General features: G+C 59.0%; 54 protein-coding genes and 2 tRNA genes (1 of these 56 running past the window's edge). 30 read left to right on the forward strand and 26 right to left on the reverse strand.

The features are described from left to right. Positions 1-116 precede the first annotated feature (116 nt). The 7 genes from B149_RS0105325 to B149_RS0105355 all read right to left on the reverse strand — a co-directional run bounded on the left by B149_RS0105325 (position 117) and on the right by B149_RS0105355 (position 7,262). Positions 117-1,007 (reverse strand): M48 family metalloprotease, encoded by an 891-nt coding sequence (locus B149_RS0105325; protein ID WP_018124139.1) that lies wholly within the window; start codon positions 1,005-1,007, stop codon positions 117-119. A gap of 10 nt (positions 1,008-1,017) precedes the next feature. Then, positions 1,018-1,518, reverse strand: a complete 501-nt coding sequence (locus B149_RS0105330) for an SH3 domain-containing protein (protein ID WP_018124140.1) — start codon at positions 1,516-1,518, stop codon at positions 1,018-1,020. Between the two features lie 152 nt (positions 1,519-1,670). Next, positions 1,671-2,891, reverse strand: a complete 1,221-nt coding sequence (locus B149_RS0105335; protein ID WP_018124141.1) for an ABC transporter permease — start codon at positions 2,889-2,891, stop codon at positions 1,671-1,673. Continuing rightward, a complete protein-coding gene (locus tag B149_RS0105340) occupies positions 2,891-3,556 on the reverse strand; it encodes a DUF3431 domain-containing protein (RefSeq protein WP_018124142.1) in 666 nt (221 codons plus the stop codon). The genes B149_RS0105335 and B149_RS0105340 overlap by 1 nt, the downstream gene beginning before the upstream one ends. A 380-nt stretch (positions 3,557-3,936) precedes the next feature. Further along, positions 3,937-5,328 (reverse strand): MATE family efflux transporter, encoded by a 1,392-nt coding sequence (locus tag B149_RS0105345; RefSeq protein ID WP_018124143.1) that lies wholly within the window; start codon positions 5,326-5,328, stop codon positions 3,937-3,939. Positions 5,329-5,403: 75 nt separating this feature from the next. Next, on the reverse strand, positions 5,404-6,408 hold the full coding sequence (locus tag B149_RS0105350) for a glycosyltransferase family 2 protein (RefSeq protein WP_245533195.1): 1,005 nt from the start codon (positions 6,406-6,408) through the stop codon (positions 5,404-5,406). A gap of 11 nt (positions 6,409-6,419) precedes the next feature. After that, a complete protein-coding gene (locus B149_RS0105355; RefSeq protein ID WP_018124145.1) occupies positions 6,420-7,262 on the reverse strand; it encodes a ChbG/HpnK family deacetylase in 843 nt (280 codons plus the stop codon). Between the two features lie 83 nt (positions 7,263-7,345). Here B149_RS0105355 and B149_RS16515 point away from each other — a divergent pair, with 83 nt between their 5' ends. The 4 genes from B149_RS16515 (at position 7,346) to B149_RS0105375 (ending at position 10,393) form a co-directional block, all read left to right on the forward strand. Next, positions 7,346-7,837, forward strand: coding sequence for a MarR family winged helix-turn-helix transcriptional regulator (locus tag B149_RS16515; protein ID WP_018124146.1), 492 nt, complete (start codon positions 7,346-7,348; stop codon positions 7,835-7,837). Between the two features lie 121 nt (positions 7,838-7,958). Then, positions 7,959-9,563 carry an ArnT family glycosyltransferase gene (locus tag B149_RS0105365; protein WP_018124147.1) on the forward strand — a complete coding sequence of 535 codons (1,605 nt, stop codon included), beginning with the start codon at positions 7,959-7,961 and terminating at the stop codon, positions 9,561-9,563. Positions 9,564-9,750: 187 nt separating this feature from the next. Then, the gene (locus B149_RS0105370; RefSeq protein ID WP_245533196.1) at positions 9,751-9,984 is read left to right on the forward strand and encodes a helix-turn-helix domain-containing protein; all 234 of its coding nucleotides are present in this window, start codon (positions 9,751-9,753) and stop codon (positions 9,982-9,984) included. A gap of 4 nt (positions 9,985-9,988) precedes the next feature. Continuing rightward, positions 9,989-10,393: a hypothetical protein gene (locus B149_RS0105375; RefSeq protein WP_018124149.1), complete on the forward strand. Its 405-nt coding sequence runs from the start codon at positions 9,989-9,991 to the stop codon at positions 10,391-10,393. A 76-nt stretch (positions 10,394-10,469) separates the two neighbouring features. Here the strand turns inward: B149_RS0105375 and rfaE1 are convergent, their stop codons facing one another. Together rfaE1 and B149_RS0105385 are read right to left on the reverse strand one after the other, a co-directional pair. Continuing rightward, entirely contained in the window at positions 10,470-11,474 is a 1,005-nt protein-coding gene (rfaE1, locus tag B149_RS0105380) for a D-glycero-beta-D-manno-heptose-7-phosphate kinase (RefSeq protein ID WP_026167465.1), read from the reverse strand. Positions 11,475-11,519: 45 nt separating this feature from the next. After that, complete coding sequence (locus B149_RS0105385; RefSeq protein ID WP_018124152.1) at positions 11,520-12,437, reverse strand: ParB/RepB/Spo0J family partition protein; 918 nt, start codon at positions 12,435-12,437, stop codon at positions 11,520-11,522. A gap of 106 nt (positions 12,438-12,543) precedes the next feature. Here B149_RS0105385 and B149_RS0105390 point away from each other — a divergent pair, with 106 nt between their 5' ends. Continuing rightward, positions 12,544-12,960 carry a hypothetical protein gene (locus B149_RS0105390; protein WP_018124153.1) on the forward strand — a complete coding sequence of 139 codons (417 nt, stop codon included), beginning with the start codon at positions 12,544-12,546 and terminating at the stop codon, positions 12,958-12,960. A gap of 32 nt (positions 12,961-12,992) precedes the next feature. Here B149_RS0105390 and B149_RS0105395 read toward each other — a convergent pair whose 3' ends face one another. The 4 genes from B149_RS0105395 to B149_RS0105410 form a co-directional block, all read right to left on the reverse strand. Then, positions 12,993-13,760, reverse strand: coding sequence for a ParA family protein (locus B149_RS0105395; protein WP_018124154.1), 768 nt, complete (start codon positions 13,758-13,760; stop codon positions 12,993-12,995). Between the two features lie 187 nt (positions 13,761-13,947). Further along, positions 13,948-14,961, reverse strand: coding sequence for an NAD-dependent epimerase (locus B149_RS0105400; RefSeq protein ID WP_018124155.1), 1,014 nt, complete (start codon positions 14,959-14,961; stop codon positions 13,948-13,950). Continuing rightward, a complete protein-coding gene (locus B149_RS0105405; protein ID WP_018124156.1) occupies positions 14,962-15,756 on the reverse strand; it encodes a slipin family protein in 795 nt (264 codons plus the stop codon). 14 nt (positions 15,757-15,770) lie between these two features. After that, on the reverse strand, positions 15,771-17,084 hold the full coding sequence (locus B149_RS0105410) for an NfeD family protein (protein ID WP_018124157.1): 1,314 nt from the start codon (positions 17,082-17,084) through the stop codon (positions 15,771-15,773). 441 nt (positions 17,085-17,525) lie between these two features. Between B149_RS0105410 and B149_RS0105415 the strand changes: the two genes are divergently transcribed. Then, positions 17,526-19,778: a vitamin B12-dependent ribonucleotide reductase gene (locus tag B149_RS0105415; RefSeq protein ID WP_026167466.1), complete on the forward strand. Its 2,253-nt coding sequence runs from the start codon at positions 17,526-17,528 to the stop codon at positions 19,776-19,778. 75 nt (positions 19,779-19,853) lie between these two features. Here B149_RS0105415 and B149_RS0105420 read toward each other — a convergent pair whose 3' ends face one another. Then, positions 19,854-21,119: a phenylacetate--CoA ligase family protein gene (locus B149_RS0105420; protein WP_018124160.1), complete on the reverse strand. Its 1,266-nt coding sequence runs from the start codon at positions 21,117-21,119 to the stop codon at positions 19,854-19,856. Between the two features lie 202 nt (positions 21,120-21,321). On the opposite strand from B149_RS0105420, the gene B149_RS0105425 reads away from it, so the two are divergent. The 3 genes from B149_RS0105425 to B149_RS0105435 all read left to right on the forward strand — a co-directional run bounded on the left by B149_RS0105425 (position 21,322) and on the right by B149_RS0105435 (position 22,752). Next, positions 21,322-21,397, forward strand: a tRNA-Lys gene (locus tag B149_RS0105425). 50 nt (positions 21,398-21,447) lie between these two features. After that, positions 21,448-21,525 (forward strand) — tRNA-Glu (locus B149_RS0105430). Between the two features lie 267 nt (positions 21,526-21,792). Further along, positions 21,793-22,752, forward strand: a complete 960-nt coding sequence (locus B149_RS0105435; RefSeq protein WP_018124161.1) for a DMT family transporter — start codon at positions 21,793-21,795, stop codon at positions 22,750-22,752. Between the two features lie 782 nt (positions 22,753-23,534). Here B149_RS0105435 and B149_RS0105440 read toward each other — a convergent pair. Continuing rightward, positions 23,535-24,704, reverse strand: a complete 1,170-nt coding sequence (locus tag B149_RS0105440) for a homocysteine biosynthesis protein (RefSeq protein WP_018124162.1) — start codon at positions 24,702-24,704, stop codon at positions 23,535-23,537. A 240-nt stretch (positions 24,705-24,944) separates the two neighbouring features. Between B149_RS0105440 and B149_RS0105445 the strand changes: the two genes are divergently transcribed. From B149_RS0105445 to B149_RS0105470, 6 genes are all read left to right on the forward strand, one after another. Then, entirely contained in the window at positions 24,945-26,255 is a 1,311-nt protein-coding gene (locus B149_RS0105445; protein ID WP_018124163.1) for a DnaA ATPase domain-containing protein, read from the forward strand. A 142-nt stretch (positions 26,256-26,397) separates the two neighbouring features. Continuing rightward, a complete protein-coding gene (gene dnaN, locus B149_RS0105450) occupies positions 26,398-27,567 on the forward strand; it encodes a DNA polymerase III subunit beta (RefSeq protein WP_018124164.1) in 1,170 nt (389 codons plus the stop codon). Next, complete coding sequence (gyrB, locus tag B149_RS0105455; RefSeq protein ID WP_018124165.1) at positions 27,568-29,958, forward strand: DNA topoisomerase (ATP-hydrolyzing) subunit B; 2,391 nt, start codon at positions 27,568-27,570, stop codon at positions 29,956-29,958. 24 nt (positions 29,959-29,982) lie between these two features. Beyond that, entirely contained in the window at positions 29,983-32,418 is a 2,436-nt protein-coding gene (gyrA, locus tag B149_RS0105460; protein WP_018124166.1) for a DNA gyrase subunit A, read from the forward strand. Between the two features lie 33 nt (positions 32,419-32,451). Continuing rightward, a complete protein-coding gene (locus B149_RS0105465) occupies positions 32,452-33,219 on the forward strand; it encodes a tetratricopeptide repeat protein (protein WP_169332907.1) in 768 nt (255 codons plus the stop codon). A 6-nt stretch (positions 33,220-33,225) separates the two neighbouring features. Further along, complete coding sequence (locus tag B149_RS0105470) at positions 33,226-34,392, forward strand: geranylgeranyl reductase family protein (protein ID WP_018124168.1); 1,167 nt, start codon at positions 33,226-33,228, stop codon at positions 34,390-34,392. A 10-nt stretch (positions 34,393-34,402) separates the two neighbouring features. Here B149_RS0105470 and B149_RS17815 read toward each other — a convergent pair whose 3' ends face one another. Next, the gene (locus tag B149_RS17815) at positions 34,403-35,164 is read right to left on the reverse strand and encodes a YbaY family lipoprotein (RefSeq protein WP_018124169.1); all 762 of its coding nucleotides are present in this window, start codon (positions 35,162-35,164) and stop codon (positions 34,403-34,405) included. A gap of 71 nt (positions 35,165-35,235) precedes the next feature. Next, positions 35,236-36,432, reverse strand: a complete 1,197-nt coding sequence (locus B149_RS0105480) for an HD domain-containing phosphohydrolase (RefSeq protein ID WP_018124170.1) — start codon at positions 36,430-36,432, stop codon at positions 35,236-35,238. Positions 36,433-36,598: 166 nt separating this feature from the next. Between B149_RS0105480 and B149_RS0105485 the strand changes: the two genes are divergently transcribed. Both B149_RS0105485 and B149_RS0105490 read left to right on the forward strand, forming a co-directional pair. Continuing rightward, positions 36,599-37,006: a hypothetical protein gene (locus tag B149_RS0105485; protein WP_018124171.1), complete on the forward strand. Its 408-nt coding sequence runs from the start codon at positions 36,599-36,601 to the stop codon at positions 37,004-37,006. Next, positions 37,003-37,218 (forward strand): hypothetical protein, encoded by a 216-nt coding sequence (locus B149_RS0105490; protein WP_018124172.1) that lies wholly within the window; start codon positions 37,003-37,005, stop codon positions 37,216-37,218. The genes B149_RS0105485 and B149_RS0105490 overlap by 4 nt, the downstream gene beginning before the upstream one ends. Here B149_RS0105490 and B149_RS17820 read toward each other — a convergent pair. After that, positions 37,200-38,126, reverse strand: coding sequence for a tetratricopeptide repeat protein (locus B149_RS17820; protein WP_018124173.1), 927 nt, complete (start codon positions 38,124-38,126; stop codon positions 37,200-37,202). The two genes, B149_RS0105490 and B149_RS17820, sit on opposite strands and share 19 nt — an antisense overlap. 56 nt (positions 38,127-38,182) lie before the next feature. Between B149_RS17820 and B149_RS16530 the strand changes: the two genes are divergently transcribed. Then, positions 38,183-39,457 (forward strand): terminase large subunit domain-containing protein, encoded by a 1,275-nt coding sequence (locus B149_RS16530; protein ID WP_018124174.1) that lies wholly within the window; start codon positions 38,183-38,185, stop codon positions 39,455-39,457. Positions 39,458-39,508: 51 nt separating this feature from the next. After that, complete coding sequence (locus B149_RS16535) at positions 39,509-39,865, forward strand: hypothetical protein (RefSeq protein ID WP_018124175.1); 357 nt, start codon at positions 39,509-39,511, stop codon at positions 39,863-39,865. A gap of 55 nt (positions 39,866-39,920) precedes the next feature. Here the strand turns inward: B149_RS16535 and proX are convergent, their stop codons facing one another. Genes proX through proV form a run of 3 tightly spaced genes read right to left on the reverse strand, consistent with a single transcriptional unit; the run spans position 39,921 to position 43,030 of the window. After that, positions 39,921-40,949, reverse strand: coding sequence for a glycine betaine/L-proline ABC transporter substrate-binding protein ProX (gene proX, locus B149_RS0105515; RefSeq protein ID WP_018124176.1), 1,029 nt, complete (start codon positions 40,947-40,949; stop codon positions 39,921-39,923). An 18-nt stretch (positions 40,950-40,967) separates the two neighbouring features. Further along, positions 40,968-41,801 carry an ABC transporter permease gene (locus B149_RS0105520; protein WP_018124177.1) on the reverse strand — a complete coding sequence of 278 codons (834 nt, stop codon included), beginning with the start codon at positions 41,799-41,801 and terminating at the stop codon, positions 40,968-40,970. Positions 41,802-41,827: 26 nt separating this feature from the next. After that, positions 41,828-43,030 (reverse strand): glycine betaine/L-proline ABC transporter ATP-binding protein ProV, encoded by a 1,203-nt coding sequence (gene proV, locus B149_RS0105525; protein ID WP_018124178.1) that lies wholly within the window; start codon positions 43,028-43,030, stop codon positions 41,828-41,830. A gap of 853 nt (positions 43,031-43,883) precedes the next feature. On the opposite strand from proV, the gene B149_RS0105530 reads away from it, so the two are divergent. Both B149_RS0105530 and ychF read left to right on the forward strand, forming a co-directional pair. Beyond that, the gene (locus B149_RS0105530) at positions 43,884-44,954 is read left to right on the forward strand and encodes a methyltransferase domain-containing protein (protein ID WP_051069508.1); all 1,071 of its coding nucleotides are present in this window, start codon (positions 43,884-43,886) and stop codon (positions 44,952-44,954) included. A 159-nt stretch (positions 44,955-45,113) separates the two neighbouring features. Beyond that, the gene (ychF, locus tag B149_RS0105535; RefSeq protein ID WP_018124180.1) at positions 45,114-46,214 is read left to right on the forward strand and encodes a redox-regulated ATPase YchF; all 1,101 of its coding nucleotides are present in this window, start codon (positions 45,114-45,116) and stop codon (positions 46,212-46,214) included. A 94-nt stretch (positions 46,215-46,308) separates the two neighbouring features. On the opposite strand, the gene B149_RS0105540 is transcribed toward ychF, so the two are convergent. From B149_RS0105540 to queA, 5 genes are read right to left on the reverse strand one after another with little or no spacing between them, the layout of a single operon-like run. Next, complete coding sequence (locus tag B149_RS0105540) at positions 46,309-46,854, reverse strand: 2-oxoacid:ferredoxin oxidoreductase subunit gamma family protein (protein WP_018124181.1); 546 nt, start codon at positions 46,852-46,854, stop codon at positions 46,309-46,311. Then, positions 46,854-47,621: a thiamine pyrophosphate-dependent enzyme gene (locus tag B149_RS0105545; RefSeq protein ID WP_018124182.1), complete on the reverse strand. Its 768-nt coding sequence runs from the start codon at positions 47,619-47,621 to the stop codon at positions 46,854-46,856. The genes B149_RS0105540 and B149_RS0105545 overlap by 1 nt, the downstream gene beginning before the upstream one ends. Positions 47,622-47,623: 2 nt before the next feature. Beyond that, complete coding sequence (locus tag B149_RS0105550; RefSeq protein WP_018124183.1) at positions 47,624-48,688, reverse strand: 3-methyl-2-oxobutanoate dehydrogenase subunit VorB; 1,065 nt, start codon at positions 48,686-48,688, stop codon at positions 47,624-47,626. Beyond that, positions 48,689-48,925 (reverse strand): 4Fe-4S binding protein, encoded by a 237-nt coding sequence (locus tag B149_RS0105555; protein ID WP_018124184.1) that lies wholly within the window; start codon positions 48,923-48,925, stop codon positions 48,689-48,691. A gap of 35 nt (positions 48,926-48,960) precedes the next feature. Continuing rightward, positions 48,961-50,049, reverse strand: coding sequence for a tRNA preQ1(34) S-adenosylmethionine ribosyltransferase-isomerase QueA (gene queA, locus B149_RS0105560; protein WP_018124185.1), 1,089 nt, complete (start codon positions 50,047-50,049; stop codon positions 48,961-48,963). Positions 50,050-50,233: 184 nt separating this feature from the next. Between queA and B149_RS0105565 the strand changes: the two genes are divergently transcribed. The 9 genes from B149_RS0105565 to mutM form a co-directional block, all read left to right on the forward strand. Continuing rightward, positions 50,234-50,884 (forward strand): hypothetical protein, encoded by a 651-nt coding sequence (locus tag B149_RS0105565; protein WP_018124186.1) that lies wholly within the window; start codon positions 50,234-50,236, stop codon positions 50,882-50,884. Positions 50,885-50,898: 14 nt separating this feature from the next. After that, a complete protein-coding gene (locus tag B149_RS0105570) occupies positions 50,899-51,378 on the forward strand; it encodes a hypothetical protein (RefSeq protein ID WP_018124187.1) in 480 nt (159 codons plus the stop codon). Next, on the forward strand, positions 51,378-52,589 hold the full coding sequence (gene coaBC, locus B149_RS0105575) for a bifunctional phosphopantothenoylcysteine decarboxylase/phosphopantothenate--cysteine ligase CoaBC (RefSeq protein ID WP_018124188.1): 1,212 nt from the start codon (positions 51,378-51,380) through the stop codon (positions 52,587-52,589). Before B149_RS0105570 ends, coaBC begins: the two co-directional genes overlap by 1 nt. Next, on the forward strand, positions 52,565-53,161 hold the full coding sequence (locus B149_RS0105580; protein ID WP_018124189.1) for a hypothetical protein: 597 nt from the start codon (positions 52,565-52,567) through the stop codon (positions 53,159-53,161). The genes coaBC and B149_RS0105580 overlap by 25 nt, the downstream gene beginning before the upstream one ends. A gap of 174 nt (positions 53,162-53,335) precedes the next feature. After that, a complete protein-coding gene (locus B149_RS0105585; protein ID WP_018124190.1) occupies positions 53,336-54,163 on the forward strand; it encodes a nitroreductase family protein in 828 nt (275 codons plus the stop codon). 124 nt (positions 54,164-54,287) lie between these two features. Continuing rightward, positions 54,288-55,034: a DUF429 domain-containing protein gene (locus tag B149_RS16540; protein WP_018124191.1), complete on the forward strand. Its 747-nt coding sequence runs from the start codon at positions 54,288-54,290 to the stop codon at positions 55,032-55,034. Between the two features lie 17 nt (positions 55,035-55,051). Beyond that, on the forward strand, positions 55,052-56,233 hold the full coding sequence (locus B149_RS0105595) for a ChaN family lipoprotein (RefSeq protein ID WP_018124192.1): 1,182 nt from the start codon (positions 55,052-55,054) through the stop codon (positions 56,231-56,233). Further along, positions 56,230-56,691, forward strand: a complete 462-nt coding sequence (locus tag B149_RS0105600) for a hypothetical protein (RefSeq protein ID WP_018124193.1) — start codon at positions 56,230-56,232, stop codon at positions 56,689-56,691. The genes B149_RS0105595 and B149_RS0105600 overlap by 4 nt, the downstream gene beginning before the upstream one ends. A gap of 49 nt (positions 56,692-56,740) precedes the next feature. Further along, positions 56,741-56,774: the 5' portion of a bifunctional DNA-formamidopyrimidine glycosylase/DNA-(apurinic or apyrimidinic site) lyase gene (gene mutM / locus B149_RS0105605; RefSeq protein ID WP_018124194.1), read on the forward strand. It continues 806 nt past the right edge of the window; only the first 34 of its 840 coding nucleotides appear in the window; it begins with the start codon at positions 56,741-56,743; its stop codon lies beyond the right edge, outside the window.

Genomic DNA, 56,774 nt, shown 5'->3' on the forward strand with positions numbered 1-56,774 from the left:
GGCCGCATGGACCCAGCAGCTGCAACCCTGCTGACAACCCAGGGATTCCAAAGGGGGCCCGCCCCTTTGGTCCCCCTGAAAGGGTCCGCCGGAAGGGCCCGCCGGAGGCATTCTTTCTATTTAATTCGTTTCTGATACCAGCCGAGTCTGCCGGTGGAGGTTCGCAGTTCCTTCCAGTCGGGGTATTTTTCCAGTTCGATCTGGAGTTTAGCCAGTCTTTGCTTGAGTGGCGGGTGAGTTCCATACCATGAGCCTTTGACGGTGGCTCCGGACTGGTGTTTTTGGAGAATTTCGAGCACTTCGTACATGGCTTTTGGGCTGTATCCGGTGCGGTAGGCGGTCTGCATGGAGAGTCGGTCGGCTTCGAATTCCATTTGGTGACTGAGGCCGGTATCGAAGAGGGTTTCTTTCATGCCTGAGACGGCTTTCTTAAACTTTTTGCCTTCTTCGTTGTCCATGTTGGCGGTGGTGATCTGGGTGACGCCTTGGAGCAGTTGCGCCTGCTGGATGGTTTCCACGGCGTGTTTGGCGGCGACGTGGCCAACTTCGTGCGAGAGGATGGCGGCGAGTTGCGCTTCTGTCTTGAGGGCTTTGACGAGCGCTGAGGAGAGGAAGACTATGCCGCCTGGGCAGCTGAAGGCGTTCATGAGGGGGCTTTGCACCACGACGAAGTGGTAAGGGATATCCGGTCTGGTGGAGTTGGCGGCGACGGCTTTGCCCATGAGGTTGACGAAGCGTTGCACGTGTTCGTCATCGACCGGCATTCCGTAGCGTTGGAAGCCTTCAAGGGCGAGGCTTTCGCCGAGGGCGAGTTCGGATTCGTAGTCGAGCCCTTGTGCGCCGCGCAGGATCGTGCCGATGCCTTCAAGGGTTTTTCGTTCCTTGGAGCCTTCCTTGGTCAGACCTTTGCTGAGGGCGTCGAAGAGGTTGCCTTGGGCAAAGGCGGGGGCAGCCGTGAGTCCGGCCATGGTTCCGGCGAGAAGGGTTATGGCTTTTCTTCTGTTCATATTCTCGCTCCTACTGGGCATATTCGCCAATTTTTCCGTGCTGGAGGAACTCGCGGACATCGTCGCGGGTGATCTTTCGTTCCATGACGGAATCGAGGGCTTTCTGATAGGATTCGGGGGTGCCGGTGCTCTTTGCGTAGGCTTCTGCTTCTGGTGACAGGCCCCGGATGGCGCGGTCGGTGCTGGCTCGTCCTGATTCTATATCCGAGTCGAGGCTGCCGAAGAGACCGGGGGCACCCTGTGAGGCGTCGCGTTCTGGCTTGGTGGAGCTGATCTTGCCGCGATAGACCCAACCGCTGCGGCCGGAGTCATTCTTTACCTTGTACCAACGGCCGGACTTGTCCTGTACGGAAAGGCGCTCGTCGAGTTTCAGCTTGCCCACAATTTGCGAACCGCCCTTCGGGGAGCTGCGAAGCTCCGTTCCTTCCGAGGCGACCCAGACATAGCGCGCGGCAAGGGCGGTACCCGCGATAAGGACCACAAACATCAATACGGCGGCAATTCGTTTCATGACTCTTTCGTCTCCTTGCTGAGAGCGTCCAGTATAGCTTACCCCGAACGGAATGCAATACCCTCGGCCATCTCTTCTCACACATTACATGGCATGACATGCAATTTACATGGCTGGACATACAAGTTGTATTAAGTCTTTATTGTGGGTGGTTACTTGAGGACGTCCAGAATCTGGATTCTGGCGGCCTGCCATGCGGGATAGGCCCCGGCGGCGATGCCGAGCAGGAAACTTGAGACGAGTGTGCCGCCGACCACGAAGGGGTCTGCGATGAAGGGGAAATCACCGAAGCGGGCGACGAGGGCGGCCGCTCCCACGGAGACCAGCACTCCTGCGCTGCCGCCGACACCGGACATGACGGCTGCTTCAAAGAGAAACTGCCGGACGATATCGCCCTGTTTTCCCCCCACGGCCCTGCGGATGCCGATCTCCACGCGTCTGGAGCGGACCACGAGCACCATTATGGAAAGAATGCCAAGGCCGCCCACGGCAAAGGAGACGCCGGAGGCGATACCGCCGAGGGTCTGCATCAGGTCCAGCGCCTGCTGCTGCAGCTGGATGGTGTCGCGTGCCGTGAGGGTGTCGAAGTCGTCCTCTTCGCCGGGACCGATGCGGTGGCGCTTGCGCAGGATGGATTCCACTGCGCCATCCACCACCTGACGGTCTGCCGAGTCGGCCAGCGTTATGAACGCTCCGTCCACCCAGTCCTGATTGCTGGCGCGGCGCATATAGGTGGTCAGGGGCATGAGCAGAATCTCGTCCTGATCATCGCCGGAAATATCACGCCCCTTGGCTTCCATGATGCCGATGACCCGGAACCCCGCGCGGAAGATGAAGACCATCTTCCCCATGGCCGCCTCAGGGGTTCCGAAGAGCCGTTTGGCGATCTTGCGGCCGAGCACCACCACCTTGTCGGCGTCCTGCACCTCCTCGGCGGTAAAAAACCGCCCGATGTCCGGCCCGAAGCTGCGTATCTGCGAGAAGTTTTCCCACGCGGCGGTGACCCGTGCGGTGGTGGCTTCCCCGCCGCCGCGTACCGGCATGGCGTTGACGATGAACGGGGTCGCGTCCATCAGTGACGGCACGCCCGCCATGAGCGCGCGCACGTCGGAGACCGTGAAGTTGCGGTGATAGGTGCTGATGCGCGCCCCGCCGCTTCTGCGAAAACGAACCTTGCCCGCCACTACGGCGTAGAGGTTCGGACCGAGCTTTTCGGTTTCTATCTCGGCCTGACGTACCATCATCTGGGATATATTTTGCACCCCGGTGAAGGCCAGCGCACCGAGGAAGACGCCGAGCATGGCCAGCACCGCCCGCAGTTTGTGGGCAGCGAGCGAGGACAGGGCGATGCGCAGGTTCAGGGGCAGCCGCATCAGTCCTCCTGCGGGTACCGGGCCCGGTTCCAGGCGGTGTTGCCGTTGAAGATTAGATGCCAGAGCCGTTCAAAGGCATGACCGGTGTTGGACCGGTCCTGCGGGTCCGCCTCCACGAGGGAGAGCGCGTACTCGTAAAAGGCTTTGGGACGGGTACGAATACGCTCCGCGCTCACGGCGAAATTGCCGGTAACCCCCCGGGCCACGAACCGCTCCGGGACCGGCCCCTCAAAGAGTCTGGCGAAGGTCTCCGCCACCGGTATGTCGTGTCCCCATCCGGGCCAGCGGCCCTCGTTTTCCGGTTTGCGCAGATCATGCGGCCTGCCCAGCCCGTCGCACTCAAGCTTGAACCATGCGAATCCACCAAAAGGCCTTCCCTTGGCTGCATACGTCTCAATCATCGAAACCAGACCCGCCGCCGTTCCCCCCTGATGCGAGAGGTGGTCGAACGGATCGCCCTGCAGAAAGACCGTCAGGCCGTCCAGTGTTTCGTAATGCCGGACGATGTGCGTCAAATAGGTATGGGCCTCGCGCCCGATGTTCGGCAGCGGGACCGCACCGGGCAGCCCCTCCCCGCTCTTGTCGTAAATAATTGCCGGGTACCCGGCCCGGGCGACCCAACTCACGTCTTCGCGGTAGCGTGCTATGACCAGATTGACGTTCATCCCGGAAGCTCCGTGAGGGTGCTGTGAGCATCAAGAATGAATCCAACCGTCCGCAAGGGGGCGAACTGGTGGCACGCAGAAAGATGGCCCGCCGTCGGAAAACAGGGCCGAACATATTGCCGTGTCCGTACTTCCTTCTCCTGAATGACAGGTTTTTCCAAGCGCGGAATCATCCATGAGCGGGGCGTGATCATCAAGCGACTCCAAATCATCTGCGATTATGTTTGTCCCGAGGGGATGTTTCGGGACCGGTTCCATGAAAGCAGCACCGTACCCCACGGCGGCGGGAACGGCAACAACCGCAGCCGGGAACGGCCTCCCCTTTCGGATTTCTTGCGAAAGCGATCATGTCTCAGCACGATTCTGCCCGCTGTCATCGATCAGGAATCGTCATCCACAATGCGGATGTCCCGCCAGCTGCCAAAACGGTAGCGGGCAGTGTAGACCACGGTCAGGACCACAACGTACAGCAACAGGCAGGCCCACGCCGTCTGCACGCCGAAACCAAAGCCCTTCACCAGCACCGTCAGCGGCAGGATCATGCCGAAAATGGAGGCGGTTCCCATCACCTTCATAATGAACCGGGTGTCACCGGCCCCCTTGAGCAGGCCGACAATGGTCATGACCACGGCATCCAGCACGGTGTAGGCCGCAACCCAGCGCATGAGCACCACGCCGCTCTCCCGCACCGAGGCCCACTCCTGCGCGCTCAGGTCGCCGCTTCGGAACATGTCCACGAAGAATCCGGGAAAGACAACGAACAGCAGTCCCATGAAACTCATGTACGCCAGCGTCAGATGCAGCACGGAATGCATGCCGTAGGCAGCCTTTTCCGGCTTGCCGGCCCCCATGGCCTGACCGGTCATGACACTTGCGGCGATGGACATGCCGATGGCCGGCAGGAAAGCCAGCGTATCGATGCCGATGGCAATGTTCGAAGCCGCCAGCTCAGCCTTGTCGAACCAGCCCACCACGATCCCGAAATAGGATACGGCCAGCATGTCCAGAAAAAATTGCGCGCCGCCCGGCAGACCGTATTTCATGAATCGACGGAACAACCGTGGCTTGAACCGCCACTGCGAGAATATCTGAAACCGCTCCTCGTACCGGGAGCGGAACACCAGCAGTGCCATGGCCGCGAAGTTGACGAAGTAAGCCGCCACCGTGGCCAGCGCCGCCCCTCGGATGCCAAGCTCCGGGAACCCGAAGTAGCCGTTGATGAGCGCATAGTTCAGCGGGATGTTCACAGCTGCCGAGAGCATGTTGACCACCATCACCGGCCGGGTGATGCCCCTGCCCGAGAAGAAACACGACAGCGCGATGGAGGCGAACCCGAAAATACTGCCGTGAGCGACCGTCTCGAAATAGGCCGTCTCCAGCGCGCGCACGGTGGGTGCGTGACCCGCAAGCGCAAAGATGTGATCGCAGAAGACCCCGATGAGACTCATGACGAGCGAAGCCGGAATGACAAAATACATCCCCTGCCACACTGCTGCCCCCACCCGCTCGCTTCGCTCCGCGCCAACGTACTGCGCCACGAAGACGCTCACGTATTCCAGCGTGCCGAGAAAAAACGAGTAGAACAGAAAATACATGATGCTGGCCGGAAACGACGCGGCCAGCGTATCCACGGAGTACCGCCCGAGGAAGATGCGGTCCGTGAAGATCATGAGCGTTGTCGAGGCCATGCTGATGACCAGCGGCAGGCCGATGCGCAGGGCTTCCGCGTATCCGTAAGGTTGGCTCCAGCGTTTGATTGAGGGCAGTATCATGGGATCACCAAAGTCTATGTATCCGGTTTTCAAAAATAAAAAAGGCGGGGTCCGCAGTCCCCGCCTGAAATCGTCCTACCTGTCCGATCCCCGCGATAGGGGTGGTTCGCGGTCTCCCTCTTCGGAAGAATTTTCGCCGTTGAGAATCTCGCGGATCTTGTATGGGCGGGTCCGCATGACTGTGTCCATGGTGTCCCCGATGGCTTCGAGGATGAACCCGGTGGACATGAACCCGAGCGAAGCAAGATAGAACAGGATGGCCCCGAAGAACGGCGGCCGCGTTCCCATGTCCACGCCCATGAAAATCTTCTCTATCAGTACCCAGGCCATGATCAGCGAAGCGAACACGAAAAACGCCAGCGCGATGCGGCCGAACAGGTAGACCGGCCGCTGCTTGAAGGCGTTCTGGAACCAGATGGTCACGATGTCGAACAGCACGTCCACGATCCGTGACAGACCGTAATGGCTCTTGCCGGCGAAGCGCGGCGGACAGGTGGTGGGAATTTCCGTGACCGCGCCGCCGATGCGGTAGATGAGCGCCGGGATAAACCGGTGATGTCCTTCGCGAAGGTGCAGACCACGGGCCATGTCACCGTTGACGCAGGAGAAGCCGCCCATGTCGTAGATTTCGCAGCCGCTGGCCTTGCGGATCATCCAGTTGGCGATGCGGCTGGGCAAGAGCCTCAGCCAGCGCGATTCCGAACGGTTGACCCGCTGTCCGGACACCACGTCCCATCCCTCCTGGATTTTCTCCACCAACAGGTGGATCTCTTCGGGCAGGTTCTGCAGGTCGCCGTCCATGATGACCACCCAGCGGCCGCGGCTGTTCTGCAACCCGGCATAGAGCGCAGTGCACTGGCCCCGGTTGCGGGAAAGGCTGATGCCCTTCACCTTGGGGTCTTTCTCGCAGATCTGGCGCAGAAGGCGCTCGGTGTCGTCGGTGGAACCGTCGTTGACCAATACTATTTCATAGCTGTACCCGGCCTTGCGCATGGCGGCGTCGGTACGGCGGTAGAATTCCTCGATGCACAGCTCTTCGTTGTGCATGGGTGTTACTATGCTGACTTCTATCTCGTTCACGTGTCGCTCCGTTAAAGATCGCCGAACCGCACCACGGTGGCGCCGAGTTGGGCAAAGACGTCCTTCCATTCGTGCGAGGACAGGGATTCATACTCCGCTTTCCACTGCGAGTCCACGCGCATCCGGCCGTAATCGGCATCAAGCTCCCCATCTTCCGGACGGGCATTGCCGGGATGGCAGCATATCTCCACCACCGTGTCCGGCGTGTTCAGGCCGTGGCCGCGTACGTGGGCCGCAAAGCGCTGCGGGGTCAGCCGGTTGCCCTGATCGGAAATGCCCCACAGGGAGTCCGGCGTGATGATGTCTTCCGGCTGCTTCTGAAAAAATGAACAGACATTGAGAAAGCGCACACGGGCCATGCCCCGGTCAAGACGCATGAGCTTGCCGCACTCCAGCGGCTTTCGCATGTGCCGTATGCCGAAACGGCGCGCCACCCTTCCGGCCACGTCCATGAGCGTGGGCCATGCGTGCACGTGCTTTTCGCTGTCTATGTGATCGGGCTTCATGCCAAGGTCCAGCAGGCGCTGCACCTGCAGGCACCATTCCTTGTACACCTGTTCGGGATCTACCCGCCCGGTGACGTAGCGCATGAAGAGCCGAGGGTAGTCGGCCAGAAACATGCCGTCTTCGTCCACGAGGGTGTTCAGCTCGTCAGGGTCGCCCAGCGGTCTGCCGCGAAGAATGTTCAGGTGAACACCCAGCCCGAGACCCTGCATGGACGCGGCTTCACGCACGTGCTTGCCATTGGCCACGACGCTGGCCGAGCTGACGGTCCCCGCTTTTGCAAGTTCCGCCGCAGCCCTGTTCACCGCCGGATGCAGCCCGGCATCATCCACATTCACCACGATACGCATGACGGATATCTATATTCTCGGCCCTTTTCCGTAAAGGCCCAATTGCATTGCCCGCACGCGCCACGGCTGATATGAAGCGATTCATGGCCGACCATATTTTCAAATCCAATGCGTCTGACCCCCTTTTGCTTGACGCTCTCGACCTTCTCAACCGTTCGTACCGCGACGCCCTGCATTCCCGGCTGTCACCCTATGGCTGCAATCCCGGTTACATCCGTGTGCTCAAGGCTCTCGACCCTGAAACCGGCATGTCGCAGAAAGCGCTTTTGGCCCGTCTGGACATGGACCAGTCCACCCTTTCTCGCACCCTTTCCCGTATGGAACGAGATGAACTTGTCCGCGCCGAGCGTTCGGAACAGGATCGCCGCACCACCGTCATCCACTTGAGCGACAAGGGCCGCAGGATGATCAACGTTGCCGAGAATGCCCTGAACGACCTTGACGCGGTGGCTAGGACCGGTCTTTCCGTGAACGATGTTCGGTATTTTCGCCGCGTGCTGGAGCGCATCCGTAACTCTCTGGATGCAGACGAACAGTCGCAGGTGCTGGTGCTCGCGGACGTACTCGACGAGTGACCCGGTTGCCAACTTGAGCCATGAGGGGTATCCATGCCCCACTTCGTCCCGCAAAACATGGACGCAGACGGTAAACGCAACATTCAACAACAAACATCAAGCACATCAGCGGAGCGTCTTCGTGAGCATCATTCAGTCATTTCGGACTCGCCCCGGCCTGTGGGCCTTTCTGATCATTGCCGCGACCTTTGCCGTGCGCTTTTTCTTTGTGGCCAGCGGCCAGCTCAATCTGGTTCAGGACGAGGCGCATTACTGGGACTGGACCCGCAATCTCCAGCTCACCTACTATTCGAAGGGTCCGCTCATCGCATGGATCATCGCCACCTGGACCAGCGTGTTCGGCGACACCGAGCTGGGGGTTCGCTTTGGCTCCATTCTCGGCCTGGCCATGACGCAGGCCGTCATGTACTTCGGCCTCGCCAAGCTCTGGAAACGTCCGGGCATGGGGCTGCTCACTGTCTTCGTGCTCACCACCATGCCTCTGTTCATGGCGCTCGGCATTCTCATGACCACGGACAACTCCTTCGTGTTCTTCTGGGCCGCGTCCATGTTCAGCCTGTATGCTGCGTCCAATCCCGAGGGCAACCTGCCGGCCGTGCACACACGGGTGAACAACCTTCCCTTTGTGGTCATGGCCGTGTGCTTCGGGTTCGGCATCCTCGCCAAATATACCATGCTCGGCTTTCTCGGCCTGAGCGTTGTCTACGGCGTGCTCCTTCAGTGGCGGCGTATGCTTCCGCAGGGTTTCTGGCCTCGCCTGATCATCACGCTTATCGCCGGCGTGATCATCGGTTTCCTGCCGACGCTCATCTGGAACATGCAAAACGATTTTGTCGGCTACAAACACGTCATCTATCTCATCGGCCTCAAGGGCAAGCAGGCCTCACAGCTCATTCGCTTCGACCATTTCCCTGAATACATCGGCTCCCAATTCGGCCTCGCCACCCCCTGGTGGATGATCTTTGCGCTCATCGGCGGCGGCGCAGCGGTTTTCCGCTACTTCGACACCCGCCCTTCTCTCGTGGAGACCGAAGCTCCCAGACTTAACGCCCGACAGGCCACGCTGCTGGCGGTCTTCTTCTGGCCCATGTGGATATTCTTCCTGCTCTGGAGCTTTCATGCGCAGGTGCATCCCAACTGGACCACCGTGAGTTATGTATCCGGCTCCATCCTTGCCGCATACGCGTTCGCCGGATTTGTGCGTCGCCGCAAGGGCACGGGAATGCGCAACCTCGTCATGGGCCTCTCGGTGCTCTTTTTCCTGATCGTGAACCTATCCCCGCACCTTCCCATCCCACCTGAAATCAACATCACCAACCGCCTCAAGGGGTGGAACGAACTCGGGCAGACCATCGACGACCTGCGGGAGCTGCGCTTCGCAGATTCCGACAAGGTATTCATTTTTTCCGACGTATACGACATGACCGGCGCCACGGCCTTCTACACGCCCGGCCAGCCGCGCACCTACTGCGCATGGGTCGATGACCGTCGTATGAATCAGTACGATCTTTGGGAAGGTCCTTCCGACAAGGTCGGCTGGGACGCCATCTTCGTTCGCAAGCGCGAACAGGGCGGCGCCCCCAAAAAAGTTCGGAAAATGTTCGATGAAGTCTCCGAACCCATCGTGATTACGACCACTTTCAACGGTCAGCCCGCCCGGACCTTCACCCTGAACATATGCAAAGGGTTCAACGGATACTGGCCATCCAATAAAGGCAGATACTAACAACTTCGGAATGATACGCTCAAAACCCCCGTCGGATGCCATTCGACGGGGGTTTTTCTAGAGCTTTTTTAGAGCTGTTGCACTGCGTTGTACTTTGTTGACAAGCTCTGACAAACTGTGTCATCGGATGTTCAGTCATTGAACCTGCTGGCAAAGACGGTTTATGGATTCGACAAGCAAAAGACCCGTGCTTTTGACGGTGAACGAAGTCGCCGAAATCTTGCGTGTCCATTATCGCACTGCCTACCGTCTTGTAACCGGCGGAAAGATCAGGGCCATCAGAATCGGCAACCAGTGGCGGGTACCGGAAGAGAGTTTGACGGCTTTCATTGAGGAAGGCTGGAAGGATTCGGTTCCCCAAAAACGCCGCAAACCGCCGAGCGGTCCGCAGCAGTTGAAACTGCCCATCGACAAGGAGTAGCACAATGGTGAGAAAGCCCATGCCAGGCACCGACACCGGCACCGAACCCGTCGTGGACATCACTTTGCCCAACGACTTCGGAAAGAACATCTCGCTGACCGGCAGTCTTGTCGAAGAGGAGATGTATTTCAACGACGATACCGGCATGCTGACCATGGAGAAGCTCTACCGCGCAGAAAACGACTCCTACGCATACAGCATCATTTCCGCCATCGGGCATTCCCGTGAACGCCGCGCCTACAGCATTCGCCCCGGCGAGGAGTTTACCCGCGTGGATAATGGCTGCATGGAACTCGACCTGCCTACTGAAATTCTTTTTGAGCTGCTCGAACACGCTGTTCGTTCCGAGAACAGCCGCGACAGCGAGAACAGCGAACACGTGAAGCGCAAACTCGCCGTCAACGAATAGACTTTTCGGCTTACGCCAAAAGAAAAAGGCCGGGACACTCAGTGTCCCGGCCTTTTTTCATTCACTATTCACGCCATCAGATCCGCTCGGATTCGATCTCCGGCAATCCGTCAATTGACTCCATGATCTGGCCCGGCGTAGCCGTTGCCGCGCCGATACGAGAGACAACGATCCCCGCCGCATGGTTGGCGAGGGTTGCCGATGCCACAAGACCGCCCCCGGCGGCAAGGCCGAGCGCCAAAGTGGCAATGACGGTATCCCCTGCTCCCGTAACGTCAAAGACGTTTCTGGCGAACGTGGGGATATGGTGTACATTTTCGCGGTCGTGGAACAGGGCCATTCCGTCGCGTCCAAGAGTCACCAACAGGTGACGGCATCCGAGTCTGTCGAAAAGCCTGCGCCCAGCCTCCACGGCCTCATCGCGTCCGGAAACGTGCATTCCTGCGCCTTCTCCGGCTTCCTTGGTATTGGGGGTCAGCAGGTCCACCCCCTGATAGAAATCGTAGTTTACCGTCTTGGGATCAACCAGCACCATCGGCCGGTTCTCCAATGACTCCAATGCGGACCACAGGCGGTCCATGAATTCTCGGCAAACAAGGCCCTTACCGTAATCCGAGAGAATGATGACCGGTGTGTTCTCCAAGTCTTCTTCAATGTCCGCAAAGAGCTCGTCCAGCTCCGGGCCTGTCGGATTGCCGAGTTCTTCGTGGTCTACGCGCACAATCTGCTGGTTGCTGGCCAGCACTCGGGTCTTGATCGTGGTGGGACGGGTTTCCGAGACTACGAGCCGGGTTTCGAGCCCGTGTTCGTTACAAAGTCTGGTCAGCGTATCACCATGGATATCCTTGCCACGCATTCCCGCCAAAACCGGCTGACCGCCAAGTTCTGCAATGTTTCTGGCAACGTTTCCAGCTCCGCCGAGCACGTGTGTTTCCTTCTCCACCCGTACGACAGGTACCGGCGCTTCCGGAGAAATACGCTCAACAGACCCCGTCAGATAATGGTCGAGCATCAGGTCACCGATGATCAGGACCCTCCGGCCCGCAACCTTTCCAAGCAATTGCTTCAGTTCATCCCGCATGGTTCGTGATTCTGTCCTTTATACGATCAGGAAATTATCATGCTGTTACTGCGGCCAGTCGCCGCCAAGCATATCCACAAGATTCCGCAAATCGTCTTCACTCTCATACTTGATAGTAATTTTACCTTTTTTAGGGCTTCCAGACATTTTAACCGCAACATTCAGTGAACCGGCTATGGACTCCTGAATGGTGCTCACCACCGGATCAGGCTCACTTTTCCCGGTTGTCGTGGTACTCTTTTTCGGTGAATGGTCTTCCCCCACTCCCGGCAGACGACCGTTGTTCTTCCAGAAAACCGCCTGCGCTTCGGACTGCCGAACGGTCAGCCCGTTTTCCAGAATGCGGCTATGCAGTTCACCCTGTACGTCGGCATCGGTCACCGACATAAGCGCCCTGCCATGTCCAGCCGAGAGATTGCCCTCGGAGATATCCTTGCGAATGGCTTCCGGCAGATTCAGGAGCCTGAGGGCGTTGGCGACGGCGGAACGGCTCTTCCCCACCTGCTGCGAAAGCTCTTCCTGACTCAGCCCGAACTGGTTCTGCAACTGCTGATAGCCAAGCGCCTCTTCAACGGGGTTCAGATCTTCGCGCTGGAGGTTCTCAATGAGCGCAACAGCGAGACTTTCCTGATCAGTCATCTCCCTGATCAGAGCCGGAATATCCTTCAGCCCGGCAATTTTGCTGGCTCTCAGGCGGCGCTCACCGGCCACCAGCTCATAGCGATAATCACCAACCGGACGAACGAGAATGGGCTGAAGAACGCCCTGACTGCGGATGGACTCGCTAAGATCCTTGAGGCCTTCCTGCGAGAACTCCCTGCGCGGCTGATTAGGGTTCGGCACGACCGATTCGATCGGGACCATGGTCACGGAAGCCGCTTCCACTCCCTTTTCCTGGTCTTCGCGCACACCGCCCAACAGGGCGTCAAGTCCGCGACCAAGTCCTTTCTGCATCGAACTCATGACACATTCCTCCATATTTTCGGGCGCGAGCTCTTGCCCAGCTCGTCACAAGCGCCTATATATCCATTCAATTCATTAAAGACAGTCATCTCAAAAAGGATCCATCATGAACGATCATGTCCGCGAACTTTACGACAAGGACGGCAACCTCATCGGCTGCCTGCTCACGGCCGAGGCCTGGCAGAGCGTCGGGGACAAAGTCAAAAATCTTCTCGGCATCAAGGAAGAGCCCGCTCAGGCCCCCGAGCCTATCCACGAATGGGACACCCTCAAGGAGTACTGGGACTTCAACTACGAACCTGACATGCACGTCCACTGTGAATGTTGCGGCAGCTCCACTCCCGACTGGCAACAGGATGACCCTCGCAAGTTCCGGCTGAGTTCCGCCACCCTTGGCGGCATGGTCACTTTCACCTGCCTTGAGTGTCAGGCCAAAGTCCTTAAAAAGCATTTCAAAGATGAAATAGTCACCGAATGCAGACCGTTTCAGGACAAGGACAAACGCCTTGAAGCCCGCTACTAACAATACAGGGGAGGCCCCCTCCCCTTTTCCTTCTAGTCTGCCGTTTTCTTGACGACTTCCTGCGCCAGAGCCAGGTACGCCTCAGCGCCTTTCGATTTGATATCGTAATTGATGACGGGTTTACCGAAACTTGGTGCCTCGGAAAGTCGTACGTTCCGGGGTACGATCACCTCAAAAAGATGCTCTGGAAACGCCTTTCGGACTTCATTCTTCACCTGCCATGAGAGCCTGTTTCGGGCATCATACATGGTCAACACCACCCCGAGCATACCAAGCTGCTGATTCAGCCGGTTTTTCACCAGTTCGTATGTCATAAGCAGCTGTGCAATGCCCTCCAACGCGTAATACTCACACTGAAGAGGCACAAGCAGTTCCGTGGCTGCGCAGAGAGCGTTCACGGTCAAAAGCCCGAGTGACGGTGGACAATCAATGATGATGAACTCGTAATCTTCATCCAGGCTGTCCAGGAGCTCCTTCAAATAGAACTCGCGACCAAGCTTATCCACCAGTTCAACCTCTGCTCCAACCAAATCCTGCGTTCCGGGCAGTATGTCCAGAAAGGGAACACTGGTCTCATACACTGCCTTGCGCGAATTTTTTACATCGAACAGGACGCTATAAATGTTGTCCCGACGATCGCCCGGATAAAAACCCAACCCGCTGGATGCGTTTCCCTGAGGATCGCAGTCCACAACGAGGACCTTTTTCTCCATCACCGCCAAGGACGCGGCAAGGTTGATCGCCGTCGTTGTTTTACCAACACCGCCTTTCTGGTTAGCCACTACAATTCGCCTTGCCACTTGACGCCTCCTTCTGGAATTCGAGCTTCCGGCCGGATTGTTTCACGTGAAACATCGAAACAGAGTTCTCCCCTTCCTTAGATGCTCCAGGAAAAGTTGGCAAGAAAAACGATCACGGCAAAAGAAAAAACCGGCCCGAAGGCCGGTTTTCCGGTGATTCTGATGATGATCGACAGTGGCCAATCAGTTATTCCGGCTTCCCGTAGTAATCGAGGTACCAGTCAACAAAGTTCTTGATGCCGACTTCGATGCTTGTATCGGGACGAAAACCCACATCATTTTGAAGGTCGGTCACATCGGCCTCAGTGGCAGGAACGTCCCCGGGCTGCATGGGCATCATGTTGTAGATGGCCTTTTTGCCAAGGCACTCCTCAATGACTTCAATGTAGCGTGTCAGCTCGACCACATTGTTGTTGCCAATGTTATAGATGCGGTACGGCACGGAACTGGTTGCCGGGTCCGGGTTGGCGCCGTCCCACTCGGGGTTCGGCGCAGCGGTGTTTTGGGTGACGCGAACAACACCTTCGACGATATCATCGATGTAGGTAAAGTCACGACGCATCTTACCGTGGTTGAACACGTTGATGGGCTTGCCTTCTAGGATGTTCTTGGTGAACAGGAACAGCGCCATGTCCGGTCTGCCCCACGGGCCGTAGACGGTGAAGAACCGGAGGCCCGTTGTCGGGAGTCCGTAGAGGTTGCTGTACGAGTGCGCCATCATCTCATTGGACTTCTTGGTGGCGGCGTACAGGGACATGGGATGATCCACCGCTTCATGGGTCGAAAGCGGCATGTTGGTGTTCATGCCGTAAACGGAGCTGGAGGATGCGTAAACGAGGTGCTCCACCTTGTTGTGCCGGCAGCCTTCGAGAATGTTGGCGAACCCGACAAGGTTGGAATCCACATACGCGCGCGGGTTCTCGATGCTGTACCGGACACCGGCCTGAGCCGCGAGGTTGACCACGTGGGTGAACTGTTCCTTGCTGAAGAGTTCTTCCATGGCGGCGTTGTCGCTCAGGTCGATCTTCGCGTGCTTGAACGCGGGATATTCGCTGATTATCTTGAGACGGTCCCACTTCACCGCAGGATCATAGTAGTCGTTGACGATATCGAGACCAACCACTTCGTGGCCCATGTCGAGAAAGCGCTTGGAAAGGTGGAACCCGATAAAACCAGCGGCTCCGGTGACGAGAATTTTCATCTATTCTTCCGTGTTGTTTGGCGTGTTCGTTTCCATATCCGTATTACGCTTTGTCAGCGCATCGGGCTTGAGTATGCCGAGTATGTCGAGCGGTACGGGGATGATGGACGAAGCCTTGCCGTCCGAAGTCATTTCCCGAAGCGTCTGAAGGTAGCGAAGCTGAAGCGCCTCGGGGTTACGGGAAATGATATCCGCCGCCTGCGAGAGCTTGTCCGCAGCCTGAAACTCCCCTTCCGCCGCAATCACCTTGGCCCGGCGTTCGCGCTCGGCCTCGGCCTGCTTGGCCATGGCACGCTGCATTTCCTGCGGAAGGTCGATGTACTTCACTTCCACCGTGGTCACCTTGATGCCCCACGGGTCGGTATGTTCATCGAGAATGGCCTGAATCTGCGAATTGACCTTGTCCCGGTGGGACAGAAGATCATCAAGCTCGACGCCACCACATACGCTACGAAGGGTCGTTTGGGCAAGCTGAGAGGTGGCGAACATATAGTCCTCGATTTCAAGAATGGCCCGAACCGGCTCAACAACCCGGAAGTAGACAACCGCGTTAACCTTCACGCTGACGTTGTCCTTGGTGATGACGTCCTGATTCGGAACATCGAGAGCAAAGATTCGAAGCGAAATCTTGACCATCTTATCGACGATGGGGATGAGGATGATCAGTCCCGGTCCTTTGGCTCCGATGCAACGACCAAGACGGAAAATGACGCCGCGCTCATATTCGTTGAGGACGCGAAGAGCCGCAACGAGAAACAAAATGACCAGTGCGACAATGGGAAGGACTGTGTACATGCTGTACTCCTTTGTTAACCGTTGGCATTCGTGGGTTCCGGGGACAGAGGCTCAATTTGCAACCTCAGACCGTTTCTGGCGACTATTTTGACCTTGGTATCGCGCGAAGGCGTAAAATCGCTCAGCGCAGCTGTGGCGGCCCAAATTTCGCCTCTGACCCTTATCTGACCATTCTCCTTTTCCCATGAAATGACAGTACCTTCCTGTCCGACGATAGAATCGCTGTCAGAAGTGAACCGCGTCTTTCTGGAGCGGAGTATCAGCCAGATTATGAGCGAAGCGAAGGCGACAAAGATGAGGGACGGCACGAGTACCAACCACGTGGGGATGTGCAGATAACCGTAGGGATCGCGAAAGAGCAGCATACCGCCCATGAACAGGGCAACGGCACCTGCGACAGTCAGCAGACCATAGCTGGTTATGGCCACCTCAAGCCCAAGCAGGACCAGGGCGAAAAGGATCAGCAGGATACCTGCCGCCGTGGTTGGGAGAACCGAGAGCGCATACAACGCCATGAGCAGGCAGATCCCACCGAGTACACCGGGGAAGATTGCGCCGGGATGCGTGATTTCGAAAAACAGCCCGATCATGCCGCCGAGCAAAAGGAAGTAGGCTATTTGGGGATGGAGCATCCACGAGAGAACCGAGTAGCTGAAACCTGGCTTGAACGTTTCCAGCACAACCTGATTCCCGGCAAAGGAGATTGCCTCGCCGTCATGGGTAAAGCCGCCCTCCCCTATGTCGGCAAGAAAGTCATGTACGGAAGGCGAAACGTATTCGATGACATTCTGTTCAAGCGCCTCAGCAGCAGTGATGCTGGCGGCGGACTGAACCGACTCGGCATACCATTCGATGTTGCGATCCCGACGCGCAGCGACCGCCCGGACGAGGCTGATGAAATCATTCTGCACCTTGGCCTGCATGGTCTTTTGAATATCGTCGCCAGTGACGCTGACCGGTGAAGCGGCTCCTATGGTTGTCTGAGGCGCCATGCCGGCAACATCGGAGGCGGCCACGAGGAACACGCCCGCACTCGTGGCCCGCGCCCCTGCTGGACCGACCCAGACTGCGACGGGAATCGGCGAGTTCAATATGGCCTTGACCATAGAACGCATGGATTGCCCAAGCCCGCCGGGGGTGTCGATGCGTAGCAGAACAAGATCCACTCCGGAATCCTGCGCATAAGAAATGCTCTCGATGAGCATTTCTTCGGAAGCAGGACTGACCGTCCCCTCGAAGTTGACTTGTAGAACCTGGAAGGGCTCCCCGTGAGCAGAAAGGGGAAATGCAAGCAACACCAACAGAAATAAAGAAGCCAAACGGATCATGACAGACCTCCGATTATCCCTAGTTGGCATAAGCCGGGGAATAAGGAAAGTATATCATCAAAGAAGAATGCCATAATGTTTCATGGGAAACATCTGTCATTATGAACATGAACGAACAGTTGAATGACAAAGTAAGAACACTAAAAAAGAACAAATGTTCATATTAAACATAAATACTTGTTTCAACAGGACAAAAGCATATTGTTCATCCCAAAAGAAAGGTGGGCATTGACTTTTTTTTAGGAATGATGACGAAGTAAGGAAAGACTGCAAACACCATCTAACAGGAATTATTACTATAAATAGCCATAACCGGCCAAGAAATTTGCCTGTGACAAAAAGCACTGACTGAGCTAGTCTAGACAAACTCTAACCAGTTTGTCCGAGGGCATTTTCATAAACACAACAACATGCAGTATTAATGGAAAAAAGAGGGTGAAGATGGCTGCCAAACCAATGCCTGAAAATCTGCCGGAACCGATCATAAACCCGAATGCCGACGTGGTGCTCACGAGACGCTATCTGAATAAGGACGAAGCCGGAAATCCGAACGAAACCATCAAGGAACTGTTCTGGCGGGTCGCTTCGACCATCGCGGCAGAGGAAGCGAAATATGAAACATCGGAATACGATACCGAGACGCTGAGTCGGGATTTCTATGACCTCATGACCGGCTATTGGTTTCTGCCCAACTCCCCCACCCTGATGAACGCCGGAACCAGACTCGGTCAGCTGGCCGCATGTTTCGTGCTGCCTGTGGAAGACTCCATCGAAGGCATTTTCGATGCGGTCAAGCACGCGGCAATGATTCACAAGTCCGGCGGGGGCACCGGATTCTCTTTCTCCCGCCTGCGCCCGGCCGATGCAGTCGTCGGATCCACCGGCGGCGTCGCGTCCGGCCCCCTCTCCTTCCTGAGAATATTCAACTGTGCCACCGAGCAGATCAAACAGGGCGGAACACGCCGCGGGGCCAACATGGGCATCCTACGTGTGGACCATCCGGATATAATGGAATTCATCAAGGCCAAGGAACGCGACGGGGAACTCAACAACTTCAACCTTTCCGTGGCCCTGACCGAAAAATTCATGCAGGCTGTTGAGAACAATGAAGAATACAACCTTGTTGCGCCGAATACCGGCACAGTCACCGGCACACTGAACGCGCGCGAAGTGTTCTCCATCCTCGTACGCAAGGCATGGGAATCAGGCGACCCGGGCATTGTCTTTCTGGACCGCATCAACCGGGACAACCCCACTCCGGAACAAGGCGAAATGGAATCAACCAACCCCTGCGGTGAGCAACCCCTGCTCCCGTATGAAGCCTGCAACCTCGGATCCATCAACCTCGGCCTGTGCTACAAGCCGGACGACAACGGTGGAACCGTGGATTACGATCGGCTCAAGGAAGTGGTCCATCTCTCCACGCGATTTCTGGACAACGTGATTGACGCTTCCCAGTACCCGCTGGAGCAGATCACCGAACATGTGCACAAGAACCGCAAGATAGGTCTTGGGGTCATGGGCTGGGCCGACCTGCTCTACCGCCTCGGTATCCCCTACGACTCCCAGAAGGCGGCCGATCTGGGCGAAACCGTCATGAAATTCATCCGCGATGAAGCCAGAAGCGCATCCAAGCAGTTGGCCAAGGAACGCGGCCCGTTCACCGCCTATGAAGATTCGGTTTTCGGCAAGGCCAATCTGGGACCCTACAGAAACGCCACCACGACCACCATTGCGCCCACCGGAACCCTTTCCATCATCGCCGGATGCTCCTCGGGCGTGGAACCGCTGTTCGCCCTGAGTTTTGTCAGGAACGTCATGGACGGCGACAGGCTCATGGAGAGCAACCCCTACTTTGCAGACGCGCTCAAGGAAGCTGGCGCCTACAGCGAAAAACTTATGGAAGAGGTGGCCAAAGGCGCATCCATACAGACCATGGAGCACCTGCCGGAAGACATCCGCCGCGTGTTCGTTACCGCCATGGATATCGCGCCAATGTGGCACCTGAAGATGCAGGCCGCATTTCAGAAATACACCGACAACGCGGTCTCCAAGACCGTCAACCTGCCCAACGAGGCCACGCAGGAAGAAATCTGGGACATCTACTGGAAAGCCTACGAGTATGGCTGCAAAGGGGTGACGGTCTATCGCGACGGGTGCAAACAGCTTCAGGTTCTCTGCACTGGCGACGGTGAGGAAAAGAAGGAATCCGAGGGGCAGAACGGTAACGCGCCGCGCGGGATCGTCAAGGACAGGCCGGACGTTATTTACGGCTTTACCCAGAAAGTGGAAACCGGACTCGGCGACCTGTACCTGACGGTGAATGAAGTGAACAACCGACCTTTCGAGGTGTTCGCAACCATCGGCAAATCGGGCCGGTCCATCACCGCCAAGGCGGAAGCCATCGGCCGTCTGGTATCGCTGGCCCTTCGCTCGGGTGTGGATGTTAGAGACATCGTGGCCCAACTCAAGGGCATTGGCGGCGACAACCCGAAATTCATCAAGAAGAAAATGGTCCAGTCCATCCCGGACGCCATCGCATGGGTCTTCGAGAACCGCTATCTCAAGGGAGAAACCGTAGGCTCCGGCGTCACCAGCCTGAGCCGTGAAGTCTGCCCGGACTGCGGTGAAGTGCTCATCTTCGAGGAAGGCTGCCACATCTGCAAAAGCTGCGGCTTCAGCAAATGCGGCTAGCCGGAAAGCAAAGAACATGAAAAAGGCCGGAAAGATCATCTTTCCGGCCTTTTTTGTAGCTATTTAAGAGGGAAGCTAGTCCCAGGTGCGCTTGTCCTCGATGGGGCGAATCTGCGGAGGCAGCGAGCCCGGAGAGAGCACCTTGAGGATCGGGCGAAGCTTGATCTTCTCGCGGAAGAGATGCAGCAGCTCTTCTTCCTGATCAAAGCTGCCAGCCTCGATGGAAAGGACCATCTCGTCGATGCCGCCGGGGTTGGTGACTTCGATCTGCCAGCGCTTGACGTCCTCGAAACGCGCCATGACCTGCTCCACCTGATGCGGGTACACGAACATGCCCTTGATGCGGGCGGTGGTGTCCACGCGACCGACAATGCCGCCCAGACGCGGACTGGTGCGTCCGCAGGGACAGGGGCTGCGGTCAATGTAACCGAGGTCACCCGTTGCCAGACGGATAAGCGGATAGGTCTTGTTGAAGGCCGTGACCACGATCTCGCCGACCTCGCCGTCCTTGAGCGGAATGCCGGTGTCAGGATGACAGATTTCCACAAAGGCGCGGTTGGAAAGGTGCAGGCCGTTCTTGTGGTAGCACTCGTAGCCGATGCAGCCCACATCCGCAGTGCCGTAGCCCTGACGCATAATGCAATCGAACTTCTTTTCCAGCGCGTTGCGCATCTTCTCGGAAAGCTTTTCACCGGTGCAGAACGCAGTCTCAAGGAACAAATCCTTGCGCAGGGAAAGCCCGGATTCCTCAGCCTTCTGGGCGAGATGCATCAGGTAGCTCGGCGTGCCGACGTAACCGGTGACACGCAGCTTCTGCATGATTTCGATCTGGCTGTTGGTGTTGCCAGGACCGGCCGGAACAACCGCGCAGGACAGACCGCGGAGCGGCTCCTCGAACATCAGCCCCGCCGGAGCGAGGTGATAGTTGAAGGTAACCTGACACACATCGCCGGCACGGAAACCAGCGGCATAGAAGCCTTCGGTCCAACCCCAGTAGTCCTCAGTGCGGTCTTCGGGATCAAAGATGGGACCCGGGGAAAGGAATATGCGATTGAGTTCACCGAGATCCTTGGTCAGCAGGCCGCCAAGGCGCGGGCCCATGCTCTGAAGGAATATCAGTTCCTTTTTCTTGATGATGGGGATATGCTTGAGGTCGTTCAGAGTGCGGAACTTGTCCACGTTGAACTGCGCGCGGTCAAACCGCTTCTTCACGTCCTCGGAGTAGCGGTAGGCATAGGACAGGAGCTCCTTGAGCTGCAACAGACAGTATTGCCTGCGTTCAGACTCGTCCAGCACCTCGCGTCTGCTATAGATACCTTCCGTACGGTCTTTCCTGGTCATGGAATCGTACTCCTAATATTGATATGGGTGATTTTTCGCGGAGAATAGGCATTATACCACCGGAAACCCATTTGGCAAGGAAAATTTTACATTTTCAGCAAAAACAATTGGTTACAATATCACAAAAAAGAAAATCAGGACGCGTTAAATTTACGCTTGACAGCAAAGACTCGCATCGCTATCAAAACAGTCCTTCGAGCTTGGGTCGTTAACTCAGTTGGTAGAGTATCTGCCTTTTAAGCAGAGAGTCGTTGGTTCGAGCCCAACACGACCCACCACAGCACAAGTGACAATGGCAGCCCGAACGGGCTGCCATTTTTCATTCCGGGTCCCCATCGTCTAGCCCGGTCCAGGACGACGGCCTCTCACGCCGTTAACAGGGGTTCGAATCCCCTTGGGGACGCCAAGACAATCCAGGCGGTCAGGAGCAATCCTGACCGCCTTTTCTTGTGAATATCCAGCTCAATGCCGACCCGCATCCAAGGACCCGCCTTACTCACATCAATAGACCCATAAACTGCAGCCCAAATCGACCAGATGGTCATAGTTCACATTTTTAAAAATTATGGTAACTTCTTAGCAATCGAAAAAGTGAAGTGAAAAAACATTCCCTGTTGAAAACAGAATCAAAGCATCACAAGGAAAAAACGAACAAAAGGCAAATGGAGCAATCATGCAGTCCAAAACCGGTTTCATGGTATACGCGCAACTCTTTTTCGGCATGGCCCTCTTCGGTACGGGAACACCCTCGGCAAAAGTCGTCTCCGACGCTTTTCCACTCTACCTCGGACCATTCCTGCGACTGCTGGCAGCATCACTCGTCCTGACTCCATTCCTGTTCGTGCACAGAAACAAATTAGCCTCGATATCCAAACGCGACTGGATTGAAATAGCGCTTATCGGTGGCGTTGGCATCGTAGCCTTTACCTTTTTTCTGCTGACGGGAATGCAACGCGTAAACGGCGTTGTCGGATCAGTGGTCATGAGCCTGAGCCCGGCAGCGATGGCCGTGGCCGCCGTCGTTTTCATGAACGATCACATGGGATGGCGCAAAATCCTTGCCGTTACGCTGGCTGTGGTCGGCGTTCTGGTCATCAACGTGTCAGGAAAATCCATCCAGTCCTCCGGTTGGACACTGGTCACAGGAAGCCTGCTCGTCTTCGGCGCCGTTGCCAGCCAGACCCTCTACTCCATGCTCGGCAAAAGAGTCATGAATGACCTGCAACCAAGCATAGTCCTCCCCATAATCGCATGGATTGCCACCCTGCTCTTCGCAACGCCCGGCCTGTACCAAGCATCAACCTTCGACTTCACCCAAGTCACCCTCAACCAATGGATAGGCCTTCTCGTATGGGGAATGGGCCCACTCGCCCTGGGAACCCTCATCTGGTTCCGCGGACTGCAACAAGTCCGCCCCAGCACGGCATCAGGCTACATGAGCGCCATGCCCGCAACCGCCCTGATACTCTCCTACTTCTGGCTTGGCGATGAATTCCACCCAATACACCTCATAGGGTTCTTCCTCGTTTTCACCAGTATCGCACTCGTCACCTGGGCACACCGAGTCAAAGAAGCCAGCAAAGAAGATGGAGAAAACGCCGCACAAAGCCACGACGGTGCCATGCCCTGCTAATCACAAGAGACGTTTCGCGTGAAACGTTTTCCTGCTGCAACAAGCCGGCGGCGGGCCCTTCAGGCGGACCCTTTCAGGGGGACCAAAGGGGCGAGCCCCCTTTGGAATCCCTGAATTGTCAGCAGGGTTGCAGCTGCCGGGTCCATGCGACCGCACAACCCGCATCCGAGCTGCAACCCCGCTGACAGGAATTTGCAATATTAGGCGTCTGGATTGTCGAATTCTGGCAGCAGAGTTCGCTTCAACGGGACTCGCTATGCGGAGAGGTTACCCACTCAGAAATCGCTACGAACCATCTTCATTAGCCAACAAGCAGCGAAGCAATGCCTCCGGCGGGCCCTTCAGGCGGACCAAAGGGGCGGGCCCCCTTTGGAATCCCTGAATTGTCAGCAGGGTTGCAGCTGCCGGGTCCATGCGTCCGCACAACCCGCGTCCAAGCTGCAACCCCGCTGACGGAGAATTGGGATACAGGCATCTTGGCTGACGACTCCCTATAGCTGAATTCAGTCAAGCGGAATTCACTCGGCTCATACACTCACCGCCCCCTAACTCTCCCAACCACAACACGGCACAACAACCGCCGTGGGACACCCGCCGAGCCGCCTATAGGCATCAGCTTCCGGAAATCCGAATGCGGCTCGGCAAGCCAACTGTTTTTGGAGATTCTTAAGAACCTTTTGCAAAAGGTTCTTAAGCCCCCGGAGGGCCCTCGGAGAGTCGCCGGAGGCAAAAAAAAGGCCGCCCAAAAAAGGGCGGCCTTTCCAAGTTATCTTGGATAGTGGTTACAGGCTGGTTATTTCTTCCTGTGCTTCGGTGAGCAGGAATTTGCCGTTTTGTATCCACTTTTTGAGTTCATCGGCAATTTCGAGGGACATCGGGTAGCTGGTGAGGGGCACCGTGGGGGTCTTTTTGCCGTTCACGGTGATCTCGCCGGCCTTGAGTTCTTCGAGTGTGGCATAGCCGAGGACTCGGGGCAGGCCGTTGGGGTAGTCGTAGCCGTAGTCCTTGATGGGCATGTGGATCTCGGAATCCGGGACGCCGGTGTACCAGGCCATTTCCTCGTTGAGGATGGGTATGGGGATTCCGACGCCGAGATTGAGCGAACTGCCGTAGCCTACGTAGCTGATGCCGCGAACGTAGCGGGGGTTCATGCCTTTCATGTCGCCTTTGAGCATGAGAGTGCCCGAGGGTGACGTGGGGATGCCGCGTTCGTTGCGGGGCGGCTTGCTGTTGTGCTGGGTTCCGGAGCCGATGACATAGCCGACGCTACCGCCGAGGAAGATGCGTGTTCCGAGCCCGATGGTCTTGAGATACGGGTCGTTGAACAGGGGGGAGAGCTGTCCTGCGGTGGCGAAGTTGGCGTTATTGCAATTGGGCTTGAGCGGTCCCATGTAGGTATAGATGGTCCTGCTGGTCAGGTTCACTGCGCAGTTGTAGTTCTGGTAGCAGTTGCGCGGATTCAGGAGCCATGCATAGGGAAGATCGGCAAGGGTGATGTCCTTGGCGAGTTCCTTTCTGGGATAGCAGTCTGTGCCGTAGGCTTGGGCGCGCAGGTGCACGGCCTTGCCTCGCAGCAGGTCTTCGATGACGTGCCCGCCGCCGTATGTGAAGCGTCCGGGGTGGACCTTGTTGAGCGGGTCGTCTTCGCTGGGTTCGGTGCAGCCGAGGTATGCGTCAACGGCGGCCAGTCCCGAATAGCAGGGTACGTTGTTCAGCCACATTCGGGAGACCTTCATGACCGGCGGCTGCTGTCCTATGTTGAACATCATGCCGGAGGAGCACATCGGGGAAAATGTTCCCGTCGTGACGACATCCACCTGTTCGGCGGCCTTGACCTTGCCTTCCTTGCGGACGAGCCTGGTCATCTCCTCTGCGTTCAGAACGACCGCTTTTCCCTTGCGGATGCGATCGTTGATCTCCGTGATCGTCTTGGTGACTTTGTGAGTACCCATTCATTTCCTCCGTTTTGCCGCTGTTTATCCGTGCGGCGCAAGACTTTGAATAGTGTCTCAAAACGCCGCGCAAATCAAACACTTTGTCCCTCCCGATCTGGCGGCACGACTTGGCATTAGAGGCAAAATACGCTATAACCCACAGGTGTTCGGGTCATGTGGAACCCTTGTTAATAACGCTCTTTTTTATTCTATAATTTCAGAAACTTGCAAACTGCACATTCTCGCATCGGATAAAACGTGAAACAGGCCCTTCGCAAGCACTTCAGAAAAACCTGCTCGGAAGACGAACTTGCACGATGGTTCGACCCCCTGGGAATCTTTGTTTCGGAAGAAGACCGGGCGGTGAAGGTGGAATTTCCCCACCAGTTCTTCGGGCAATGGTTCGAAGGCTCCATTCAGGACCGCTTCGAGGCCCAACTCAACCTGTATCTCGGCACCGGCTACGAGGTACGCTACTCCAACGGCGCCCCCGTCGGCACCACGGACGCAGCGCCGTCGCACAAGCCGGTGGTCAAGAAGATCGACTTTCCCTTCGACAGCCAGTTTACCTTCGACACATTTCTCATCAACAAGAAGAACTATTTCCCGCTGGCTTCGGCCAAAGAAGTGGCCAAGCAGTCCGGCTCGCTGTTCAACCCGTTCATCATCTGCGGGCCGAACGGGTCTGGCAAGACGCATCTGCTCAAGGCTGTCGCCAACGAGATCAGCAAACACCACGACAGTTCCTCGATCTATCTTTCGAACATGGACGAGCTGCACACCATGTTCAATGTGCGTTTCGGAGGCGATTCGGTCCGCGCGCGCAATCATCTTTTCAACCATGACTTCCTGTTCATAGACGACTTTCAGCAGATCCGGGCCTATCCGGGGTTGCAGAATGAGATAATCAACATCTTCAATCACTTCTATGAAAACCGGAAGCAAATGGTTTTGGGATGCCGGGACAAGATATCCAGTCTCGACTTCCTCGACCCCAACCTGCATTCCCGTCTGGGATGGGGGCTGGTCGTCACACTGAAGGAGCCGGACCTTGAAATCCGCGTGGGCTACATCCAGCAGCAGTGCCGCGAAAAGAAGCTGCCGCTGACCAAGGAACAAATCCTGACGCTGGCCCAGCGCTTTACGGACTTCCGCTACCTTCAGGGCATCCTGCTCAAGCTGTTCGCTTTCCGGGAGTTGGTCCACAAGGACCTCTCCCAGAAGGACTTCGAGCACATTTTGAACAACACCGAGGAAAAGGCCCACGACGAGCTGACGCCGAAGCAGATCATGGGTGTGGTCGGTGAGCATTATAATCTGAATGTGCGGGAACTTACAGGGTCAAAACGACATCAGCCAGTGGCTCAGGCCCGGCAGATTGCCATGTATCTTTGCCGGGAGCTTTTGAGTATTTCCTACCCTGCCCTCGGCCGGGCTTTTGGCGGAAAAGACCACAGCACGGTTCTCTACTCGGTAAAAAAAATCAATCAATTACGGAAAGATGACCACGATTTGAACCAGGTGTTGAAAATGTTGAAGAATAAGTGTCGGCATACTGCGGGACGATGAGCATGTTCTTTCCGGCTGTCGTTTGTGTGCTTCGGAGGTCACTCTTGATGTTCAGACTTTCGTAAGCCAAAACAGACACTTGAAGTAGTTAGTCACATAGGTTCAGAGGCTATTAAAACCTTCTATGAAGGAGTAAAACAATATGTTTTTAAGAGTGAACAGGGATGAGATCATCGAAGGTCTCCAGAAATCGGCCAACATCATCCCCGCCAAGACGGGAGCCGCTTTCCTGAGAACCATCTGGCTGAACTGCGAGAACGGTTCCCTGAACATAATGTCCACGGACTCCAATCTGGAGTTCATGGGTTCCTACCCCGCAGAGATCACCGAGGACGGTCTGGCAGGGGTTCAGGGTCGCGCCTTTTATGATCTGGTGAGGCAGCTTCGCGGAAATCAGGGCGAGCTGGTCATCAAGACGGATGGCGAGAATCAGAACGTGCTTGTGGAACAGGGCTCAAGGAAGTACAAGTTTCCGGTAAACGATCCGGAGTGGTTCCAGAAGTTCTCCTCCTACCCCGAAGAAGGGTCGGTGTTCTGGTCCGGCGATTTTCTGGACGAGATGATCGACAAGCTGGCGTTCTGCATTTCCGAGGAGGATTCCATGGAGGCCATCGCGTGCCTGTACATGGCTCCCCGTGAGGTGGATGGTGAGAAGATCATCGAGACCTGCGGCCTGAACGGGCATCAGTTCGCCATGTTCCGCTTCGTCAACGACGACATCCATGAGATGCTTCCGGAAGACGGCGTGCTGATCCAGCGCAAGTATCTTGCCGAGCTCAAGAAGTGGCTCACCGCCGAAGAGATCGAGATGAGCATTTCCGACAAGCGGCTGTTCTTCCGGACCGGGGACAAACGTGAGACCTTCACCCTGCCGCTTTCGTACTATCAGTATCCGAATTACCACAGCTTCCTGGCCAAGCTGGGTGATGACGACGTGAGCAGGCTCAAGGTGAACCGCGCCGAGCTGGTGGACGCGCTGGGCCGCATCCATCTGTTCAACACGGATTCGAACCGCTGCGCGTATTTCAACCTCTCGGCCACGGAAGTGACCGTGCATGCGCAGGGGCAGGACACCGGCACCGCGCGTGAGTCGCTGGATGCCGAGTATGCAGGAACGCTGGAGCGCATCGCGTTCCCGACCAAGAATCTGATCGAAATCCTGAATCACTTCAACTCGGAGTACGTGACGCTGACGCTCACCGGAACCGAGGCGCCCTGCGGCGTGAGCGGCGAAGATGATCCGGACTACCAGGTCATTGTGATGCCCATGATGATTCAGGAAGAGACATACTACACCGAGGAAAACGCTTAAATGAGCAACCAGTACAACGCGGAAAGCATTACCGTTCTCGAAGGGCTTGAGGCGGTCCGGAAACGTCCGGCAATGTACATCGGGTCCACGGATATCCGTGGCCTGCACCATCTCGTCTATGAAGTCATCGACAACTCCATCGACGAAGCCATGGCCGGGCACTGCGACAAGATCAAGGTGACCCTGCACATGGACAACTCGTGCACGGTCTCGGACAACGGCCGCGGCATTCCCGTGGAGATCCATCCCAAGGAAGGCGTTCCGGCGGTGCAGCTGGCCATGACCACGCTGCACGCGGGCGGCAAGTTCGACAACGACTCGTACAAGGTCTCCGGCGGCCTGCACGGCGTCGGCGTATCCTGCGTCAACGCGCTTTCCGAGTTCATGGAAACCACGGTCAAGCGCGACGGCAAGACCTACCGCATGAAGTTCGAGCGCGGCGCTCCCGTGGGCGGCCTTGAGGAAATCGGCGACGCCAGTTCCACCGGCACCACGCAGCGGTTCCGCCCGGACGAAGACATTTTCGAGGTCAACAAGTTCGACTTCGAGGTGCTCAAGAAGCGTTTCAAGGAGCTGGCCTACCTGAACTCCGGACTGACCATCGAGTTCAAGGACGAGCGCAGCGACGAGCACGAGAGCTTCCGTTTCGACGGAGGCATAATCGAGTACGTGGAGAACCTGAACGCCAGCCAGACCACCATCGGGGATATCATCTTCGGTCAGGGCGAGGCGGAAAACATCATCGTGGAATTCGCTATTCAGTATACCACGGCGTACAAGGAAAACACGTACACCTTTGCGAACAACATCCGCACGGTCGAGGGCGGAACGCACCTTGCCGGCTTCAAGACCGCGCTGACACGGGCCATCAACAACTACATCACCAACGCGGACCTGCCCAAGAAGCTCATCAAGCGCCTGAGCGGCGAGGATGTGCGCGAGGGACTGACCGCGGTCATTTCGGTGAAACTGCCCGATCCGCAGTTTGAAGGCCAGACCAAGACCAAGCTGGGCAACTCCGAAGCCACCGGCCTCGTTTCCGGACTGGTGTACGAGAAGCTCAACACCTTTTTCGAGGAGAACCCCAAGGAGGCGCGCGCCATCATCGAAAAGGTGGTGGATGCGGCCCGGGCCCGCGAGGCGGCACGCAAGGCGCGCGACCTGGTGCGGCGCAAGGGAGCGCTCTCCGACAACTCCCTGCCGGGCAAGCTGGCGGACTGCCAGTCCAAGGATCCCTCGCTCTCCGAACTGTTCATAGTCGAGGGTGACTCGGCAGGCGGTTCCGCAAAGCAGGGTCGTGATCCCAAGCATCAGGCCATTCTGCCGCTTCGAGGCAAGATCCTGAACGTGGAGAAGACACGCTTTGACAAGATGCTCTCCAACAAGGAGATTCGCGCGCTCATCACGGCCATGGGCATCGGCATCGGCACCGAGGACGACGAGAAGGACTACGACAAGCTGCGGTATCACAAGGTTGTGATCATGACTGACGCCGACGTGGACGGCTCGCACATCCGCACGCTGCTGCTGACGTTCTTCTATCGCCAGTATGAGGAGCTGATCACCCGCGGTCACCTCTACATCGCCCAGCCGCCGCTGTTCCGTGCCCATCGCGGCAAGTTCGAGCGGTTCATCAAGGACGAGCCGGATCTTGAAACCTTCCTGCTGGAGCAGGTGCGCGACAGCCTGAGCCTCGTGACCAAGAGCGGCCGCACCGTGGAGGGAGAGCCGCTCATCGCCACGCTGAACACCATCCGCTTCCTCAAGGAAAAATACGAGGAGGCCGCGAACATGGGCATAGAGGAGGAGCTGTTCTCAGCCCTTATCTATTTCCCGGAGCGCATCCAGTACACGCACTTCGAGACGCACGATCCCGCAGAGTTCAAGGCTGCCTTCGAGGCGCGCGGCTTCAAGGTGGATATCATCACCGAGCACGACTACGAGGCCGAAAAGGAACGGACCTACATCGTTTTCGAAAACGAGAACGGTCACCGCTACCGCATGGCCATGGAGTTCTTCCATTCCAAGGTCTACAAGCGTTCCTTCCAGGCCATGAGCGAGCTTCGCGAGGCGTTTGGCGAGTTCGAGTTCACCCTGCACATCAAGAACGAAGTGCGCGAGGTGGCCGATATCTTCGCCGTGTACAACACCATCATCGAGGAAGCGCACCGCGGCTGGCAGATCCAGCGCTACAAGGGTCTGGGTGAAATGAACCCCGATCAGCTCTGGGAAACCACCATGCTCCCGGAAAAGCGCACCATGCTGCAGGTGTCCATCGAGGACGCGGCAGCGGCCGACGCCATCTTCACCGACCTCATGGGCGATGAAGTTGAGCCGCGCCGTCAATTCATCGAAAAGAACGCACTCAGCGTGCAGGAACTGGATATCTAGCCACCGGAAAAGGCAGAGAACGACATGAGCAACACCATTTCCATCGAAAGCGAACTCAAGAAAAGCTACCTTGAGTACTCGCTGAGCGTCATCATCGGACGCGCCATTCCGGACGTGCGCGACGGACTGAAACCGGTCCATCGCCGCATCCTCTATGCGATGCACGACCTCGGAAACACCTTCAACCGGCCGTACAAGAAGTCGGCCCGCGTTGTCGGTGACGTCATCGGTAAATACCACCCGCACGGCGACTCGGCCGTGTACGACGCCCTTGTCCGCATGGCGCAGGACTTCTCCATGCGCGATCCCCTTGTGGACGGACAGGGTAACTTCGGTTCCATCGACGGCGACGCCGCGGCGGCCATGCGTTACACCGAAGCGCGGATGGCCAAGCTGTGCGGCGAGTTCCTGACGGACATCGAGAAGAACACCGTCGATTACCGCCCCAACTACGACAACACCCTGCAGGAACCTGCGGTGCTGCCCACCAAGGTCCCGAACCTGCTGCTCAATGGCACGGCGGGTATCGCGGTCGGCATGGCCACCAATATTCCGCCTCACAACCTCGGTGAGCTCATCAAGGGCACCATGCACCTTCTGGACAACGAAGAGTGCACCGTGGGCGACCTGATGCAGTACATCAAGGGGCCGGACTTCCCCACCGGGGCCATGGTCTACGGTGGCAAGGGCCTCATTGACGCCTACCACACCGGGCGCGGTTCCATCCGTATCCGCGGCGTGGTTGAGCGCGAGGAGCGCAAGGGCAACCGCGAATCCATCATCATCCGGGAAATCCCCTACGCCCTGAACAAGTCCACGCTGGTGGAAAAGATCGCCCAACTGGTCAACGAAAAGAAGATCGACGGCGTCACCGACCTGCGCGACGAGTCCGACCGCACCGGCATCCGCATCGTGCTTGACCTCAAGCGCGGCGCCATTGCCGACATCATCATCAACGCGCTGTACAAGTTCACCCCGCTGGAAACGAGCTTCGGCATCAACATGATGGCCGTCGTGGGCAACCGCCCCATGCTGCTCAACCTCAAGCAGGTGCTGAACCACTTCCTCGATCACCGTCGCGAAGTCATCATCCGCCGCACCAAGTACGACAAGGACAAGGCCGAAAAGCGCGTCCACGTGCTGGAAGGGCTCAAGATCGCGGTGGACAACATCGACGAGGTGGTCCGCCTGATCCGGGGTTCCGCTTCTCCCGAAGAAGCCCGGAACAACCTCATCGAGCGCTTCGAGCTCTCCATGGTGCAGGCCAAGGCCATCCTGGACATGCGCCTGCAGAAGCTCACCGGCCTCGAACGCGACAAGCTGGTCGAGGAACTCAGCGAGCTGCTCAAGATGATCGAGTACTACATCAGCATTCTGGAGAACGAGGAAGTCCTCAAGGGCGTGATTCGCGAGGAGCTTCAGGGCATCTACGACAACTACGCCACACCGCGTAAGTCCGAGCTGCTGGAGCAGGACCCGTCCGAGATCGACATCGAAGACCTGATCGCGGACGACGACGCCGTGGTGACCTTGTCCCGCAAGGGCTACATCAAGCGGACGCCGCTCTCCAACTATCAGGCCCAGCGCCGCGGCGGTAAGGGCATCTCCGGCGTGCAGACCGGTGACGGGGACTTCATCCAGAACTTCCTGCTCACCACCAACCATCAGTGGCTGCTGCTGTTCACCAACCACGGCAAGATGTTCAAGATCAAGGCGCATCAGGTGCCCGAAGGCAGCCGCTACGCCAAGGGCGCGCATATCGCCAACCTGCTGCCGCTGGAAAAGGAAGAGTACGTGGCCAAGGCCATGAGCCTGCGCGAACTCTCCGAAGACCGCTTCTTCCTGTTCGTAACCAGAAAGGGCATGATCAAGCGCTCCAGTCAGGACCTTTATGCCAACTGCCGCGCCTCCGGTCTGCGGGCCGTGAACCTGCGCGACGGCGACGAGCTGCTCAGCGTCATGGAAGTGAGCCCGGATGCGGACTGCATCCTCGCTACCCAGCAGGGAACCGCCATCCGCTTCAACATCCGCGACGCACGTCCCATGGGCCGCGCCGCAGCGGGCGTGAAGGGCATCTCCCTGCGTGAAGGCGACCGGGTGGTATCCGCCGTGGTCACCACCGAGGACGACCGCGACCAGCTGCTGACCATCTCCGAGGGCGGCTTCGGCAAGCGCACCGGCATCGACCAGTACCGGATCCAGTCCCGCGGTGGTAAGGGTATCCTGAACATGCGCCTGACCGCCAAGACCGGCAAGGTGCTCGGCGCGAGCCTTGTGAACGAAACCGACGAGGTCATCCTGCTGACGTCCAACAACAAGATCATCCGCATGAGCGTGGGCGAGATCACCCTTACCCGCGGCCGCGCCACGCAGGGCGTGCGCCTCGTGCGTCTCGACGATAAGGGCTACGTGGTCGGATTCGACTTCGTCCGCGACACCGAAATCGACGACAAGGAATAATCGGTGATACGACGCTTCATGAGGGCCGGCTTCATGCCGGCCCTTTTTCTCATCGCCCTGCTCGGGCTTTTCGGATGCGGCAACGGGGCCAGCCCCGGTGAACAGGATCTGAAAAACGCCAGAAAGAGCTTTGACAACGGATTTTTTCTGGAAGCCGAGGCAGGGTACGAGCGGTATCTTCAGCTTGAGCCGCAGGGCAAGCACCGCAAGGAGGCCTGGAGCCGCCTGCTGGACATCGCCCTGAACATCAAGGCCGATCTGGACCGCTCGGTGGCTCTGCTTGAGGCCATGTATCTGGAGCAGGGGGCCGACAAGGCCGAGGCCAGCGACATCATGTACCGGCTGGGCGAGCTGTATCAGCAGCTTGGCAAGCCGGAAAAAGCGCTGGAATCCTATGAGAAGTCGCTTCGTCTCAGTCAGAATCTGCCGGAGCGGAAAGTGCGCGCCCAGCTACAGCTGGCCCGTCTCTACCGGCTCAGGGGAAGTTACGATCTGGTGCTGGAAACGCTCGACGACTGCTCCCGCTCCGCCACCAACACCAAGCAGAAGGCGCGGTGTCTGTACGAGCTGGCCCAGAGCTACAGCTTCATCAACAGCTGGGCGCAGGTGAAGAAAGCCGTGAACCAGTTGCTCGCCCTCGAAGGCGCGTCCGAAGAGCTCAAGGCCATGGGCATCTTCATCCTCGCCGACATGTACGAGCACGACCACAACTATGAAAAGGCGCGGGAACTGCTGCTGTCCATCCGCGACACCTACCCCAACCCGTTGGTCATAGAAACGAGACTGGACAATTTGAAGTAGGCAGCCATGAAAGCACGGTACGACCTTGTGGTTTGCGGCGGCGGTCCCGCCGGATCATCCGCGGCACTCGCCGCGGCTCGACAGGGTCTTTCCGTTGCCGTGCTGGAAAAGGAGAGCCATCCGAGGCATAAGCTCTGCGGCGGGCTGCTCACATGGAAAACCATGCGCCTGTTGGAAGAGCACTTCGGTCTGGACGCAGAAGCGCTGCGCCGGGCGGACGCCCTCTCCCATGTCTCTGACCAATACGGCATCCGCAGCCGTCATCGCCTGCTGGCACAGGGCAGGCTTTCCCACCCCTTCCATTTCATTCGGCGCGCCCCGTTCGATGCCCTGCTCGCAAAAGCCGCGAAATCGGCCGGTGTTCGCATTTTCGATCACTGCCGCGTCTCGGGTTGCGATTGCGAGTCAGGAGCCGTCCAGACGTCTCAGGGGACGTTTTACGGGCATGTGGTGCTTGGAGCGGACGGCGTCAGCAGCTCGGTGCGGCGCTGCATGCCGGACGCGATGCGATCCCGGCAGCGCTGGAAGCGGTATCTGGCCCCGGCCATGGAGGGGTATGTTCCCCGGGATGAATGGCCCGGCCAGTTGGACAGGCCGGAGCTGTACATCGGGTTTCTCGACGCGGGCTACGGCTGGGTGTTTCCGAATCGCGACCGCGTGCTCGTGGGCATGTGCGGTCTCAGGCGCGGCAAGCGGCCCTTTACGAAGAATGTTGAGGAGTATCTCGATTTTCTCGGCGTGCAACCGGAAGACATCCGGGAAATGCGCGGGCATCCGCTACCCTACGGGAACTGGTTGTCCGACCCGGCGCGAGGCCGGGTGCTGCTGGCGGGCGATGCCGCAGGCATCGTGGAACCGCTTTTCGGGGAAGGGCTCTTTTTTGCCATGGCCTCGGGCCGCTGCGCCGGGCTGGCAGCCCATGAACAGCGTAGCGGGATCATGCCCGCGGACAAGGCCTACAGGGAAACCATGAACCGCGAGATCATCCCCGAACTCCGTGGCTCGGAAAGGCTTCGCGCAAAGGTTTTCCGAGGCTTCAAGCTGGCCGGTGACGGCGGATTCGGCCTGATCCTGCGTGCTTTCGCCGGAATCCTCGGCGACGTGGTGCACGGCAAGCGTTCTTATCGCACCTTCCGCAAGACCAGCTGGGATTTCCGGCTGCCCTCTTCCTGATTTCCGCGCCCTACTGCGGCATCTTGAGCAGAATATTCACCGGCCCGCCGTCTTTCGGCAGGGGATGGTGTTCCGTGGTGGTGAACATGAGTCTTCCCATGTAGCGGATTTCTGCCCGGATGGCGTATCGCATGCCGGGTTTGATCAGCTTCGGGTCATATTCCAGATGAAACCGGATGGGCACCTGTCCGGGATTTTCGATGCGCTGTTCGGCGAGCACCGGAGCGGCCGCGTCCTGACGGGAGACGTCCAGCAGCCGAACGATGGCCACGGCTTCCGGTCCGAGGGCGATGCGTTCGCGATAGGTCAGGGCACCCTTCACCACTGCATCCTTTTTGATTTCATGAAATATCATGGGCTGTTCTTCCCCTTCCATGAAAATGTGCAGGGCGCCGGTTTCGGGATGAACCGAGGCGGATTCGGCTTTGGCCAGTCCCCGGAAAAAGCGGGACTCCTGTTCGTTGACGGCCTCTGCCGGACACAGGGCCATGGTGGCGGCAAGTGGTCCAATGTGCAGCTTGCCGTCGCGGAGTTCCCATTTACCGGAGTACGCGTTGCAGCCGCCGTTGCCGGAGACGCGCCCATCGCGGCCGAAAAAGATGGTGGTGTTGCTGAAGTCGATCACCGGGCGTTCCCCGATGTATTCCAGCCGCCACTGGCGGGCGGTGAAATCTTCCGGTTCCGTCGGATGCGGGGACTTGACGGCACAAGCCGTCAGCAGCACGCAGCAGAGCATGACGGCAAAGCGATGGATGATGGCGAAACGGTTCATGACGGTCTCCTGTTGTTGGTCGTGTCCTTCAGATAGCACGAAGCTGTGGAGAGGGGAACGGAGAGCTGATCTCAGGCAGCCAGAGCCTTGAAACGGGAGAGCGCCTTTTCCTGTGAGAGCACGCGCAAGTCATTGATGGGCACGAACTGCTGCTGCAAAAGCTTGATGATGGAAGCGTCCAGCAGGCCGGAATCCACCATCCCTTCCAGCACCTGCATGGTGGCGTGTCGGTCCATGCCGGGGCGGTACGGACGGTCTTCCGTCAGGGCCGTGAATACGTCGGCCACGGCCATGATGCGGGAGCCTTCGGAAAGGTCGTCGGACGACAGCCCGTGGGGATAGCCGCCGCCGTCGAGTCGCTCGTGATGCTGGCTGGCCCAGAGGCAGATGTCGCCGAGGCCTTCCATGGAGCCGAGAATCTTTTCCGTCACCAGCGTGTGTCCGCGCATGATCTCGAATTCGCTTTCCGTGAGCATCCCGGGCTTTTCGATAATCTCAGAGGGAACGGCCAGCTTCCCGAGATCGTGCAGCAGCCCTGCCAGCTTGAGGGTGCGCAGCTCGTCCTCGGCCATGCCGTTCAGTCTGCCCAGTTCCCGCGCGATGGTGGCCACGCCGCAGGAATGCGTGGCGGTAAAGCGGCTCCGGAAATCGATGACGTGGGAAAAGGCGTCACAGAACCCGACCACGTCGCTGGCGGGGATGACACGGTTTTCGATGCGGCTGAGCCATGTGTAGTTGTCGCCTGAGAGAAGTTTTTCCCGCAATTCAAGAACATCCGGAGAGATGGTGTTCACCACGCGGGGGGCGAACGCGGTTCCGGCGAGCCGGTTGAGACGCGGCAGAAGATCCGGCGAAAGGTGCGCCACGTCCACGCGGTCGGCGAGGTTCAGCACGTTGGCCAGCAGGGCTTCGTCTGGAGGAACATCTTCGGGAATGTGCTCCCACGGAGTGTGGTGCAGCCGGATGAGCCGTGCGGGACGGGCCATGTGCGGCACCTCGCACAGCAGCTTCCAGCCGGTTTCGGCATGATGGATGTCCTTTGTCTCGAAATCCAGCGCGTCAATGCGGGCTTTTCGGCTGAAAGCGCCGATGTCGTGCAGCAGCGCGGCCACGAACAGGTCGCTGATATCCTGCCCGGTGAATCCCAGCTGCCGGGCGAGCGTGGCGGCTATTTCCGCGGTACGGCTGTGATGCCCCACCACTTCTGGACTGATGAGGTCCAGCGCGTGAGAGATGCCTGCCGTCAGGTCGATGATTTTCAGGTCCATGCTTTTGTCTCCGCGTACAGAATGTCCGGTTACGCAAACCCCTGTCAACCCGAAATAACGCCCTTGTCATGCCCGTGAATGCTCCTGTTGCGCCCGTAAGCGGAAACCCGTGCCATACTGAATGTACCGGAGGGCCGTTTTCACCTCTAAAAAGGGAGAAAAGAGAATGGCCGTGGGAATCGTGGCCGCAATAGGCGGTCTGCTCTCCACCGTGGTGGAAGGTGTGTCCGGACATCTGAAACAGCGGCAGGAACTCAAGAAGAAGGTCATGGAAAACCGGATGCGGCTGGCGTCCAGCGACCGGGAATTCAACCATGAATGGGAAATGCGGCAGCTCGAAAACGCGGGCTGGAAGGACGACATCCTGTTTCTGGCGTGGATAGGCTTCTTCATCTGGAGCGGCGTGTTTCCGGATGAGGCCGCGCGAGTCATAGGGGCGTGGGAACGGCTTCCCGCGTGGTTTCTGGAAATCACGTTCTGGATCGTGGCGGCCGTATTGGGCGTGAAAAAGCTGGGGGACTACCTGCCGGGCATGGCACGGGGTCTTAGGGACGCTATCGGAGGCGGGTCATGAGCGCGGGGGGGCCGGAGCGCGAGGTCCGGGAACTGCTGGTGCGCATCGACGAGCGGGTTCGGGCCGTGCAGGAGGACATCCGCGAGATCAACGAAACGCGGCGCTGTCACACGCATCAGGAGCGGCTCAGGTCGTTGGAGCGGATGGTCTGGGGCTGCATGGCCTGCGTCACCGGCGTGGCCGCGCGGGTGATCTATGATGTCTTGCGCTGATCCATCAGGCGCCGGGCGGCTTCATCCATACGCTTGGCGTCATCCATCCTGTCCTGATTGCGAAATCCCGCTGCGGCACGCCGATAGGCACGGATCGCGCCGCCGAGGTTGCCGGAGCGCTCCAGCGTGCTGGCATAGAGGGCGCGAAGGTCCGCGTTATCGGGATTGGAGGAGAGGGCGAAGTGCAGGTCCCGTGCGGCATCGTTGAAGCGGCCGAGCCCCATCAGGGCCCGTGCCCGACCCTCGAACGCGGCGGCGGAATCGGGCTTGAGCGAGGCGGCGCCGGAGAAGGCCCTGTACGCCTGCTGATATCGCTCGAGCATGAGGCAGGACTGTCCAAGCCGGAAGCGGGGATCGAAGTCCCCTGGTGAGAGCGACATGGCCTGACGGAAGTCTTCGATGGCCTTCTCGTGTTCGCCAAGCTCCGCACGAATCGCCCCGCGCTGCGTATAGGCCTGCGTCAGGGAAGGATTTCTGCGGATGGCTTCGTCAAGGGCGTGAATGCCTTCAAGGGAGCGCCCGGCCTGCCAGAGGGTGTAGCCCAGCAGATAGCGCGAACGGGCGTCCGATGGCTTGAGCGAGGCGGCGCGCATCAGGTCCTGTTCCGCCCGTGAGTACTCGCCCAGCCGTGCCAGCGCGAGGCCGCGATACAGGTGTGCATCGTAGTTGTCCGGATCGAGTTCCACAGCCTCGCTGAGGGTCTGCACGGCGCCCTGCGGGTCCAGAAAGTTGCCGTCGTGGAACAGGGAAAGCGCTTCGCTCACCTTCTGGGATGCGGTGGCCTCCCTGCGATCCTGATCCGACATGGGATGGTGCTCCACCTCGCCCTTGTCGATGATGCGAGTAACCACACAGCCGGAAAGCAGCGACGCAAAGACGAGAGTGATGAGAACGACACGAGCGATCATCGGTCGGGGATACTCCCGGCCGGAGCGAACGTCAATGCGAACAGGAACGACGAACAATGGAAGAATTATATAGACCCCGGAAGCATCAGGCGGCCATCGAGGAGAATCTGACAAGGTTTTCCGTACTGGTCTGCCACCGCAGGTTCGGCAAGACCGTGCTTTCAGTGAACCGACTGATACGCCAGGCAAGAGAAACCGAAATGACGGACTGGCGCGGGGCTTACATCGCCCCGCTCTACAAGCAGGCCAAGGCGGTGGTCTGGGATCATCTGAAGCATTTCTGCGGAGTGGGGCTGGACGGGTGCGACGTGAAATTCAACGAGTCCGAACTGCGTGCCGACTTCAAGAACGGCTCCCGCATCCGGCTCTTCGGCGCGAACAACCCGGACTCACTGCGCGGCCTGTATCTGGACGCGGTGGTCTTCGACGAAGTGGCGCAAATGCCCTACCGCGTCTGGAGCGAAGTGGTCCGCCCCGCGCTTTCCGACCGCCGGGGCTGGGCGCTGTTCATAGGCACGCCGCAGGGCAAGAACGCCCTGTATCAGCTCTGGAACCGGGCCGGAGCCGATGAGGACTGGTTCACCGCCATGTACCGGGCCTCCGAAACCGGGGTGCTGCATCCCGACGAGCTGGACGCGGCGCGGCGGGAAATGAGTCCGGAGGAGTACGAGCAGGAGTTCGAATGCTCCTTCACCGCCGCCATCCGGGGCGCCTACTTCGGCGGGCTGCTGGGAGACCTTGAGCGCGAGGGCCGAGTTGGCGCGGTGCCCGTGGATCCGACCATGCCCGTGCATACCGCGTGGGACCTTGGCATGAGCGACTCCACGTCCATCTGGTTCGTACAGGCCGCCCCCGGCGGCGAGTATCGCGCCGTGGACTACTACGAAGCCTCGGGCGAAGGGTTGGAACATTACGCCAAGGTGCTGGACGCCAAAGGCTACAAGTACGGTCGCCACATCGCACCCCACGACATCCGCGTGCGCGAGCTGGGCACGGGGCGCTCCCGGCTGGAAACGGCCATGCGGCTGGGAATCCGCTTCGACATATGCCCCAACATTCCGGTGCAGGACGGCATCAACGCGGTGCGGCAGATGCTGCCGCGTTTCCGGTTCGATGCCGGTCGCTGCGAACCGGGCATCGACGCCCTGCGGCATTACCGGCGCGAGTTCAACGATCGGGCCGGGGATTTCATGCCGCGCCCGGTGCATGACTGGACCAGCCACGCGGTGGACGCCTTCCGCTACTTTGCCGTGGGCTTCCGCGAGCCGAGCAGAGGGACGCGACCGGACCGGACCGCAAACGACTACAACCCCTTTGGAGAAGCGTCATGAGCGCTTTTTCGGGGAAAACGACAAGCAACCGCAATGCGGATCGGAGGTCTCATGCTGATTCGGCAGGAACAAGTGCCGCCCCCGTTCAAGGAGTTTGCGCACAGGCAGCGGTACGAATGGTACCGCGCCGAAGACGAGCGAGGGCTGTATGCGTGGCTGGCCCTCGCCGAGTCCGGCGAGGATATGGAGATGCATCTGGAAGCGGTCCGCTGGGGGCCGCAGACGTTGCGTTCCATGCGTACTGATATTGAACGGGTCAAGGAAAAGGCCCGTAGGCGCGGCAAGACCCGGCTGCTCGGATTCAAGGCGGAGCAGGGGACTGAGCCCGATCCGCGCTGGGCCCGGTTCGTCGGTCTTTTCGGATTCGGCGGGCACGCTGTCATTCAGACGGCAGCTCTTGAGCTTTAGATAAAAAAGCCCCCGCCAAAAGGCGGGGGCTTTGATGCGTACAGGAATGGCGCGGCTACTTGGCAGCCTGGCGGGCGGCTTCGAGCCAGCTGTTCCACTTGTCCTGATTGTTGGCGATCCAGTCGTCAACGTGACGGGCGATGTCGCGGTCGGACTTTTCGCCTTCGTTCATCAGGGTGTTCTGCTTGTTGATGTCCTCAAGCTGCAGGGTGAATTCCTGCATGAACTTGTGTGCGGCCGGATTATTCTTGAGGAATTCCTTGTTGGCCACGATCTGGATGTCGGAAACCACGAAGCCGAGCTTCACCGGGTCGGACACGGCGCCCTTGATGCCGGAGACGGTCATGCGGTCTTCGGCCGGAGCCTGTGCTTCGGTGGGCTTGATTTCGGGCACGTTGATCCAGACGACGTCTTCGCCGGGCTTCAGCTTGAAGATGGTCCAGTTGGGGGCCCAGGTGTAGAAGAACACCGGACCGCCGCTCTTGTAGGTACCGAGGGCGGAAGCCATGCCGGCTTCATAGGAGGCCTTGATGGGATTGATGTGATCGCCGAGGTCGTAGACCTTCATGTGATGGGTGATGATGTTCTCACAACCCCAGCCCGGAGGGCAGGCGGTCAGTTCGGCCTTGCCGTCGCCGTTGATGTCGAAAGCTTCCTTCACTTCAGGACGCTTGAAGTCTTCGAGGGACTTGATGTTGAGCTTGTCGGCTTCCTTCTTGGAGATGAGGTAGCCCTGCAGGCCACCGGCCTTCACGACGTAACCGACCTTCTCGGCCTTTTCGTCGAAGTTGCTGGGAACCTGACTGTTGTGGTTGGGGAACCAGCCGTTGGTCCAGTAGTCAACGTCGCCGAACGTGACGGACTTGTAGAAAATGGGGTTCTGCAGGTCCTTGGGCTGCTGGACGTCGTAGCCGAGCTGTTCCAGTCCGCGGCGAACGAGGGCTTCCTGGAAGAAGCCGGTGTTCCATGTGGCTCGCGCCGGTTTGACGGTGACGCCTTCACCGGGCTTCATGTCCGAAGCCGCGGCGGCGGTGGCGAAAACGGCCACGCACAGAATCGCGATGAGTGCTTGTTTGAGTCGCATTTGAGCCTCCTGTTCTGTTTAGGATTTCTTATTCGCCATCGACTGGGTAATCCGGTCGAGTACGATAGCCATGAGGACGATGCCCAGTCCGCCGACAACGGCGCGGCCGATGTCCAGCGTGTTCAGGCCGAGGATGACCGGGGAGCCGAGACCGCCGGCGCCGATGAGCGCGGCGATGACGACCATGGAAAGGGCCATCATTATGGTCTGGTTGAGTCCGGCCAGAATGGTGGGCATGGCAAGGGGCACCTGCACCTTGATGAGCACCTGTGTTCTGGTGGCGCCGAATGCCTGAGCCGCTTCCACCAGTTCCGGATGCACGCCCCGGATGCCGAGGCTGGTCAGTCGGATGATGGGCGGCAGGGCGAAAATGATGGTCGCGAGAACGCCTGCCACGTTACCCACGGAAAAGAGCATCACGATGGGTACGAGGTAGACGAATGCGGGGGTGGTCTGCATGGCGTCGAGCACGGGACGTATTCCGGCCTCGAACCTGTCGCTGCGTCCGGCGGCGATGCCCAGCGGCACGCCAGCGATGGTGCAGAACAGCACCGAGGACAGGACCATGGCCAGCGTGGTCATGGACTCGCGCCACAGGCCGAGCAGGCCGATGAAGACCATGGTCACCGCCGAGAAGACGGCCAGCTTGTAGCCGGAGAAACGCCACGCGGCCAGTACCACCAGCACGATGATGATCAGCGGATGCAGGGCGTTGAGCCCTGCGTCGAACCCGTTGAGGGTCTGCTCCACCGGCCATTTGATGGATTGAAATATGTCGCGGTAGTTATTGACCAGCCAGTCCACGAACTGACTGACCCAACTGTCCAGAGGTATGACTTGTTGTTCAAACATGAGTGCGTATCCTTTTTTTGGTCAGCCTACTGGTCAAGCCGTTCTTCGGTTCTGTGCAGGGTGCGCAGGAAGCGGTTTCTGGAAACCACGCCCTTGTACTCGTTGCCGTCGTCCACGACGGGTACGGGCCACCCTTTGGATGCGAGGAACGGCAGCACTTCCTGCATGGAATCCTGCATGTTGACTGCGGTGACGTCCTCAAGGAAGGCCTGTTTGAGTCCTTTCTGTCCGGCCTCCATGGCATCGCGCACGGAGTCGGTGGACACCAGTCCGAGATACCGGTGGCGGGCGTCGAGAACCACGCCGAAGTCGCGGTCGCTGCCGCTGAGGAGCTCAAGGGTCGTGCGAAGGCTGCCTTCCTTCGTGAGCACGAAGGTGGGAATGGTGTCGCGTGCGATGTCGCCCGCGGAAATGACGTTGGTGGGGTCCACGCCGCGGAAGAAGGCGCGAACGTAGTCGTTGGCCGGATTTTGCAGGATGTCTTCCGGCGTGCCGACCTGAATGACGCTGCCGCCGTCCATGATGGCGATGCGGTCGCCGATGCGCAGCGCCTCGTCGAGGTCGTGCGAGATGAAGACGATGGTGCGCTTGTGTTCTTCCTGCAGCTTGAGCAGTTCGTCCTGCATTTCGGTGCGGATGAGCGGGTCGAGGGCGGAAAATGCCTCGTCCATCAGCAGGATGTCCGGGTCCACGGCCAGCCCGCGGGCGAGGCCCACGCGCTGCTGCATGCCGCCGCTGAGCTGGGCGGGGTAGGAGTCTTCCCATCCCGAGAGGCCGACCTGCGCAAGGGCTTCCTTGGCGCGTTCGCGGCGTTTGTCCTTGTCGATGCCGGCCAGTTCCATGCCGAAAGCGGCGTTGTCCAGCACGGTCTGGTGCGGCATGAGCGCGAAGGACTGAAAGACCATGCTCATGTTGTGCAGGCGGAACTTGACCAGTTCGTCCTCGGTCATGGCGGTGACGTCCTGTCCGTCCACGATGACTTTGCCCGCGCTGGGTTCGATGAGTCGGTTGAGCATTCGCACGATGGTGGACTTTCCCGAACCGGAAAGCCCCATGACCACGAAGATTTCGCCTGACATGACTTCAAAGGAGGCATTGTTGACGCCAACGGTCATGCCGGTCTCTTCGAGGATTTCACTTTTGGTGAATCCCTTCTCCAGCATCCGCAGGGCCTTTGGCGGATTGGAGCCGAAGATTTTGGAGAGATTTTCCACTCGAATCTTTTCCATTTTCACTCCCGATCGTTTGATGAACCAAGCTCGACGAATCCCGTATGGGGTCCGGCGTGCCGCCTGTCGGGCCGGGTTTTCGGCGACTCGTAAGCCCCTGCGCCGAAAAAGCGGCCCCCCTCTTCCGACGTGTCCGAAATGGTCCGCCATCAGGGAATCCGTACTTGGAATATGCAGTATCGCGATTCAAGACGATGCTGCATTGCAGAAAGATGCACTATTCAATTTTCAACAGCACTGAAGCCAGTGATGCAGTCATTTTGCAAACAACACAATTAAAGATACTTTAATCTGCTAAAAGCTCAAAAATTGGTGCTATTCACATTGAAATGAGTAGTTGCTTGCGAGGCTTTGGATTCTGAATGTATAGTGCAGTTGGCGGGAATTGTCAAATGCATCACCGTCCAGCCGAAGTTGCTCGCCGTTAGTTTGCAGAAACGTAACAATGCAATTGCCGTGTTTTTCCCGCTTAAAAAGTGCAACAAGACGCCGTAATCGCTTGAAAAGGTGCTCATGTGAGCATGGCATCCGACGCTGGTCCTGCGGAGTCGGATTCCGGATCGGCTCAAAGGCGGTGGCGGATGAGAAATGAACAATCAGAGCGCTTGCGTCTGGACAAATTTTTCCGATCACTTATCCTGATATCAAGATATAAACATCCCGTGACATTATTTGTTGAACCTTTGAACTCAATTCAGAGTGAGCAAAGAAGGAGACATTGACGAGATTTTGCGAAAATTCACTGGCATCCATGGAATTTACTCTGCATTGGCAGCAGGGTGACGCAAAATTTGAAGATCGTTTTCTAGGACGAAGGGTCAATGCCTGGCGGGACGTGTTTCCTCCGGCATTGATGGAAAAGCTTCATGGCTGCAGTCCCGGAGAAGCGGCCTCAGCCACCTATTGTCCGGGCGAACTCGTCGATCCGTACACGCTGGACAAGGTTATACATCTTCCCGTTACTCGGTTCCGGAAGCGCAGTCTGGGCGGTAGGAATGTCTCACCCAAGGTGGGACGATTCTATCCGCTCGGAATGCTGTCCGGTCTGCCGGGTATCTACTCCAGCACAATCACTCCGTTCAGGATTCTTGAGATTGACGGAGAGACCATGACCGTTGACCTGAACCATCCGCTCGCCGGCAGGCCGCTTGCTGTGGAGGCGGTCATTACGCGGCTGCAGGAGAAGCAGGGCGACACCGGCGGCAGCCTCATGCACTGGCCCGAAGAGATTTGCTACGGCGGTCCGGGGATGCAGGCGCCGCTCCCGGAGCGTCCCACCGAATTCTTCGACGAGCAGTTCTTTAGCCGAAGCGATACGGACGACGCGACCTTTTACGCACAGCCCCGCATGATCGGTCACATCGATGAGCAGGCATCGGCGAACCTCAGGAGCATGTACCGTCGTTTTCTGAAAAACGGCATGCGCGTGCTCGACCTGATGAGCAGCATGCAGTCACACCTGCCGGACGATCTGGACATCGACGTGACCGGCCTTGGTCTGAATGCCGAAGAAATGGCGGCCAACCCGCTGCTGACCGAGTACGTGGTTCACGACTTGAACCGCGACCCGTCCATTCCGCTGAAAGGGCATTACGACGCCGTGGCTTGTTCGCTTTCCATCGAATACCTCACCGACCCGGTGTCGGTGCTTTCTTGCGTTCGTGAACAGCTCGCTCCGGGCGGGGTGCTGCTCGTGGGCATGTCCAACCGCTGGTTCCCGACAAAGGCCGTGCGCGGTTGGGTGGATCTGAACGAATTCGAGCGCGTCGGACTGGTGCACGAAATGATGCGCCGGGCGGGATTCGACGGCAAACGCGGCGCCATCAGCATGAGAAACGACTGGCGACCTCAGGGTGACCGTCACTTTCTGGAAACCCGAGGTGTGAGTGATCCCGTATATATGACGTGGGTTGAAAAGTCATGATCGGTAAGCGAATCCCTGTCCGGCTGATGGTCGGGCAGGGGACGCTTGCGGTCGGGGATTCATGGTGACGCGGGCCTTGCAACCGGGGCCGATGCGTTGTAGAGAAACGCCGTCCCGCAAGGGGACCATCCAATATCATCTATCAGGAGAACCCCGCACATGTCCGTGAGCATAGGCATCGTCGGCCTGCCCAACGTCGGCAAGTCCACGCTTTTCAACGCACTGACCAAGGCCCAGAACGCCGAGAGCGCCAACTACGCGTTCTGCACCATCGAGCCCAACAAGGCCGTTGTGCCGGTGCCGGACAAGCGCATCGACACGCTGGCCGAACTGGTGAAACCGCAGCGCGTCCAGCAGTCCACCGTGGACTTCGTGGACATCGCGGGCCTCGTCGAGGGCGCCAGCAAGGGTGAAGGACTCGGCAACAAGTTTCTCGCCAACATCCGCGAGACGCAGGCGATCCTGCACGTTGCCCGGTGCTTCGAGGACGATGACGTCATGCACGTCGCCGGCAACGTGGACCCCATCCGCGACATCGAGATCATCGAGACCGAGCTGATCCTTGCCGACATTCAGGTGTTGGAAAACCGCCTTGAGCGCATGAAGAAGCAGCTCAAGGGCGACAAGTCGCTGGCTCCGCTGATCACCGCGGCCGAAAAGATGCTGGAGCATCTGGGTGAAACGAAGCTTGCTGCCACCTATCCCGACTTAGAGGATAAGAGCATTCAGACCCTGCTGGACGAGCTGCGCCTCATCACGGCCAAGAACATGATCTACTGCGCCAATGTGGACGAGGACGGCCTTGCCGAAGACGGCGAGCACGTGCGTCGCGTCATGGAGCTTGCCGAGCAGCGCGGTGCGGAGTTCGTTAAGATTTCCGCCAAGATGGAAGAAGAGCTCGTGGGCCTCGAAGACGAAGAATATGAAGAGTTTCTGGAATCCTACGGCGTCACCGAGGCTGGGCTGGACAAGATCATACGCACCGGGTTCCACACCCTCGGCCTCATCAGCTACTTCACCGCCGGGGTAAAGGAAGTGCGCGCATGGACCATCCATGACGGCGACAAGGCTCCGCAGGCAGCGGGCGTCATCCACACGGATTTCGAACGCGGATTCATCCGCGCCGAGGTCATCAGCTACGACGACTACGTGCGCTGCGGTTCCGAGGCCAAGTGCCGGGCGGAAGGCGTGCTGCGCGTGGAAGGCAAGGAGTACGTGGTCAAGGACGGCGACGTGGTCCACTTCCTGTTCAACGTCTAGATTCGCTACGATCCCGGTCCTTTCCGGGTTTGCATATATAAAAGCCCCCGTGGTTCTCCACGGGGGCTTTGTCGTTTCTGTATGCCGGGTGGGGCTATTTCACGTGATCCGCGCCGGCCTGAAGGGCTTCGGCGTTTTTGGGGATCAGGTGGGAGTAGTGCGCGGAGATGACATTCTCCAGCGCGCCCTGCACCACGTCCAGCGGCATGACCTGCGTGGCCTGAATGAAGGCGCCGAGGGCGACCATGTTGGCCATGCGGGTGTTGCCGAGCTTGTCGGCGATGTCGTTGGCCGGGACGGCGAGGCAGTTCAGGCGGTCGGTGTCGGCCAGTTCCATGTCCACCAGCGAGGAGTTGACGACGCAGATGCCGTCGTCCTGCAGGCGGGACTGGAACTTGTCGAGTGAGGGGCGGTTCATGATGATCAGGCTGGTGGGCCTGCGGATGATGGGGGAACCGATTTCCTCTTCGGCCAGGACCACGGTGCAGTTGGCGGTGCCGCCGCGCATTTCCGGGCCGTAGACCGGGATGTAGGTCACGTTCAGGCCGTCCTGCATGCCCGCGTAGGCCAGCAGGTTGCCGATGAGCATGACTCCCTGGCCGCCGAAGCCTGCGATGATGGTGTCGAGATAGCGGGACATTAGCAGGCACCTCCTTCGTCGGTGTCCTTGTACACTCCGAGCGGGAAGTAGGGGATCATCTCGGTCTGGATGCGTTCATTGGATTTGATCGGATCCATCTTCCAGTTCGTGGGGCATGCGGAGAGCAGCTCCACAAAGCCGAAGCCCTTGCCCTGCGTCTGGCATTCGAACGCCTTGCGCATGTATTTCTTGGCGGTGCGGATGTTCTTCACGTTGTCCAGCGAGCCGCGGGCGGCAAAGGCGGTTCCGCCGAGCGAGGAGATGATCTCGGTCATGCGGATGGGTGCGCCCTCGTGCTCCAGACAGCGGCCGGAGGGACAGGTGGTGGTGCGCTGGCCGATGAGCGTGGTGGGGGCCATCTGGCCGCCGGTCATGCCGTAAACGGTGTTGTTCACGAAGACCACGCTGATCTTCTCGCCGCGGTTGGCGGCGTGCAGAATCTCGGCCATGCCGATGGACGCGAGGTCGCCGTCGCCCTGATAGGCGAAGACGAAGTTGTCCTTGCGGGCGGCTTTCACGCCGGTGGCGACGGCCGGTGCGCGGCCGTGCGGCGCTTCAACGGCGTCCACGTTAAGGTAGTTGTAGAGGAACACGGAGCAGCCGATGGAGGACACGAGAATGGAGTTCTCGCGCAGACCGAGTTCGTCCAGCAGTTCGCCCACCATGCGGTGCGCCACGCCGTGGTGGCAGCCCGGGCAGTAGTGGGTGGGCCTGTCTATGACCGATTCGGGGCGGTCGAAAACGAGTTTTTCGTTCATTTCGGACATGGTTATTTACCCTCCAGGCTCTTGAGGATGGGTTCCTCGAAATCGTCCGGGGTGGGCAGGTTGCCGGGGTAGATCGGGAAGAAGTCCGAATCGGCAACCGTGCGGATGGCCAGGCGGACGTCGTCCACCATCTGGCCGAGGTTGTGTTCGACAGTCAGGAAGCGTTTGCCCTGCTTTGCCATTTCGAGCAGCGGCTCTTCCGGGAAGGGGTAGAGGGTCTTGGGCCGGAACAGGCCGACCTTCTTGCCTTCCTTGCGCATCTTGCGCACCGCGCTTTTGGCGATGCGGCCGATGGAGCCGTAGGCGCAGACCACGAGCTCGGCGTCTTCGGTGTCGAAGAGTTCGGCCTCGGCCTCTTCCTTCATGGCGTCGTACTTGTCCTGCAGCTTCATGTTCTGCCCGGCAAGCGCGCCCTCTTCGAGGAACAGGGACTTGATCAGGCGCTTTTCGCGGCCCTTGGCCCCGTCCAGACGCCAGTCCTCGCCTGCTTCCTCAACAGCATTCTCCGGCAGCCAGGGAATGATGGGTTCCTTCATCTGGCCGAGGATGGCGTCGCCAAGGACCATGACCGGGTTGCGGTATTTGAAAGCCAGTTCAAAGGCCTCGATGGTCATGTCGTAGGCTTCCTGTCCGGTGGAGGGTGCCAGCACCAGCAGGCGGTAGTCGCCGTGTCCGCCGCCGCGGGTGGACTGGTAGTAGTCGCCCTGCGCCGGACCGATGTCGCCGAGACCCGGACCGCCGCGGTTCATGTTCACGATGACGGCGGGGATCTCGGAGCCGGCCATATAGGAGATGGCTTCCTGCTTCAGGGAGACGCCCGGGCTGGAGGAGCTGGTCATGGCGCGGACGCCGCAGGCTCCGGCACCCAGCAGCATGTTCGCCGCGGCCACTTCGGATTCCGCCTGCACGAACTCGCCGCCCGCCTTGGGCAGCTCGGAACTCATGAATTCGGGGATCTCGTTCTGCGGGGTGATGGGGTAGCCGAAGAAGCACTTGCACTTGGCAGCCAGTGCTCCGCGGGATACGGCCTCGTTCCCCTTGATGAAAATTCTTTCGGGTTTGCTCATTTACTCGTCCCCCTTCTTCTTTTTCGGGGTTCGGTAGACCCGGATGGCGAGATCCGGGCAGATGAGGGCGCAGGATGTGCAGCCCGTACACTTTTCCATATCCGCTTCAGGTACTTCGGCCACTTTGTAGCCGCTCTGGTTGAAGCGGTCGGATTGAACGATGATCTGGACAGGACAGACAGTGGAGCAGAGCATGCACCCCTTGCACCTGTCTTCCTGAACCGCGATTCGGGACATAGCGAACTCCTTGCGCTGCGTTGTGCGACATCAGCTCATCGAATGAGCATGGCGTCACCGTATGAAAAGAAGCGAAATCCGTGCTTCAGTGCGTCCTTGTAGGCATCCATGACGGGTTCTCTTCCAGCTAGGGCAGACACCATAATAATGAGGCTGGATTCTGGCAAATGGAAATTGGTCAACATGCAGTCCACCACGTTGAATTCATAGCCGGGCGTGATGAAGATGTCGGTCTCGCCCTTGAACTCCGTGATGTCCCCGGCCTCGCGGTACATGCCTTCCAGCGTGCGGGCGCTGGTGGTGCCCACGGCCAGCACCGGGCGGCCTTCGGCCTTGGCGCGGCGCACGGCTTCGGCGGTCTCGGCGGGCACTTCGATGTATTCCGAATGCATGACGTGGTTGCGGATGTCGCGCTCGCGTACCGGGCTGAAGGTGCCGTAGCCCACGTAGAGCGTCACCTCGGCCCACTCGTGCCCGGCATCTTTGATGCGTTCGCGTACGTCCGGAGTGAAGTGCAGGCCCGCCGTGGGGGCGGCCATGGATCCGGCCTTGTCGTCGCGGCAGTAGACTGTCTGGTAGCGTTCAGCGTCGTTCTCGTCGCTCGGGCGCGTGATGTACGGCGGCAGCGGCAGGCAGCCGATGCGACCCAGAACGGCTTCCAGATCGCCGCGCCATTCGATTTCCACCACCCATTTGCCGAAGTCGCCGCGCTCCTTGGGAATGAGGCGGAAGTCCTCGGAAAAGGTGATGAGATCACGCGGCTTGGGCGACTTGGAGGCGCGCAGGAGTCCCTGCACCCGGGCCTTTTTCCAGCCTGACGCGCCCTGTGCGCTGATGATGCGCGGCAGCGGCGTGAGCAGCAGGAATTCCACCTTGCCGCCCGTGGGCTTGGTACCGAAGACGCGGGCCGGGATGACGCGCGAGTTGTTGGCCACCAGCAGCGCCCCTTCGGGCAGATAGTCCGGCAGGTCCTTGAAGTCGGCCGCGGTGCAGCGGCCGGTGTCCTTGTCCAGCACCATCAGCTTCGACGCATCCCTGCGCTGGGCAGGCTGCTGCGCAATTCGGTCCTCGGGCAGGTCGAAGTGATAGTTCTTGAGATCGTATTGTGCGGGTATTTTGCTCATGATGTTTTTTCCAGTGGGGAGGCGATACTATTTCCGTTTGCAATCCCTTGCAAGCACAGGTATTTTCCCATGATTCCAATCCGTTGCGGAAATCGGCCCCTGGTGTGCCCCAATCCCTTGAAATTACGCGCAATCGTGGTATTTGAAACAGATGAATCTGTTATCGGTGTCGGAGATATCCCGGATGACTCGGATCCCCGCTCCAACCGCGCGGCGTTACGCCTCGCTGTTCAAGGATTTTCTTTGCGGGACAAAGGTCGGTCGCGTCACCAAGTATCCCGAGGAATCGGTGCAGGTCTTCAACCGGATTTCCCAGTTGTATTCCGAAGGGCGGGTCACCCATGAGATCGAGGAGATCCTCAGGGGCGAGTTGCCACGGACCGTGGAGGTGGAAGGGTCTCAGCCGGCGCCCTGCGTGCCTTCACCTTCGGCACAGTCCGGCGAGCTGGCGCAGTCCTTTTCGGACATCATGGAGCGCGTGGCGGACTGCATGGAGACCATGGCGGACCAGCGGCGACTCATCGAGCGCCAGCAGGAAGACGTGCAGAAGCTCAAGACCGCCTTCGTGATGCTGGCCCGGAGCCAGAAGCGGCTCAAGGAGCTGCCGCAGGCAGAGCCGGTGCCGCAGGATGTCCTTGAAAACTGGCGGCGTCTGGAAGAGAAGGACCGCGAGCTTGAGGAAACGGCCATGAGCCTTTCGCTGGACACTTCCGACATCAAGGCCAAGCTCCAGACCCTCGAATCCGAACTGGTGCGGCTGCGCCGGGACCGCCGGGACATGGAAAAACATCTTCAGGAAAAAATCGAACGTCTTAAATCCGACCTCAACTCCTAAGGACGGGGAGCGTCATGCGTCATTTCATCAAGCTTTTCATCGTTGTCGCCGCACTGGGCCTTTTCGCGGGCTGCGCCCCCAAATCCACGGGCAGCGGCGGTGCACCGGGCGAGTCCGGCTCGCAGTCCGAGTACACGGACACCAACTACTATTACGACTTTCAGGACATCCTGATCCCGCGTGAGCTGGAGTACGTCGACGAGGAATCCTACACCCTCGACAACCGCAAGTTCCGCGCGGGCATCATGAAGTTCAAGGGCCGCGTGGTGGTTCAGGACCTCATCCGCTTCTTTCTGAACAACATGGCCAAGGACAACTGGGAAAAGATCGCCTCGGTCAAGGGCAAGATCTCCGTGCTGTCCTTCGAGAAGTTCAACAAGAGCTGCATCATTCAGATCGAGGACACCTTCGGCAGCGCCAAGGTGACCATCATCGCGGTGGAGGCCAAGGAAGCACAGTCCTCGGCCCCCTCCATTTCCGATTTAGAGGAATAATGCGCGAACACTACCGTTTCGGCGGGTTCATGGGCCGCCGCGTGCATCTCGGTGTTTCGGGGAGCATTGCGGCCTTCAAGTCGCTTGAACTGTTGCGCTCGCTTCAGGAGTGCGACTGTTCGGTCTCCGCAACCGTGACGGACGCGGCCGCCAAGTTCGTGACCCCGCTCTCCTTCGAGGCGCTGGGTGCATCCCCGGTCTACCAGGGCATGTTCGACACCGGTCCCGACACCTCCTTTGCGCACCTCGAACCCGGTCAGGTGGCAGACGCGTTGGCGCTGGTTCCGGCATCGGCGGACATCATCGGCAAGGTGGCGGGCGGCATCGCGGACACCATGCTCTCCTGTCAGGCCATGGCTTTTCGCGGCCCCAAGCTGGTGGTCCCGGCCATGAATCCGGCCATGTGGGCCTCTCCGGCGGTGCAGCGCAACTGGGCGCAGCTGGCCGAGGACGGCTGGGAGTGCATGGAGCCGGTTTCCGGCAACGTGGCCTGCGGCGACACCGGCAAGGGCAAGATGCCCGATGTGGAGACCATCCACCTGCACATTCTGCGCATGCTCACGGAAAAGGACCTCGCGGGCACCCGCGTGCTGGTGACCCTCGGCCCCACCCGTGAACAGTGGGACGCCGTGCGTTTCTGGTCCAACCCGTCCAGCGGCACCATGGGCGCGTGCATGGCCGTGGCCGCATGGCTTCGCGGCGCGGACGTCCATGTGGTGCGTGGGCCGGTGGACATCGAATTTCCCGAGTCGATCGCGGTGCATCGCGTCACCTCGGCGCTCGAAATGCATCAGGCCTGCATGGACCTGTGGCCCGATACGGACGTGGGCGTGGCAACGGCGGCGGTTGCCGACTTCCGGCCCGTGCCGCACGGTACCGAAAAGTTCAAGAAGTCCGGAGCGGGCGAACTGACGGTGCGCTTCGAGTCCAACCCAGACATCCTGCGCTCCATGGGCGAGGACAAGGGCGACAGGCGGCTCATCGGCTTTGCGGCCGAGACCGGCGACCCGCGTTCCGAGGCCCTTCGCAAGCTGGAGAGCAAGCATCTCGACCTCATCGCGGCCAATCGCATCGACAGCGAAGGCAGCGGCTTCGGCACCCGGACGAATGAGATGTTCGTCGCCTGTGCCGATGGTCGGCGCGAAACCTGGCCCCTGTTGCCGAAAACCGAAGTGGCGTGGCGTTTATGGGATCTGCTGCCGACAGGCTGAACATACCGGAGCACCTGAGACCGTGGCATTCCGCCGGGTTGGAGTACCTGCTTCCTTCCGGGAAAGGGGATTCCCCTGCCGCGGATTCTTCTGGCGTGCAGCAGAGTGGGGCCGGTGAAGCCCCGGCGCGCGTGGAGCTTTCCAAAGCATGGGAGGCCGTGCTGTCCAAGTCTCCGGCCTCCCCCAAGGTTGCCTGGACCTATTTCCAGCTCGGATTCGACCTGTGCGGACAGGCGGACCCGACGCGCGGACAGCTGCTGCGACAGATCATCGCCCACCTGCGATGGCCCAAGGGCTCTTCCGGATTCCTGCCCGTGGGGTTGCCCAAGGGAGGGAACATCGTTCCCGAGCCGGCCGCCTTCTGGACCGGCATCGAACGCCTCGGTGCCAGCGACATCGTCTGCCTCGGACATGAGGCCGCCCAAGTCCTGTGTACGGACTACGCAGGCCAGCAAACCGTAAATCTCTCCCCCTACACCCTGCACGTGCTGCCGTCTCTCGACGAGCTCGGCCCCATGCTGCCGCACGACCGCCTGCTGCATCTCGACAGGCTCGCGGCCATCCGCTTCTGAGCCGCTCCCGATCTCCTGATTCCGTCTTTCATGCCTTTCGGCTGCTTCGGCAGCGAAAAGCCATTTATTACAACAAAGTTTCCTTGAGGGTACTACCTCACAAAATCGTGCCTACTTGCGCGAAAAATACCATTTGATAGGAAGAGGGAAATCTTCGCAAGCAAAGGAGCGCAAATGGATATCAGAATAGACGAGGAAAAGTGTACGAAATGCGGTGAGTGCGTGCAGGAATGTCCGATGTACTTCATCCGGATGCCTGAGGAAGGCGTGCCTTTCATGCCGCAGGAGGTGCAGGACCAGTGTTTCGCCTGTCAGCATTGCATGACCGTCTGTAAGTTCGGCGCATTGTCGCTCACCGGATTCGATCCCGAAGACGCGGAAACGCTCGACGGCTATGAGCCGGACCCGGATAACGTGGAGATGCTCATCAAGTCGCGCCGCAGCATCCGCCGCTACAAAAACGAAGCCGTGGAGCCGGAAACCCTTTCACGACTCATGGAGGTGCTGTCCTACGCGCCCACGGGCAAGAACCATCAGAGCGTGCTCTACACGCTGGTGGACGACCCGAAAGTGATGGGCTCCATCGCTGAGAGGACCTATGAGGCCATCCGCGGACACCGCGATGCGGGCACCATCCCGGAAGGACTGGAGTTTTTCTCCATGGCCGTGGATTGCCGGGACAACGGCAAGGACATCATCTTCCGCGAAGCGCCGCACATGCTCATCGCCTCGGCACCCAAGACCGCCCCGGCGGGCAACGCCGATACCCACATCGGGCTGACCACCTTCGAGGTCATGGCCAACGCCCTCGGGCTGGGCACGCTGTGGTGCGGTTTTGCCAAGTGGGCCTTTTTGCACTTCGCGACGGACGTCTACAAATCCTTCGGAATCCCGGAGGACCACGAACTCGGGTACGTGTTGATGTTCGGCAAGCCGGCCGTGCGCTATCCGCGTCTGGTGCAGCGCGACGGAACGGTGAACGTGAATCGCGTCACCGCTTAGAGAGAAATAGCCATTACCCTGTTTCGCCCCGTCCGCCCTGTTGCGGACGGGGCTTTTTGCTTCCGGGACTGCACGGTTGTGCAAAATTTGCGTTTTTCTTGCGCCGTGCGCATGGGTGGTTATGATGATCAACATGAAATACGCAGGTATCGACGGATGCAGGGCCGGATGGGTTGCGGTCACCATTGACGGCGAAGGCAATCCGGAAAGCACCGTCTACAACACCATGGAAGATTGCTGGGAGGCACTGCGCGATGCACAGTGCGTGCTAGTGGACATGCCTGTTGGACTTCCTTGGAGAGAGCAGCCCTTCCGCGAGGCGGACAGGGTGGCTCGCTCCATGCTCGGCAAGCGTCGCTCCAGCATCTTCAACTGCCCGGTCAGGGATGCGGTCTACGCCGGGGCCTATGAGGAAGCTGCCGCGATCACCCGTGATCAGACCGGTAAGGGGCTCAGCAAACAGTCGTGGATGCTGACGCCGCGCATCCGGGAACTGGACGGACTGCTGCGACGCGATGAAGCGGCCCGGGCAACCATTCGGGAATCCCACCCCGAGTTGGCCTTCAGCTTTGCATCCGGTGCTCCGGCGACGTGGTACAAGAAGCATCCGCTCGGTTTTCTGGAACGGCTGACCCTCATGAACGATCTGATGCCGGAGGCCGAGGAATTCCTCAAGGGCGCCTGCTCCCGCTATACCGCCAAGACACTCGCCTGCGACGACGTGGTGGACGCGCTCATGCTCGCGCTTACCGCCAGGGCTTCCGGCGGCGCCCTTCTTTCCCTGCCGGAGAATCCCCCGGAGGATCAGGTGGGGCTGCCCATGGCGATCTGGTATCACGACTTTGAAACGCCGCCCGATGATGCGGCATGAATACGGATGGTAATACGATGAAACGCGTGATCAGAACCGTGATTATGCTGACTGCGGCCGCGTTTGCGGCCACGGGGTGCGCCGTGGGGCCGCGGTCGCCCGAGGTGCCGGAGATGGACGTGACCTTTGCGCCCCAGAAGGGCGATTTTCTTGCGCTGGACGGCAGCCGCCTGTCGTTGCAGACGGTTGTGGAAGGGTTGGAAGGCGCGGATTACGTGGTCATCGGCGAAGGGCACACCAACGCCTGCGACCACAAGATGCAGCAGGCGCTTCTGCAAGGTCTTTCCCGCAACGGGCGGCCGCTCTCTCTTGGCCTTGAGATGATCGGCGTGGACAAGCAGCCGGTGCTGGACGATTTCGGCAAGGGGCAGGTTCGTGTTGAGGCGCTCGAAGAGGAACTGGACTGGAAAAAGCGCTGGGGATACCCTTTTGAGCTGTTCCGCGGTCACTTCGAACTGGCCGAGAAACGCTGTCTGCCGGTGGCGGGTATCAACGTCCCGCCTGACGTGGTCCGCAAAGTAAGCGAAGAGGGTGTGGAAAAGCTCGACTCCCTTGAGGCCTCGTACATGCCGGAGGAAGTCGTCATGCCGCCGCAGGAGCAGCGCGATTCCCTCATGGAAGTGCTGGCTCTGCACGAAGGGGGCGACGAGGCGGACGAGGAACGCGCGGAGCGGTTTCTGTACATCCAGTCCGTCTGGGACTCCATGATGGCCGAGCAGGCGGTCAAGCTGCGCGCCCGCTACGACTGGCCCGTGGTCGTGGTGGCCGGCGGCGGGCATGTGGAATACGGTTGGGGCATCCCGGACCGCATCCGCAGGCTTGACCCCGATGCCGTGGTCATGACCGTCATGCCGTGGCGCGGCAGGGAGTACGATCCCGATGCCGCGGATTATTCCTTTTATTGTCCCAGTTCCTATGAAAGCCGCCTCGGCGCGAAGTTGGTCCGGGGGGCCAGAGGGGTCTACGTGGAGTCCGTGAAGCGCGATTCCCGCGCCTATCGTGCCGGCCTGCGGCCCAACATGGTCATCGTCGAGGCGCAGGGGATCCCGGTCAAGGAACTGTTCGACATCCACCGCGCGGGCAAGAAGGCCCATGACAACGACGCGAGCCTCATATTCACCACCCGTCTGGGCGGCGAGGAATATACCCATGACTTCGGACCGCTCGGCAGCCGCAACTCCAAGGAGCAGAATAAATGATCCGCAGAATCCTTTTCATCGTGCTGGCCATGCTGACGCTGGTGGCCTGCAAGGACGAGATGCGTCAGTACTTCCCGCAGACCATGGCCGGAATGGAGCTTTCGGACTACAAGAGCGGGTCCGATGCGGCCGAGGAAATGAACCGGCTGCACGGCAAGAGCATCGAGGCCGAAGCCGTGGCCGTTGCGCGTTACGCGGACGGAGCGGCGGAACTCTGGATTTCCCGCGCGAAGGACGGAAGGGAGGCCCGTCGTCAGACCGGCAAGATGGTGCACCTGATGTTCGAGAACCCCAAGTCACCGTTTTCCTATATGAAACGTTTCGAATTCGAGGGCGTGCCCATCTATCCATTCACCGGCATGGGCAAGCGGCACCTCGTGTTTTTCCGTGGCGATCTGATCTACTGGGTCACGGTGTCGCCGGAGGCGTCCGAGCAGGCCCTTGCGGATGTGTTCTAGCCGGATTCCCCGCCTTTTCCCCGCTGCGGATTTAAGGTAGTCAACGTTCATGCCCGAACTGCCCGAAGTGGAAGTCATCGCCC

Origin of the sequence: Desulfovibrio oxyclinae DSM 11498 (genome assembly GCF_000375485.1) — a bacterium.
Classification (GTDB): Bacteria; Desulfobacterota; Desulfovibrionia; order Desulfovibrionales; family Desulfovibrionaceae; genus Pseudodesulfovibrio; species Pseudodesulfovibrio oxyclinae.

Bases quoted from the DNA above. Each gene is read 5' to 3' on its own strand.
- B149_RS0105325 (WP_018124139.1), bottom strand. From the start codon at position 1,007: ATGAACAGAAGAAAAGCCATAACCCTTCTCGCCGGAACCATGGCCGGA.
- B149_RS0105330 (WP_018124140.1), bottom strand. From the start codon at position 1,518: ATGAAACGAATTGCCGCCGTATTGATGTTTGTGGTCCTTATCGCGGGT.
- B149_RS0105335 (WP_018124141.1), bottom strand. From the start codon at position 2,891: ATGCGGCTGCCCCTGAACCTGCGCATCGCCCTGTCCTCGCTCGCTGCC.
- B149_RS0105340 (WP_018124142.1), bottom strand. From the start codon at position 3,556: ATGAACGTCAATCTGGTCATAGCACGCTACCGCGAAGACGTGAGTTGG.
- B149_RS0105345 (WP_018124143.1), bottom strand. From the start codon at position 5,328: ATGATACTGCCCTCAATCAAACGCTGGAGCCAACCTTACGGATACGCG.
- B149_RS0105355 (WP_018124145.1), bottom strand. From the start codon at position 7,262: ATGCGTATCGTGGTGAATGTGGATGATGCCGGGCTGCATCCGGCGGTG.
- B149_RS16515 (WP_018124146.1), top strand. From the start codon at position 7,346: ATGGCCGACCATATTTTCAAATCCAATGCGTCTGACCCCCTTTTGCTT.
- B149_RS0105375 (WP_018124149.1), top strand. From the start codon at position 9,989: ATGGTGAGAAAGCCCATGCCAGGCACCGACACCGGCACCGAACCCGTC.
- rfaE1 (WP_026167465.1), bottom strand. From the start codon at position 11,474: ATGCGGGATGAACTGAAGCAATTGCTTGGAAAGGTTGCGGGCCGGAGG.
- B149_RS0105385 (WP_018124152.1), bottom strand. From the start codon at position 12,437: ATGAGTTCGATGCAGAAAGGACTTGGTCGCGGACTTGACGCCCTGTTG.
- B149_RS0105390 (WP_018124153.1), top strand. From the start codon at position 12,544: ATGAACGATCATGTCCGCGAACTTTACGACAAGGACGGCAACCTCATC.
- B149_RS0105400 (WP_018124155.1), bottom strand. From the start codon at position 14,961: ATGAAAATTCTCGTCACCGGAGCCGCTGGTTTTATCGGGTTCCACCTT.
- B149_RS0105405 (WP_018124156.1), bottom strand. From the start codon at position 15,756: ATGTACACAGTCCTTCCCATTGTCGCACTGGTCATTTTGTTTCTCGTT.
- B149_RS0105410 (WP_018124157.1), bottom strand. From the start codon at position 17,084: ATGATCCGTTTGGCTTCTTTATTTCTGTTGGTGTTGCTTGCATTTCCC.
- B149_RS0105415 (WP_026167466.1), top strand. From the start codon at position 17,526: ATGGCTGCCAAACCAATGCCTGAAAATCTGCCGGAACCGATCATAAAC.
- B149_RS0105420 (WP_018124160.1), bottom strand. From the start codon at position 21,119: ATGACCAGGAAAGACCGTACGGAAGGTATCTATAGCAGACGCGAGGTG.
- B149_RS0105435 (WP_018124161.1), top strand. From the start codon at position 21,793: ATGCAGTCCAAAACCGGTTTCATGGTATACGCGCAACTCTTTTTCGGC.
- B149_RS0105440 (WP_018124162.1), bottom strand. From the start codon at position 24,704: ATGGGTACTCACAAAGTCACCAAGACGATCACGGAGATCAACGATCGC.
- dnaN (WP_018124164.1), top strand. From the start codon at position 26,398: ATGTTTTTAAGAGTGAACAGGGATGAGATCATCGAAGGTCTCCAGAAA.
- gyrB (WP_018124165.1), top strand. From the start codon at position 27,568: ATGAGCAACCAGTACAACGCGGAAAGCATTACCGTTCTCGAAGGGCTT.
- gyrA (WP_018124166.1), top strand. From the start codon at position 29,983: ATGAGCAACACCATTTCCATCGAAAGCGAACTCAAGAAAAGCTACCTT.
- B149_RS0105465 (WP_169332907.1), top strand. From the start codon at position 32,452: ATGCCGGCCCTTTTTCTCATCGCCCTGCTCGGGCTTTTCGGATGCGGC.
- B149_RS0105470 (WP_018124168.1), top strand. From the start codon at position 33,226: ATGAAAGCACGGTACGACCTTGTGGTTTGCGGCGGCGGTCCCGCCGGA.
- B149_RS17815 (WP_018124169.1), bottom strand. From the start codon at position 35,164: ATGAACCGTTTCGCCATCATCCATCGCTTTGCCGTCATGCTCTGCTGC.
- B149_RS0105480 (WP_018124170.1), bottom strand. From the start codon at position 36,432: ATGGACCTGAAAATCATCGACCTGACGGCAGGCATCTCTCACGCGCTG.
- B149_RS0105485 (WP_018124171.1), top strand. From the start codon at position 36,599: ATGGCCGTGGGAATCGTGGCCGCAATAGGCGGTCTGCTCTCCACCGTG.
- B149_RS0105490 (WP_018124172.1), top strand. From the start codon at position 37,003: ATGAGCGCGGGGGGGCCGGAGCGCGAGGTCCGGGAACTGCTGGTGCGC.
- B149_RS17820 (WP_018124173.1), bottom strand. From the start codon at position 38,126: ATGATCGCTCGTGTCGTTCTCATCACTCTCGTCTTTGCGTCGCTGCTT.
- B149_RS16530 (WP_018124174.1), top strand. From the start codon at position 38,183: ATGGAAGAATTATATAGACCCCGGAAGCATCAGGCGGCCATCGAGGAG.
- B149_RS16535 (WP_018124175.1), top strand. From the start codon at position 39,509: ATGCTGATTCGGCAGGAACAAGTGCCGCCCCCGTTCAAGGAGTTTGCG.
- proX (WP_018124176.1), bottom strand. From the start codon at position 40,949: ATGCGACTCAAACAAGCACTCATCGCGATTCTGTGCGTGGCCGTTTTC.
- B149_RS0105520 (WP_018124177.1), bottom strand. From the start codon at position 41,801: ATGTTTGAACAACAAGTCATACCTCTGGACAGTTGGGTCAGTCAGTTC.
- proV (WP_018124178.1), bottom strand. From the start codon at position 43,030: ATGGAAAAGATTCGAGTGGAAAATCTCTCCAAAATCTTCGGCTCCAAT.
- B149_RS0105530 (WP_051069508.1), top strand. From the start codon at position 43,884: ATGGAAAAGCTTCATGGCTGCAGTCCCGGAGAAGCGGCCTCAGCCACC.
- ychF (WP_018124180.1), top strand. From the start codon at position 45,114: ATGTCCGTGAGCATAGGCATCGTCGGCCTGCCCAACGTCGGCAAGTCC.
- B149_RS0105540 (WP_018124181.1), bottom strand. From the start codon at position 46,854: ATGTCCCGCTATCTCGACACCATCATCGCAGGCTTCGGCGGCCAGGGA.
- B149_RS0105545 (WP_018124182.1), bottom strand. From the start codon at position 47,621: ATGTCCGAAATGAACGAAAAACTCGTTTTCGACCGCCCCGAATCGGTC.
- B149_RS0105550 (WP_018124183.1), bottom strand. From the start codon at position 48,688: ATGAGCAAACCCGAAAGAATTTTCATCAAGGGGAACGAGGCCGTATCC.
- B149_RS0105555 (WP_018124184.1), bottom strand. From the start codon at position 48,925: ATGTCCCGAATCGCGGTTCAGGAAGACAGGTGCAAGGGGTGCATGCTC.
- queA (WP_018124185.1), bottom strand. From the start codon at position 50,049: ATGAGCAAAATACCCGCACAATACGATCTCAAGAACTATCACTTCGAC.
- B149_RS0105565 (WP_018124186.1), top strand. From the start codon at position 50,234: ATGACTCGGATCCCCGCTCCAACCGCGCGGCGTTACGCCTCGCTGTTC.
- B149_RS0105570 (WP_018124187.1), top strand. From the start codon at position 50,899: ATGCGTCATTTCATCAAGCTTTTCATCGTTGTCGCCGCACTGGGCCTT.
- coaBC (WP_018124188.1), top strand. From the start codon at position 51,378: ATGCGCGAACACTACCGTTTCGGCGGGTTCATGGGCCGCCGCGTGCAT.
- B149_RS0105580 (WP_018124189.1), top strand. From the start codon at position 52,565: ATGGGATCTGCTGCCGACAGGCTGAACATACCGGAGCACCTGAGACCG.
- B149_RS0105585 (WP_018124190.1), top strand. From the start codon at position 53,336: ATGGATATCAGAATAGACGAGGAAAAGTGTACGAAATGCGGTGAGTGC.
- B149_RS16540 (WP_018124191.1), top strand. From the start codon at position 54,288: ATGATCAACATGAAATACGCAGGTATCGACGGATGCAGGGCCGGATGG.
- B149_RS0105595 (WP_018124192.1), top strand. From the start codon at position 55,052: ATGAAACGCGTGATCAGAACCGTGATTATGCTGACTGCGGCCGCGTTT.
- B149_RS0105600 (WP_018124193.1), top strand. From the start codon at position 56,230: ATGATCCGCAGAATCCTTTTCATCGTGCTGGCCATGCTGACGCTGGTG.